Below are 57,671 nucleotides of genomic sequence, written 5' to 3'. Positions count from 1 at the left end.
ACTTACAGGATTAGCCCTGACTGTCGCCGCCCTCACCCTGAGTGCTACCGCACACGCCGATGCCGACCTGAAGCTGGGCAGCACCGAGCGTGTTACCCGATTGTTCGCCTACCCCAACAACTGCGATGTGATTTGTTACCGTAACTGGACGCTGGAGCAGACTGTCGAGCACTACTTGACCCAAAGCGTGCAACGCGATGGCTACAGCGCGGCGAAGGTCAGCGTCAAAACCGACAACGATCAGCTTTACGCGAGCATCAGCGGCGTACCGAACAGCTACGCGAAACCACTGACAGCCCTGCTGGACGCCGGGGATCTGGCCTACAACGGCGCGAGCAAACTGAACGCCGACGGCAAGTGGGCTTATAGCTGGTATCTGTTCCTGCCGCTGGGAATGGCCCTGGAGAACCGCAAGAGTGTCGAGTTGCTGCACTTCCCGCCGGATTACTCACTGACCCAGGCGCAGGACTATCTGGAATCGAAGACCACCGACCGCTGGGCCACGTTGTTGACGGTCAACGGTATTCCCGTCGAACAGACACCAGGCTATCAGACCATTATCGACATCGCTCCGATTGCCGCGCCGTCCAACGCGGGCAAGGATCTGGAAGGCGTCTACGGCTACTTCACGGACTACCAGACCACCATGGTCAAGGAAGTCAGCCAGAACGCCAGCGGTGCAGCCTTGCCAATGGTTGCCTTCGGCGCTCCGGTACGTAACTGGATCAAGCAACAATATGGAGCGACCGTGAGTGTGCTGGGCCTGGCAGAGATCAGCCCGACCGAGGGCGTGAAGGTGCCGGTTTTGGGCTCCAATCACCCAAGTTATATCTGGTACGCGGCAGACCCTGAGACCTATGACGGCGATGAAGCCAAGGCCGATGCCGCCGGTTTGAAAGTCATGGGTCAGGATTTGAGTGCCGCGTGCTGGCAGGCCGGGATGGGCAGCAAGCCTGGAAGCGATCCAGGTGTGCAGTTGAAAAGTTGTACGCAAACCTGGCAAGTGACCCAGAAAGCGCAAACCTGTGAGCTGTTCTACACCTCGATCCGCAGTCTTACACCCGAGCAAGCTCAGGCCAAATGTTCGACAGCGCCAATCAAGGCTCAGCTGAACAGCCTGAAATCACCCGCTCCGAAGCCTTCGATGGCCACGTCGCAGCTGTAAAACCAGCGCCCCCAAGCCTGCGTCAGCCTTTGCTGACGCAGGCTGAGACGGTGACCGGCAGAGGTTAAACCGCTCCGACCGGACGCAATCGGTACTGCGGTGGCAGTTGCTCAAAGCCACTGATGGTTGTGTTCAGGCTTTTCCAGCGGCCGTCCTTGATGCCATAGATACAACCATGGACCGACAGGCTCTGCCCGCGATGCCAGGCGTTTTGCACGATGCTGGTGTGGCCGACGTTGGCCACTTGCTGGATCACGTTCAGCTCGCAGAGGCGGTCGACCCGCTCTTCTTCCGTAGCCAGCAGGGCCAGCGGTTCACGGTTTTCGTAGTAAAGGTCGCGAATCGAACGCAGCCAGCCGTCGATCAGACCCAACTGACGATCCTGCATCGAGGCGCGCACACCGCCGCAGCCGTAGTGACCGGTCACCAGAATATGTTTGACCTTGAGCACGTCCACGGCGTACTGAATCACCGACAGACAGTTGAGGTCGGTGTGCAGCACCACATTGGCCACGTTGCGGTGTACAAACAGGTCACCGGGCAGCATGCCGACGATCTCGTTGGCCGGCACGCGGGCGTCCGAACAGCCGATCCATAGGTATTCAGGGGTTTGCTGGCGAGCCAGTTTGGCGAAGAAGTCAGGATCTTCCTGGGTGATCGCATCGGCCCAGCGCTCGTTGTTATCAATCAGATCTTGTAGTTCGTTCATGCTGTGAAGCCTCAAGAGTTGATGCACTGCTTTGACAGACGACCGCCGGTCTGGGTCACGCTCAATGACAGATAGCCAAACGGGGAAATACGGTGGAATCTTAAAGGGTAACGCCTGTCCCACCTAATAGGCCCCCACATTATGGATAATTACCATGACCGAATCACGACGTCCCTACGGCGCGCCGCAACCTCAGCCGATTGATGACGACGAAGATCGCATGGGGTCGATGGACGAGCTGCACTTCGATGAAGACGAGTCCAGCGACCGCATTGCCGAGCTGACGCCTGAGAGCGAACGCCAGCAGGAACCACCGCCCAAGCGCGGCCATGAAGCAGGCATGACTGGTGCAACGACGCCGGACCATGAATCAACCGATGACGACCTCAGCGCCGAAACAATGATCCTTGAAGACGGAGCGCGCGATGGCAATGAAGCCGGCGAAGACGAACCAGCCGACTGGGATCTGAGCATCGTCGATGAAGACGACATCGGCGGCGGCAATGGTCTGGATGAGGCCGAAATGGCCGAACAGGACCCTGTGGATGGTAATCGGTAGCGCGGAACCGGACATTCAATGTTGGCTGAAATGACGCCTTCGCGGGCAAGCCCGCTCCCACATTGGTTCGTGCCAGCAGCAGATTTTGGGATTGACCCCATAATCTGTGGGAGCGGCGGTGCGGCGATCCGACTTGCCCGCGAAGCTTTCAAACCTTTCAGTCGACCAACGTGCACGCCATGACCACTGCGTCTTCACGCCCGCCCACTGCCGGGTAGTAGTCGCGCCGACGGCCGATTTCATTGAAGCCGTAGCGCTCGTATAACCGAAAGGCCGCCCGGTTGCTGTCACGCACCTCCAGGAAACATTCCCGCGCCTCTGCCTTGTAGGCAATGGACATCAACTGCTCAAGCAACGTCAAACCCAGGCCACGGCCCTGGCTCTCCGGTTTGACGGTGATGTTCAGCAGATGGGCTTCATCGAGAATGATCTGCACCACCCCGTGCCCGACCTGCTGCTGGCCTTCGAACATCAGCCATATCTGGTATTTGCCCAGGCCATCAAGAAAAATGCCACGGGTCCAGGGATGGCTGTACGCCGCGTATTCAACTTTCAGTACAGCGTCGAGATCCGCCTCGGTCATTGGGCGGAATGATACAGCATCACTCATTCGATTCTTTCCAGCGCGCCATCAGCCGACGCATGGCTTGCCAGACATCAGCCTTACGCTGTGGCTCTTCCATTAATAATTCCAGGCCGGGTAGCGCCCAGACCGAGCCCAGACCTTCGACCTGAAGTTCTCGAGTGTAGGATTGCGCATCCGCCTCACCGGCAAAACGCACTGCCGGCAGGCCGATCAGCCACAGACAGACGCACGGCGCATCTTCAAGGCGCGCCGAAACAAAACCTTGCACAAAGTCGCGCGCAGCTTCTGGACCTTGATCCATCGTGCCTCGCACCAGCAATGGCCAGCGCACCGGCTCGCCAACGATTTGCGGGCTGTCCGGCAGACCGGCGGCGCGCAGCATGTCTTTGAGCAGCAAATAGGCAGGATCGCGGGTCTGGAAGGCTTCACCTGTGGGTAACTCCACCAGCAGCAGGCAAGCACCGGCCCGCAGCAGCTGCAAGGCGAAACGTGGCGGCGGCACTTGTGCTGCCTTGACCGCGGCTGGGGTCGCCTCTTCTTCGACCTTGGCGTTCGTGCGCGTGCTGGCCAACGATGGACGCGGCACCTCGATTTTCACCCGTTCGGCCGGTTTGACCACGGGCTCCACCGGCGCATCAGCTACTGGAGCCGGCGCAACCGGGGCGACGACCAGCGGCTCGGGCATTTCCAGCAGCTCGGGGCGCGAGGGCGCAGCAAAGGGCAACTCGGTGCGCGGCAGCCAGTTGACCACCTGCATGGCGGTCAAATAAGCGCGGCGACGGGACTCGATAAGCAAAGTTCGGCCACTTGTGGATAACTAAAGTGCGGTGATTCTACCGCCCTTCGCTCAAGATCGCCCACGCTTGATCGATAGAAAGCCGACGGCCCGTCCCGAGAGTGAATCGCAACGGGCGTGATGCAGTACAATCGCCGCTTTTAATCGCCAACCAGCCGGCCATTCCGATGATCGAACCCAAGCGCGTCTTGCGCGCCCTCGCCGAACACTGGGCACTCCTGGAGCCACTGTGCGAGCACTTCGACCAAGGCACTTTGAGCCTCAACGAACTGCGTTCACAGCTGGCCGCTCAGCAATTGGACAGCACCCCACAGGACATCACCAGCCTGCTGGACGTGTGGATCCGCCTGGATATTCTGGTTCCCGTGGCGAAAAGCCCGAACCGTTTCGAGCTGAACGCGCAGATCCACGACTTCCTCGCCTACCTGCGGCGGGAACACCGTCTGGGCCTGTGCCTGGAAATCGAAGCCTATCTGCGCCATCTGGAGCGGTTGGCCGGTTACATCCAGGACGCCTTCGACATCCGCGACGGCAGTGACCTGGCGCGCCAGTTGCGTTTGCTGGACATGCGTGTCCGGGATGTCCTGAAAAAACTCGCCAACGACGAACAGGCCCTGGTGGCGGTCGCGGAGCGGGCCAAGACCAGCGACCGGCAGATCCCGCTGCGTCAGCGCTACGCCGAAGTCCTGGCGACCTGGGACGAGTACGTCGAGCCGATGATCCAGCTGGTGAACGCCGACGGCGCCTTCGAACAGGGCGTGCGCAAGGTCGAGAATGTACTGCTGCGCATGCTCAGCGAACAGCAGCGCCTCGGCCATCTGGTCGATGACGACATGCTGCTGCGCACCCACGCGCGCATTCTCGAAATGCAGACCAGCGCCCAATTGACCCTGCGTCACGCCCGGGAACTGCTGCTGCCGTTGCGCGAAGAAGCTCGCCGGCACAACGCCGTGACCCGTGGCGCGGCACTCGCGCTGTCGGCCATTCGCCGCAAAGGTATCGATGCGGTGCCGCAAGCGGCGATGCCGATGTTCACCCGGCCGCAAAGCACCTTCCTCGGCAGCGCCAGCCAGGTCGAAGCCTATGTTTACGCCCTGGCGCGTTTCGAGCCCAAACCAGCGCGCTTCCCCAAGGCGCACAAGACTCAAAAAGGCGAGCCCCCGCGTGCGCCACGCACCGTTCGCGAAATGCTCGAGCGTTGCGAAGACGCCCTGCCGATGCCGGACCTGATGACCTGGCTGCTGGAGCAGGAACCGGACGGCGCCACCGACGAATTGCTGTATTGGTTCTCGCGCCTCTCGCGGGAGAAACGCTTCAAACGCGAGCGTCTCGAACGTCGCGACTACCACACTCACGAGCACCAGGTCAGCCTGCGCTCCTTCGCCCTGCTCCCGGCCCGCATTGACGCGCCCGAGAATTCTGCGAGCACTCCCCATGCATCTTGATCTATCCGAACTGTCCCAGCTGGCGCCGATTTTTCGCGAGCTGTTCAAGGGTTACCACGTCAGCCGCCGCGATCCCGAGCTGTACGCGCAACTGTCGAACTTCCAGGATCAATACCGCACGCTGTTCAAGGCGCTGGGCTTCGAGTTGGTCTGCGACACTCGCGGCTTCTACTACTTCGTACCGGACCTGGCCGCCGCGGCGGTGAACAAGACTGCGCAACGTCTGGCGCTGTTCACCTTCATCATCGTCGAGCATCTGGCGGATCAGGGCCGCGACCCGGTTGCGGTCCTCGATGGCGGCAGCCTTGGCCGTGATGAATTGCCGTCGTTGCTGGAAAAATACCGCGACCTGTTCATTCAGGCCGAAGTGCAGACCCAGGAAGAGCTGGAAGAAAAGATCATGCGCCGCATGACCCAGCTCGGTTTCGCCAGCGAAGAAAACGGTATCTACCGCTTCCTGCCGCCGATGCACCGCTTCCTCGATGTTTGCCTGTCGGTGCAGCAGGACCGCGATTTGGCCGCCAGTCTGCACAGTGTTCTGCCGTTGCCGGCACCAGTGCTGATCGATGACGACAGTGACGAGAAGCTCCTGGAAACTGATGACCCACTGGATCTGGGCGAATTCAAGGCAGAGAGCGAAGAAGACGCCCTGGCCCGCGCCATTGCCGAAGAACAGGAGACCGACGCATGAGCAAGGAACGCTACGGCATTCGCCGCTTTGCCCTTTTGAACACCGCCGGTTACAGCCTCGGCCTGTTCCCGCTGGAAGAGCCGCTGTCGGTGTACGGCGCGAACAACCTCGGTAAATCCGCCTCGATCAACGCCCTGCAGTTCCCGATTCTGGCGCGCATGTCCGACATGAGTTTCGGCAAGTACAGCCTGGAACAATCCCGGCGTTTCTACTTTGCCTCGGACACCAGCTACATCCTCGTCGAAGTCGCCCTGCCCCACGGCCCACACGTGATCGGTGTGGTCGGTCGCGGCCCGGGCGGCGGATTCGGTCACCAGTTCTTCGCCTATGCCGGCAAACTGGACCTGGCGCACTACCAGAAAGACGACACCTGCCTGCGGCAGAAAGAGCTGTTCAGCAATCTCGAGCGCCAGGGCCTGAAAGCCTACGAGCTCAAGCCCGAAGAGTTGCGTCGATTGCTGGTAGGCGGTCACACCTCGATTCCGCTGGACCTGACGCTCATCCCGCTGCGCTCCACCAGTGAGCAAAGCCTCAAGACCTTCCGCGCGCTGTTCATCAACCTGCTGCACATGCGCGAAATCACCGCGGCCAAGCTCAAGCAACTGTTTCTCGACGCCTTCGAGCACAGCCTGCGCTCCGGCAGTGTCGACTACATTGCCGCCTGCGAAGAAGCCTTCCGTGACGTGCGGCGGATGGAGCAGGACTACAACTCGCTGGTCATCGCCGGTCCCCTGGTCGAAGCCCTGGCTGCCGGGGTCACGCAGCGCAATATCCTGCGCGGCAAGTTGCACCGGTTATCACCACTGCTCGACTCTTTGCTCGGCACCTGGTCGGACTACGCCAGTGCGCGCAAGGAAGAGCTGCTGATTCAATCCGAGCATTACCGCAATGAGCAGGACGCCCTGCAAAACGACCAACGCAGCAGCACTCAGGAACTGATGCGTCTGGAGCGGGAAATCAGCGGTATCCAGCGCTGGCTCGGCGAACTGTCGGTGCTCAAGCATCGCTTCGCCCTGGTCGATGACGTGAAGGTGCTGGAACAGCAGCTGCTGGCCGCCAAGGACGCTCACGATGAACTGGCCGGTGCCCTCGCGCAGTCCCGACAGTTCAGCGCCGAAGACCTGGAAGAGCGTCTGCGGGATCTGGAAAAACGCCTGAAATCAGTCAAGCAGCAACTCGATCACGCCGACAACAACAGCTATGCCCGCCTGCGCGAGGAGTTCTCGCAACAGGACGTCGAACGCCTGATGCGCCTGTTCAACAGTGCGCTGTTCAGCTTGCCGCTAGGCGAGCACGGTATCGCGCTGGACGAGAACGGCGAGTGGGTCAAATCCATGGAGCTGATCCTGGATGGCTTCAAGGGCGAGCGCTTCGAAGTGCCGGGTCTGTCTATCGATCTGTCGCATATCGAGCCGCCGGCGCTGCAAGCCTTGGCCGACCGTGCTGCGTTGCGCGATCAGAAAGAGCGTCTGGAAAAAGAACTCAAGCAACTGAAAACTCAAGCGGCCGTTGCGGCGGACCGTGCAGCCAGCAAGACCCAGACCGAAGCGCTGTATCAGCAAGTGCTGGACGCGCAGAAAGCCCTGGAAGATTTCCGTCGCGCGCAAACCCTGAGCGCAGAGGAAGGCGAGAAGCTGGAGAATCTGGCGCAGATGGAAGGCGCTCAGGATGAGCTGAAACGCTCAAGCGACGCCTTCACCGAACGCGTCCAGCAGCTGTCGGCCAAACTGCAATTGGTCGGTCGGCAGATCGGCGACATGGAAGCCAAGCAACGCACCCTCGACGATGCCCTGCGTCGCCGTCAGCTGTTGCCGGCCGACCTGCCGTTCGGTACGCCGTTCATGGACCCGGTAGACGATTCCATGGACAACCTGCTGCCGCTGCTCAATGACTATCAGGACAGCTGGCAAGGCTTGCTGCGCAGCGACGGGCAGATTGAAGCGCTGTACGCTCAGGTGCGCCTCAAGGGCGTGGCCAAGTTCGACAGCGAAGACGATATGGAGCGTCGCCTGCAACTGCTGATCAACGCATACGCGCACCGTACCGACGAAGCGCTGACCCTGGGCAAGGCTCGCCGCGCCGCTGTCACCGATATCGCCCGGACGCTGCGCAACATCCGCAGCGACTATGACAGCCTCGAACATCAGCTGGCCTTGTTCAACCGCGAGATCAACAAGCGTCAGGTGTCCAACCTGCAAAGCTTCCGCATCGTTCTGGCGCCGAACAAGGAAGCCCTCAAGCATATCGACCAGATCATCCACAGCGCCGGTCAATATGAAGAAGGCGAAACCCTCTCGGTATTCGACCTGAGCCAAAGCGCCGATCAAGACAACAAGAACGAAGAAGCCAAGGAGTACCTGGCGCGTCTGGTGGCGGCGAACCATAACCAGTTGGGTCTCAAGGACCTGTTCGAACTGGCGTTCGAGATCACCAAGGTCAACGGTCAGCCGGTCATTCACACCGACATCGATGGTGCGGCGTCCAACGGTACGACCATGACCATCAAGGCGCTGACCAACATGTACTTGTTGCTGCACTTGATGGATCGCGATCAGGCCGGGCGCATACGCCTGCCGTACTACCTCGACGAGGCAGCAGACATCGACGAGAAGAACCAGGCTGCGTTGCTGGAAACCAGCTTGCAACTGGGCTTCGTGCCGATTCTGGCCAGTGTGAAGCCACAGGTTTGCGCCCATGTCGCCATCGACCTGGAAGGCGGCAGCGGACCGAACGGGATCTACATCGATGAGGCGGACTGGAAGTATATTCGTCGGCATGACGAGGTGAAAACAATCGTCAATGTCCAGGCGGACGAACCGGAGCTGGATGCGGTCTGACGCTTAAATCGAAGCCAATAAAAAAGGCCGCGATCCAATGGATCGCGGCCTTTTTTGTGTGCATTTATCAGGTTTTCAACGGCCTTACGGGCCTCTTCGCGAGCAAGCTCGCTCCCACATTTAATCGGTGTCGTACACAAATGCTATGACCGACATAGATCCAATGTGGGAGCGAGCTTGCTCGCGAAGGCAGCACCGCAGAGCTCCCGGCTACTTGCCGATCGAGATCTTCGGCGCCCAGATCAGCCATTCATCTTCGTACTTGTCGAACAGCGGGAAGGTTTGCTCCGGTCTTGCCGGATTGCCCATGCGCTCACCATCCGGCGTGGCAAAGGCAACACCACCCTGAATCAACGTCTCCAGAGATTCGGTACGTACCGTCGCGCCCTTGAACAGGCCAATGTCCATCCCGAAACCGCTGGTGTTCCAGAATCGGCTGCCGCTGCGCACCAATGGCGCGTACTTCGGCTCGATCAGGATACGGATCAGCACCCGGTCCGCAGTCTGACCCAGCTCATAACCGGTAACTTTGCCCACGGTCACTTCTCGGTAAGTCACCGGCACACCGGCCTTCAGTGAACCACGGCGAGCGGCGCTCAGCACCAGACTCAACCCGGCTTCAGACACGGCCGATTCCGGTGGCAGGTTCAAAGCTGTAAAACTCTTTTGCGGGCCAAGATTTTTCGCGGCTGGTTGAACTTCCAGGTATTGCCCGGTGACCAGTGTTTCAAGATTGGAAGTTTTGATCAGCCCCAACTCCGGTTTGACCACCCAGAACTGGCTCCCAATCCGGGCAATGCGCTCCGGCACCTCGGTAATACGCGCGGTCAACAGTACCGATTGCAAGTCATCACTGAGATCGACGTCTTCAACCTTGCCGACATCCAATCCCTTGAAGCGGATCGGCGTGCCGATGCGCAAACCGTCAGCCCGATCGACCTTGATCGTCACGACGGCGCCCTTCTGCATTGCCTCTTCATGGTTGGCGAACAGACGGAAACGCGGAATACGCCTGCTCAGAGGGACGTTCGCCTCAGGCGTTTCAAAGGCGATACCGCCAGCCATCAGACTTTGCAGCGATTCGCTCTTGACCTGAATACCGCCCGTCAAACCACCTGACAACGTGATACCGCTGGCATTCCAGAATCGCGTCGAACCGTTGACCAGCCCTTCGTATTCTTTCTCGATATGGACGCCAATGACCAATTGCTTGCGCTTGCGCGAGAACTGATAACTCTGTACCGAACCGACTTTGACCTGCTTGTAGAGAATCGGGCTGCCGACCTCCAGTGAACCCAGGTTGTCGGTAAGCAGCACCATGTGCAGGCCCGGGGAGCGCAAGTCCAGCGGCGGTGCCTTGGCTCGCGCCTCGAACTCGCGTTGCGGTGCGCCACCCTTGTCACCGGGTCGGATCGCAATGTAATTACCTTTGACCAAGGCTTCCAGACCGGTGATACCGGCCAGCGAGATCGACGGCTTGACCACCCAGAACTGGGTGCCTTCTACCAGGTAATCCTCGGCCAGCGGATCGAGGATCAATTCGGCGCTCGCGCTGGACAGATCGGGATCTACTTTCAAGGCTTTCAAGCTACCGACCTGAATCCCCTTGTACATGACCGGTGTGCGACCGGCCTGCAATCCTTCGAAGTCACTGAGTTTCACCTTGACCCGGATACCGGCCTGAGCCGCTTCGAAGTCTTCATAGAGACGAAACGGCAGGCGCGGATCAGTGGGCGGACTGTCTTGGCGATTTTCCGGAGTGGCGAACGCGATACCACCCGCCACGATGCTGGCCAGAGACTCACTGCGCACTTTCACTCCAGACAGGTTGGCATCAATGCTGATCCCGCTGGCATTCCAGAAGCGCGTGTGTTTGCGCACCAGGTTGGCGTAGGTCGGTTCGATAAAGACTTTTAGCTCGACAGTGTTCTGGTCTTCAGACAACAGATAGCTCTTAACCTGACCGACCTGGATCTGCTTGTAGAACACCGGGCTGCCGCGATTCAGCGAGCCCAGGCGTTCAGCCTTGATGGTCAGGTGCAGGCCAGGCAGCGAATCCGATAACGGCGGCTCTTTCGCCAGGGCCTTGAACTTGCGGTCCGGCTCGCCCTCACCTGGGCTGACGGCAATGTAATTACCTGACACCAGCGTTTCGAGCCCGGTAATGCCGGCCAGGCTCACACTCGGTTTGACCAGCCAGAAACGAGTGCTGGTCCTCAGGTATTGCTCGAAATCCTTGTTCATCTCGACGGTGGCGATCACCCCCTTATTGTTGCCCTCACCATCGAGGGCCAGGGCTTTGACCTTGCCCACCGACATGCCTTTGTAGACCACCTCGGTCTTGTTTGCCTGAATGCCTTCGCCGCTTTCAAAGCGGACCTGGATTTCTATGCCGGTCTCATTGTAGGCACGCCAGCCCAACCAACCACCGATTACCAGGGCGATCAGGGGCAGGACCCAGATGGCCGACCAATTGGAAGCCGGTCGGGTTTTAGCTGTAGGCAAATCAGTCATGGTCGTCGTCCGACTCCGTGTTATCCCAAATCAGTCGGGGATCGAAAGTTACTGCTGCAAGCATTGTCAAAATCACCACACTGGAAAAAGCCACCGCGCCGAGATTAGCCTCGATGCTGGCAAGCCGACCAAAATTCACCACCGCCACCAGAATGGCGATCACGAAAATATCCAACATTGACCAACGGCCAATGAACTCGATAAACCGATACATGATGATGCGCTGGCGGGCCGAGAGTGGCTGGTGGCGTTGCACCGAGAACAATAGCAAACCGATGCCTACCAACTTGAAAGTGGGGACCAGAATGCTGGCAATGAACACCACTGCGGCGATCGGAAACATCCCATGCTGAACCAGTTGGATCACCCCCGACATGATGGTGCTGGGATCGCCCTGACCTAAAGAGCTGACGGTCATGATCGGCAATACGTTCGCCGGGATATAGAGAATTGCGGCGGTAATCAGCAACGCCCAGGTACGCATCACGCTATTGGGGCGACGTGCATGAACCAGCGCACCACAGCGAGTACAGACCTGCTCGTCGCTATCCGGTTCCTGCCTGTTCAACTCGTGGCATTCGATACAAATCAGAATGCCTGCATCAATCGCCCGCATGAGCATCCTCTCCTGATAATGCTTGCCAGATTTGATGAGGCGACATCACCACCTCCAGCCAGACCTGAACCAACAGCAAACTGATAAAACACACCAAGCCCAGGCCGACGGTGACCGCAGCCATGTCTGCCAATTTGACGATGGCCACCAATACGCCCATCAAGTAGACCTCGAGCATCCCCCAATCGCGTAGATGGTGATAAATGCGATAGAGCAACAAGCCATAGCTGCGGCCGATATTCCAGCGAATACTCAGCAACACGACTAGCTGACAGATCAGTTTGAGCAGCGGAATCGCCATACTGCAAAGAAATACCACTACAGCCACGCCTTGCATGCCGGTGTTGAACAAACCGACAACGCCGCTCCAGACGGTGTCTTGCGACGACTGCCCCAGGAGATTGAGCTGCATGATGGGTAAAAAGTTCGCCGGGACATACAACAGCAGTGCGGCGACGACCAAGGCCAGGCTGCGCTCCACGACATTATGTCGATTGGCGTACAACTCATAACCACAGCGCGGACATTCGGCTTTCTCGCCGCGTGTGAGCTGTGGCTTGCGCATCAGCAAATCACACTCATGACACGCCACCAAATCGTCCAGCGGTAAATCTGACACCCCTGAGGTGTCAACCGGATCAGGCATAAAAGGCTCTGGCTCGGAAAAAGATTGAGTCTATTCTGTAGGAGCCAGCTGCTCCTACAAATTTCGCGCAAAAACAAAACCCCTACCTGCATACGCAGATAGGGGTTTCGGAATTTAATCTTGACGATGACCTACTCTCACATGGGGAAACCCCACACTACCATCGGCGATGCATCGTTTCACTGCTGAGTTCGGGATGGGATCAGGTGGTTCCAATGCTCTATGGTCGTCAAGAAATTCGGTAGCCAGGTCGTTTACTCAGTTGAGTTCACGCTCCAGCGAATGGGTATGTAATAGATTTGTGTGTTGCTTTTGAATTTTCGACTGTTGCGTCTTCACACACACCGCAATCTGGCCTTTCGACGCAAATTGCTTGGGTGTTATATGGTCAAGCCTCACGGGCAATTAGTATTGGTTAGCTCAACGCCTCACAGCGCTTACACACCCAACCTATCAACGTCGTAGTCTTCGACGGCCCTTCAGGGGACTCAAGGTCCCAGTGAGATCTCATCTTGAGGCTAGTTTCCCGCTTAGATGCTTTCAGCGGTTATCTATTCCGAACATAGCTACCCGGCAATGCCACTGGCGTGACAACCGGAACACCAGAGGTTCGTCCACTCCGGTCCTCTCGTACTAGGAGCAGCCCCTCTCAAATCTCAAACGTCCACGGCAGATAGGGACCGAACTGTCTCACGACGTTCTAAACCCAGCTCGCGTACCACTTTAAATGGCGAACAGCCATACCCTTGGGACCGGCTTCAGCCCCAGGATGTGATGAGCCGACATCGAGGTGCCAAACACCGCCGTCGATATGAACTCTTGGGCGGTATCAGCCTGTTATCCCCGGAGTACCTTTTATCCGTTGAGCGATGGCCCTTCCATACAGAACCACCGGATCACTAAGACCTACTTTCGTACCTGCTCGACGTGTCTGTCTCGCAGTCAAGCGCGCTTTTGCCTTTATACTCTACGACCGATTTCCGACCGGTCTGAGCGCACCTTCGTACTCCTCCGTTACTCTTTAGGAGGAGACCGCCCCAGTCAAACTACCCACCATACACTGTCCTCGATCCGGATAACGGACCTGAGTTAGAACCTCAAAGTTGCCAGGGTGGTATTTCAAGGTTGGCTCCACGCAGACTGGCGTCCACGCTTCAAAGCCTCCCACCTATCCTACACAAGCAAATTCAAAGTCCAGTGCAAAGCTATAGTAAAGGTTCACGGGGTCTTTCCGTCTAGCCGCGGATACACTGCATCTTCACAGCGATTTCAATTTCACTGAGTCTCGGGTGGAGACAGCGCCGCCATCGTTACGCCATTCGTGCAGGTCGGAACTTACCCGACAAGGAATTTCGCTACCTTAGGACCGTTATAGTTACGGCCGCCGTTTACCGGGGCTTCGATCAAGAGCTTCGCGTTAGCTAACCCCATCAATTAACCTTCCGGCACCGGGCAGGCGTCACACCCTATACGTCCACTTTCGTGTTTGCAGAGTGCTGTGTTTTTAATAAACAGTCGCAGCGGCCTGGTATCTTCGACCGGCATGAGCTTACGGAGCAAGTCCTTCACCCTCACCGGCGCACCTTCTCCCGAAGTTACGGTGCCATTTTGCCTAGTTCCTTCACCCGAGTTCTCTCAAGCGCCTTGGTATTCTCTACCCAACCACCTGTGTCGGTTTGGGGTACGGTTCCTGGTTACCTGAAGCTTAGAAGCTTTTCTTGGAAGCATGGCATCAACCACTTCGTGTACCAAAGGTACACTCGTCATCAGCTCTCGGCCTTAGAATCCCGGATTTACCTAAGATTCCAGCCTACCACCTTAAACTTGGACAACCAACGCCAAGCTGGCCTAGCCTTCTCCGTCCCTCCATCGCAATAACCAGAAGTACAGGAATATTAACCTGTTTTCCATCGACTACGCTTTTCAGCCTCGCCTTAGGGACCGACTAACCCTGCGTCGATTAACGTTGCGCAGGAAACCTTGGTCTTTCGGCGTGGGTGTTTTTCACACCCATTATCGTTACTCATGTCAGCATTCGCACTTCTGATACCTCCAGCAAGCTTCTCAACTCACCTTCACAGGCTTACAGAACGCTCCTCTACCGCATCACCTAAGTGATACCCGTAGCTTCGGTGTATGGTTTGAGCCCCGTTACATCTTCCGCGCAGGCCGACTCGACTAGTGAGCTATTACGCTTTCTTTAAAGGGTGGCTGCTTCTAAGCCAACCTCCTAGCTGTCTAAGCCTTCCCACATCGTTTCCCACTTAACCATAACTTTGGGACCTTAGCTGACGGTCTGGGTTGTTTCCCTTTTCACGACGGACGTTAGCACCCGCCGTGTGTCTCCCATGCTCGGCACTTGTAGGTATTCGGAGTTTGCATCGGTTTGGTAAGTCGGGATGACCCCCTAGCCGAAACAGTGCTCTACCCCCTACAGTGATACATGAGGCGCTACCTAAATAGCTTTCGAGGAGAACCAGCTATCTCCGAGCTTGATTAGCCTTTCACTCCGATCCACAGGTCATCCGCTAACTTTTCAACGGTAGTCGGTTCGGTCCTCCAGTTAGTGTTACCCAACCTTCAACCTGCCCATGGATAGATCGCCCGGTTTCGGGTCTATTCCCAGCGACTAGACGCCCTATTAAGACTCGCTTTCGCTACGCCTCCCCTATTCGGTTAAGCTCGCCACTGAAAATAAGTCGCTGACCCATTATACAAAAGGTACGCAGTCACCCAACAAAGTGGGCTCCCACTGCTTGTACGCATACGGTTTCAGGATCTATTTCACTCCCCTCTCCGGGGTTCTTTTCGCCTTTCCCTCACGGTACTAGTTCACTATCGGTCAGTCAGTAGTATTTAGCCTTGGAGGATGGTCCCCCCATATTCAGACAAGGTTTCTCGTGCCCCGTCCTACTCGATTTCATGACCAAGAGATTTTCGCGTACAGGGCTATCACCCACTATGGCCGCACTTTCCAGAGCGTTCCGCTAATCTCAAAGCCACTTAAGGGCTAGTCCCCGTTCGCTCGCCACTACTAAGGGAATCTCGGTTGATTTCTTTTCCTCAGGGTACTTAGATGTTTCAGTTCCCCTGGTTCGCCTCTTACGCCTATGTATTCAGCGTAAGATAACCATCTTATGATGGCTGGGTTCCCCCATTCAGACATCTCCGGATCAAAGTCTGTTTGCCGACTCCCCGAAGCTTTTCGCAGGCTACCACGTCTTTCATCGCCTCTGACTGCCAAGGCATCCACCGTATGCGCTTCTTCACTTGACCATATAACCCCAAGCAATCTGGTTATACTGTGAAGACGACATTCGCCGAAAATTCGCAATTTAACTCACAAATTTTACCTTAGCCTGATCCACTACCAGTGAAAGTAGTGTTCAGTCTATCTTTCTATCACATACCCAAATTTTTAAAGAACGATCTAATCAAAAAGATCAGAAATCAACATTCACCATCACCTTGATGGAATGCTCATTTCTAAGCTTTACAATTCAGAAGCAGTTAGTGGTGGAGCCAAACGGGATCGAACCGTTGACCTCCTGCGTGCAAGGCAGGCGCTCTCCCAGCTGAGCTATGGCCCCGTATTTCTACAGGCGTTTCCCACACAAAATTGGTGGGTCTGGGCAGATTCGAACTGCCGACCTCACCCTTATCAGGGGTGCGCTCTAACCAACTGAGCTACAGACCCAATTTCGAGCTATAAGGCCGACCTCACCCTGCTCTTTACCGCAAAGCATGGGGTGCGCTCTAACCAACTAAGCTACAACCTTTTAGGGCTGCTTCTTATCGTCTTCTTCAATGAATCAAGCAATTCGTGTGGGAACTTATGGAGCAGCTGATGTCGTCGATTAAGGAGGTGATCCAGCCGCAGGTTCCCCTACGGCTACCTTGTTACGACTTCACCCCAGTCATGAATCACACCGTGGTAACCGTCCTCCCGAAGGTTAGACTAGCTACTTCTGGTGCAACCCACTCCCATGGTGTGACGGGCGGTGTGTACAAGGCCCGGGAACGTATTCACCGCGACATTCTGATTCGCGATTACTAGCGATTCCGACTTCACGCAGTCGAGTTGCAGACTGCGATCCGGACTACGATCGGTTTTCTGGGATTAGCTCCACCTCGCGGCTTGGCAACCCTCTGTACCGACCATTGTAGCACGTGTGTAGCCCAGGCCGTAAGGGCCATGATGACTTGACGTCATCCCCACCTTCCTCCGGTTTGTCACCGGCAGTCTCCTTAGAGTGCCCACCATGACGTGCTGGTAACTAAGGACAAGGGTTGCGCTCGTTACGGGACTTAACCCAACATCTCACGACACGAGCTGACGACAGCCATGCAGCACCTGTCTCAATGTTCCCGAAGGCACCAATCCATCTCTGGAAAGTTCATTGGATGTCAAGGCCTGGTAAGGTTCTTCGCGTTGCTTCGAATTAAACCACATGCTCCACCGCTTGTGCGGGCCCCCGTCAATTCATTTGAGTTTTAACCTTGCGGCCGTACTCCCCAGGCGGTCAACTTAATGCGTTAGCTGCGCCACTAAGAGCTCAAGGCTCCCAACGGCTAGTTGACATCGTTTACGGCGTGGACTACCAGGGTATCTAATCCTGTTTGCTCCCCACGCTTTCGCACCTCAGTGTCAGTATCAGTCCAGGTGGTCGCCTTCGCCACTGGTGTTCCTTCCTATATCTACGCATTTCACCGCTACACAGGAAATTCCACCACCCTCTACCATACTCTAGCTCGACAGTTTTGAATGCAGTTCCCAGGTTGAGCCCGGGGATTTCACATCCAACTTAACGAACCACCTACGCGCGCTTTACGCCCAGTAATTCCGATTAACGCTTGCACCCTCTGTATTACCGCGGCTGCTGGCACAGAGTTAGCCGGTGCTTATTCTGTCGGTAACGTCAAAACCATCACGTATTAGGTAATGGCCCTTCCTCCCAACTTAAAGTGCTTTACAATCCGAAGACCTTCTTCACACACGCGGCATGGCTGGATCAGGCTTTCGCCCATTGTCCAATATTCCCCACTGCTGCCTCCCGTAGGAGTCTGGACCGTGTCTCAGTTCCAGTGTGACTGATCATCCTCTCAGACCAGTTACGGATCGTAGCCTTGGTGAGCCATTACCTCACCAACTAGCTAATCCGACCTAGGCTCATCTGATAGCGCAAGGCCCGAAGGTCCCCTGCTTTCTCCCGTAGGACGTATGCGGTATTAGCGTCCGTTTCCGGACGTTATCCCCCACTACCAGGCAGATTCCTAGGTATTACTCACCCGTCCGCCGCTCGCCACCAGGTACAAGTACCCGTGCTGCCGCTCGACTTGCATGTGTTAGGCCTGCCGCCAGCGTTCAATCTGAGCCATGATCAAACTCTTCAGTTCAAACATCTTTGGGTTTTGAGAAAACCCTAAACTTGGCTCAGCAATCGTTGGTTACATCTTTGATTTCTCGCGGAGTAACTTGTGATGCTGATAATCTTGTTGACTATCAGTCAGACTCCACAAGCACCCACACGAATTGCTTGATTCAGTTGTTAAAGAGCGGTTGGTTAAGATCTTTCGTCTCAACCGAGGCGCGCATTCTACGCTTTCCCCTGCTACTGTCAAGCGGTTATTTTCAGAAGTTTTCAAAGTTTCGCTTGGAAATCTCTAACAACTTCAACCACTTGGCGCTTCCGATCACTCGTTAGCGGGAGGCGAATTCTACAGCGTTACTCGCCGCTGTCAACACCTCTTTTACACCGCTTTCGACCGAGTGGATCGAACCGTTGATAGAGCCAAACAACACGACTCCAGCAACTCCTTCGGGGCTTCGATGAACCGAAGCAACTCGCTGTCGAAAACTGCGTAACTCTTTGTTTACCAAGGAGTTTTCCGTTTCGACTGCGCCGGAAGTGGGGCGAATTATAGACTTCCAGAATCTGCCGTCAAGGACTAATTACGCCTTTGTTGCAGAAGATGTCTTTTTAGCTGTTAACCGGGGGATTCGGCGCATCACAGATGGAATACGCAACACCAATAGCAGCGCTCCTATAGAAGCATAGATCGCCCACTCCCTCAGATCCGCTCGAACGATCCAAAGCATATGCAACAACCCAAGCCCGAGGATCACATAGGCCAGGCGATGCAACTTCTTCCAGCCGGCACCGAGGCGTCGCTGACTGTAACGATTGGAAGTGACCGACAACGCCAGCAAACCAAGGAACCCAATGCTGCCGACGATAATGTAAGGCCGCTTGCGCAACTCCACTCCCAGTTGCGACCAATCAAGACCAAGGATAAACACCAGATAGGCACTCAGATGCATGACGACATAAGCAAAGCACCACAACCCCAACTGCCGTCGCACGGCAATCCACCCAGCCCAACCGGTCAGCCTCTGCAAAGGCGTCATGCTCAGAGTGATCAACAACAGGATCAGCGTGCCCAACCCCAGCCTGTCGACCAGCACCTTTCCCGGATCCGGCCCGAGGGCGAAGGTCCAGGCTTGATACAACCAAAGCAGCGGCCAGACCGCCGCTACTATAAAGACGCCAATGCGCCATAACGGATAACGCATCAGTAATTCTTCCGCAGATCGAGGCCGGCATATAAAGAAGCGACTTCATCGGAGTAGCCGTTGAACATCTGCGTCTCGCGCACATTGGGACTGAACAGCCCACTCGGTAGACGCCGCTCACGCGCCTGAGTCCAGCGCGGGTGGTCCACCTCAGGATTGACGTTGGCGTAGAACCCATACTCATCCGCAGCAATGCTCTGCCAGGTGGTTTTCGGCTGTTCGCTGACCAGGCTGATGCGCACGATGGATTTGACGCTCTTGAAACCGTACTTCCACGGCACCACCAGACGCAACGGCGCGCCGTTCTGATTAGGCAGCTCACGTCCGTACATACCCACGGCAAGAATCGCCAAAGGGTTCATCGCCTCATCCAGACGAAGCCCTTCTACATAGGGCCAGTCGATCAGGGCAAAACCGGAACGCTGACCGGGCATGCTCTTGGGATCCTCCAGAGTTTCGAAACGGATGAATCTGGCCTTGGAAGTCGGCTCGACCTGCTTGAGCAACGCCGAGATGGGAAAGCCGATCCAGGGGATCACCATCGACCAGGCCTCGACGCAGCGCAGACGGTAAATTCGCTCCTCCAACTGATAAGGCTTCATGAAGTCTTCCAGGGCATAACGCCCGGGCTTGCCGACCTCACCATCTACCACCACGCTCCACGGCTCGGTTTTCAGCGTACCGGCGTTTTGTGCCGGGTCACCCTTACCAGTGCCGAACTCATAGAAGTTGTTGTAGTGGGTTGCGTCCTTGAATGGGGTGATCGCCTCCCCCTTGACCGTGACAGCCTGCCATTGGGTTGTCGGCAGCTTCTCGGCAAACCAGGCCGGCGCCCTGCCCGGCTCGACATCCGCATATCGTGCGGCCGTATCGGCACTCGCCCAGCGCGGCAGACTGCTGACGGCCAGCCCGGCGATAGCGCCGCCCAACAGACTGCGACGAGAGAAGTAGAGGGATTGCGGGGTGACATCCGACTCTTGGCAGTCGGACGACTTGGGCAACTTGATTAGCATGACAACTCCGCAGCATTGGAGGACCGATGCACCAATAGACTGCGGAGTATGGGGGAAATTACATCACTCGACGTTTTTGTGACGACGAAGACGCAACAAGTACTGCACCGGGCCGGAGGCCGCATAGGCGAGGAAAACCAGCAGCAGAATGCGCGGCGGATCACTGAAGACCACAGCGAACACCAGCACCACCGCCAGAATCGCGACAAAAGGAACCCGCCCTTTCAGATCCAGCTCCTTGAAGCTGTTGTACTTGATGTTGCTGACCATCAGCATGCCGGCAGCAGCAACCATCAGAGCAACGAGGAAAGACATCTTGGAACCCTGGATGCCGTAATCGCTGAACGCCCAGACAATCCCGGCTACCACACCTGCCGCGGCCGGACTGGCCAGACCGATGAAGTAACGTTTGTCTGCGGTGCCCACCTGAGTATTGAAACGCGCCAGACGCAACGCCGCGCCCGCGACATAGACGAAAGCGACCATCCAGCCTACTTTGCCCATATCACCCAAGGCCCAGCCGAATGCCAGCAACGCGGGTGCGACGCCAAAGGCGACCATATCGGACAACGAGTCATATTCAGCGCCGAAGGCACTCTGGGTGTTGGTCATCCGGGCAACGCGACCATCCAGCCCGTCGAGCACCATGGCGACGAAGATCGCGATCGCGGCAAGCGCAAAATACTTGCTCGCGCTGACCGCATCACCGGCACTCAAGGCACTTTGAGCGCTCATGGAGCTGATGATGGAGTAGAACCCGGCAAACAGGTTCGCGGTGGTAAACAGATTCGGCAGAAGATAGATACCACGATGCCGGACTTTACGGCCTTCAGCGTCATGTCCTTCTTCGACATGCTCATCGATCGGTAGCAGGCTTTCGGCGTCAGAGGCCTGTTTTGGCTCTTCGGGACGTTCGCTCATGGACATTACCTTGCAACGGTGTGGAAAGTTTCGACAGGTGTCTGCGACAACGGTTTGTACGCAAACGATCCAGCTTTATACCAGAACCTGTCTGCCCGAACGAAAAAACGCGGCCGAGGCCGCGTTTTCCGTTCAAGGCTAGAACTTAGTTCTTGGCTTTGTCGACGATCTTGTTGGCACCGATCCACGGCATCATCGAACGCAGTTGCTCGCCGATGATTTCGATACCGTGAGCGGCGTTGTTACGACGCTTGGCGGTCATCGATGGGTAGCCGGTAGCACCTTCGCTGATGAACATCTTGGCGTACTCACCATCCTGAATGCGTTTCAGGGCGTTGCGCATGGCCTGACGGGATTCGGCGTTGATCACTTCCGGACCTGTCACGTACTCGCCGTATTCAGCGTTGTTGGAGATCGAGTAGTTCATGTTGGCGATACCGCCTTCGTACATGAGGTCAACGATCAGCTTCAGTTCGTGCAGGCATTCGAAGTAGGCCATTTCTGGCGCGTAGCCAGCTTCAACCAGAGTTTCGAAACCGGCTTTTACCAGTTCAACGGTACCGCCGCACAGAACGGCCTGTTCGCCGAACAGGTCGGTTTCGGTTTCGTCTTTGAAGGTGGTTTCGATGATGCCGGTACGACCGCCGCCAACGCCAGCAGCGTAGGACAGAGCAACGTTTTTGGCGTTGCCGGAAGCATCCTGATAGATAGCGATCAGGTCAGGGATACCGCCGCCTTTGACGAACTCGGAACGCACGGTGTGGCCCGGAGCTTTCGGCGCGATCATGATCACGTCGAGGTCAGCGCGTGGCACAACCTGGTTGTAGTGGATCGCGAAGCCGTGGGAGAAGGCCAGAGTTGCGCCCTGCTTGATGTTCGGCTCGATTTCGTTCTTGTACAGCGCGGACTGGAACTCGTCCGGGGTCAGGATCATGACCAGGTCGGCAGCGGCAACAGCGCTGGCAACGTCAGTCACTTTCAGGCCGTGAGCTTCAGCTTTGGCAACGGTTGCCGAACCTTTACGCAGACCAACAGTAACGTCAACGCCGGAGTCTTTCAGGTTGCAGGCTTGAGCGTGGCCTTGGGAGCCGTAACCGATGATGGCGACTTTCTTGCCCTGGATGATCGACAGGTCACAGTCTTTTTCGTAATAAACTTTCATGAATTTCCCCTATATATCCAGGCCTTTGAGGCCATTCGCTAATTTGGTTTAGATGCTCAGCACTTTGTCGCCACGGGCAATCCCGGTGACGCCACTGCGTACGGTTTCCAGAATCGCGGCAGTGCCGATCGACTGAATGAAGCTGTCGAGCTTGTCGCTGGTACCGGTCAATTGCACGGTATACACGCTAGCGCTGACATCGACTATCTGCCCACGATAAATATCGGTAGTACGCTTGATCTCGGCGCGCTGGGCGCCAGTGGCTTTGACCTTGACCAGCATCAGTTCACGCTCGATGTGAGCACTTTCCGACAGGTCGACCAGTTTGACCACTTCGATCAGCTTGTTGAGGTTCTTGGTGATTTGTTCGATCACTTCATCATGGCCAACAGTGGTCAGCGTCAGACGCGACAGGGTCGGGTCTTCGGTCGGTGCCACGGTCAGGCTTTCGATGTTGTAGTTACGCTGGGAAAACAGGCCGACAACGCGAGACAAGGCGCCCGGTTCGTTTTCCAGAAGCAAGGAGATAATGTGCCGCATGATTAAGTACGCTCCGTCTTGCTCAGCCACATATCGCGCATGGAGCCGTCTTTGATCTGCATCGGGTAGACGTGCTCGCTGGTATCGACCTTGATATCGAGGAACACCAGGCGATCCTTCATGGCGAAGGCTTCTTCCATCATCGGCTTCAGATCCTTCAGATCAGTGATGCGCATGCCCACGTGACCATAGGCCTCGGCCAGCTTGACGAAGTCAGGCAGCGATTCCATATAAGAGTGCGAGTGACGACTGCCGTAGCTCATGTCCTGCCACTGACGAACCATACCCAGCACGCCGTTGTTCAGGTTGATGATCTTCACCGGCAGACCGTATTGCAGGCAAGTCGACAGCTCCTGAATGTTCATCTGGATACTGCCTTCACCTGTAACACAGGCAACGTCATTATCCGGGAAGCTCAGCTTGACGCCCATGGCCGCAGGGAAACCGAAGCCCATCGTGCCCAGACCACCGGAGTTGATCCAGCGATTAGGCTTGTTGAACCGGTAGTACTGCGCCGCGAACATCTGGTGCTGACCCACATCGGAAGTGATATAGGCATCGCCTTTGGTCACTTCGCTGAGGGTTTCGATCACGGTCTGCGGCTTGATGACGCTGCCGTCGCCCTTATCGTAAGGGAACAGGCCACGATCACCGCGCCACTCGTCGACTTGCTTCCACCAACTGGCAACGGACTCCTTGTTCGGGGTCTCGCCGATCTCCTTGAGGGTCGCAACCATTTCGGTCAACACGCTCTCGACCGGACCAACGATAGGCACGTCTGCCTTGATGGTCTTGGAAATCGAAGCCGGGTCGATATCGATGTGAATGATCTTGGCATTCGGGCAGAACTTGGCCGGGCCGTTGATCACACGATCGTCGAAACGTGCGCCGACGGCGAGGATCACGTCCGCGTGGTGCATCGCCAGGTTGGCGGTGTAGCTACCGTGCATGCCGAGCATGCCGATGAACTGACGATCCGTGCCCGGGTATGCACCCAGGCCCATCAACGTATTGGTCACTGGCAGATTGAGCATTTGCGCCAGTTCGGTCAGCGGTGCGGAACCGCCACCGAGGATCACGCCGCCGCCTGCATAAAGCACAGGACGCTTGGCTGCCAGCAGCATTTCCGCCGCTTTGCGGATTTGACCGGAGTGGCCGCGAACAGCCGGACTGTAGGAACGCAGCTTGGCTTTTTTCGGGAAGATGTATTCGAACTTCTCGGCCGGGTTGGTCATGTCTTTCGGGATATCGACCACGACCGGACCAGGACGACCGGATTGCGCCAGGTAGAACGCTTTCTTCATGACTTCCGGGATTTCCGACGCATGCTTGATCATGAAGCTGTGCTTCACGATCGGCCGGGAAATACCGATCATGTCGGTTTCCTGGAAAGCATCGGTACCCACCATGGTGCTAGGCACCTGACCGGAAATGATCACCATCGGAATGGAGTCCATGTAGGCCGTGGCAATACCGGTGATGGCGTTGGTTGCGCCCGGACCTGAGGTCACCAGTACCACACCGGCTTTACCGGTGGCACGAGCGTAGCCGTCAGCCATATGGGTCGCAGCCTGTTCGTGACGAACCAGGATGTGGGTCACTTCCGGTTCTTTGAACAGCGCATCATAGACATGAAGAAGAGCACCACCCGGGTACCCGTAGATGTATTTGACGCCTTCGTCACGCAAAAAGCGGACGAGCATCTCACCGCCAGATAAAAGCTCCACGTTGTTCACCTCTAAAACGCCAGAATACCGTTCACTAACAAAGGGAACGGGTCTTAATAGGTTTACTGCCTAGCAGAGCATGAGCGACGGTGGTCGCCGACTACGTCAGCACTGACTGAGCAAGTATTGGGAGCTCCCCAAGTGTTGCGGGGGTCTCCCACCCAGCGCGAGGTAACGCGTTGCGGGTGTAACAGGTCGGCGCGGATGTGCGCCTCATGATCTACTGAGCGGGTCTGCTTCTGGCAGTCCCTCTACAGCGGACTTTGGATTCTTCTGTTTCGCCCTCTCCAAGTCAAGCCGTCTATGTGCTTTATTCGAACTAAGCGCATGAGAAAGCAAGAAAAAACCTCTAAACAGCATCTGTGTTAGCTTCAATTGCGCAACCCATGACAAGGAAATGGCATGCGAACGTTCTTCTTCACGGCGAGCCTGCTGATTGGCCTGAGCCCTTTGTGCATGGCCGCTCAGATCTACAAATGGGTCGACGCCCAAGGCGTTACCCACTTCGATGCACAACCACCCCAAGGCCGGGAAGCCACCCTGGTGGTGCCGCCCTCCTCGCCCGCGAGCCAACCGAGCGCACCGGCACGCAGCAGCGCCATCGGCGATCAACAGGCCATCGACAACAACGTGAAAAAGCAGGTTGCCGAGCAGCAAGCCCAGCTAAAGGTGTTCTGCGAACAAGCCCGAACCAATCTGGCCCAACTGCAGAACAATCCGCGATTACGGGAGGAGACGGAAGGCGGGATGCGCCGCCTGACCGACCAACAACGCCAGGAACGTATCATCGAAGCACAAAAGCAGATTGCGGATAACTGCCAGTAGGTACTGGCAGTCTCCAATTCAGCGGGAGGCGGTGATCAGCAGATCGAATTCTTTAAGCAGGACCTGCAGCTGCCGATCCTTGCCCTGGACATTCCGGGCAGCGAAGACCATTTCGGCCATTTCCTGAATACCCGAGACATTGGGCAACGGTAGATCGTTTTCCAGAATCGCTTTCATCCGCGGCAAGAAGATCCATTGCAGCCATTGCTCGAAGTCCAGGGTATCGATCGAGAACGGTTCGACACTGGCCAGCGCTGCTACCGATGGCGAGACTTCGCCCCACCACCCCTGAACCCGCAGTTCACGCTCGATCAACAGCAGCTGCTCGGCAACTTTCGGAAAACGTGTATCCATCAGAGCGAAACCTTGGCCTTCTGCCGGGCCAGTGCCGCGCCCGCTGGATCACCCTGCTTCTCACGCGCCTGAGCGATCTGGCCCCACAAGCTTGCCTGAAGAGCCGGACGACCATTGGCAAAGCTCAGCCCCCGACGAGCGAACTGTTCGGCTTGCGCCGCATCACCCTGGGCCATACGCACCTGCGCCAGGCGATAAAGCACTTGCGGCTCACGCGGAGCAACCCGCTGCGCACGCTCCAGACTGGAGGATGCACCGTTCAGATCACCGTTCGCCTGTTGCTGCTGAGCGGTGGTCAGCAACGCCAGCACCGGGCCGTCCAGATTTTCGTCGGCAGACAAACCGCCGCTGCTGACGGAAGGAATCCCGCTCGGCGTCGACGGCATGCTGTAGCTGCCCTGATTGATCGGCGCCGACTGAACAGGCGCCGTATCGAACGGCCCTGGAGTGATCGGGCCTGGCGTAATTGGCGCACTGCTGATCGGTGCCGAAGCGGTCGCGCCACCGCCCGGGATCATCACCACCACGCCCTCGCCCTGCGGAATGGCTTGAGTCTGAGCCTGCACCGGGCGCTTGACCGTCGTCTGACGATAGCCACCACTGGACTGGATCCGCTCACTGTTGGAAACCGCGCTGCCGGAATCCACCACCGGAATCGAACCGCGCTGCACGCTGGCACAACCATTGAGCAAAGCCAGAGCTGTAATAGCTGGAATCCACCACTTGTTCACATCAAATCCTCTTCGCTTAATTCAACCAGCCCTTGACCCAATCCATCACCTCTTCTACGGGCGCCGGGATTTCGCCAGCACACGCGGCGCCGGGAGGCGGTTCACTGCCGCGAATATACGGCATCTGCACCGCGCCTGGACAACTCGCTTCGGAACCCTGTCCGGTACGGGCGTCGACCCAGGCTTGAACCACATTATCCGGCTGCGGCATATCCAGCGGCAACGGATCAGCCTTGCGCATGAAACTGGTCCAGACCTGCAGCGCGCCGGTGGCGCCGGTGAACGGTGTTTTGCCGTTGTCATCGCGACCGAGCCAGACCACCGCCAGCAAATCCTGGCTGAAACCGGCGAACCAGCTGTCCCGCGAGTCGTTACTGGTGCCGGTCTTGCCCGCCAATGCCAGGGTTTTCGGCAAAACGTTGTAGACCGAACTGGCGGTGCCTTCGCGCATCACCCGCTGCATGGCGCTCTGGATCAAGTAGATCGACCCCGGATCGAAGCGCTGCTGAATCTGGAATGGATAACGCTTGAGCGGTTCGCCTTCAGCGGTCAGCACGCTACGAATCCCACGCATCGGGGTATTGAAACCACCGTTGGCCAGGGTCTGATACATGGTCGCCACTTCTATCGGGGTCAAGCCACCGGCTCCCAGCAACATCGACGGGAACGCCGGAAACTCACGGGTAACGCCCAGCCGCGCCAGTGTCTTGAGGACATTCGGCACACCGACTTCCAGGCCCAGACGTGCGGTCGACAGGTTGTAGGAATGCGCCAACCCCTGATACAGGAAGACCGTACCATGGGACCGGCGATCATAGTTCTGCGGCTTCCAGACCTGACCGTCAGCGCCTTTCACCGAGAAAAAGTCATCGGAAAGCCAGCTGGTCAGGGTGTACTGGCTCGGTTTCTCCAGCGCAGTCAGGTAAACCGCCGGCTTGATCAGGGAACCGATTGGGCGCACGGCATCCAGCGCCCGGTTGAAACCGGCAAAACCTGCCTGGCGGCTGCCGATCATGGCCTGGACTTCCCCGGTTTCCGGATTGGTCACCACCATCGCCGCTTCGACCTCATCCGAGCCCTTGCGGCCAGCAAGACGCTTGAAGGTGTCGTTGACCGAGGCCTCTGCCTTCATCTGCAGGATCGGATCGAAACTGGTGAAAATCCGTAACCCTTCTTCGGTCAAGTCTTCGTCGCGGTAGTCTTCACGCAACTGACGCTTGACCAGATCCAGGAAGCCCGGGAACGAACTGTCAGCCAGACTGCCGCGCTTGGTCACGCCCAGCGGCATCTTCTTGGCTGCTGCGACCTGCTCGGCAGTCGCGACACCTTGTTGCTCCAGCAGATCGAGCACCAGATTACGCCGCTCGAGCGCGCGCTCAGGGTTACGACGGGGGTTGTAGGAGGATGGCCCTTTGACCATACCCACCAGCAATGCCACCTGATGCAACTTGAGTTCCGCCAGCGGCTGGCTGAAGAAAAACTGACTGGCCAGACCAAAGCCGTGCACCGCACGCTGACCATCCTGACCGACGAACACTTCGTTGAGGTAGGCCTCAAGAATCTCGCTCTTGTCGTAATGCAACTCAAGCAGCAAGGCCATCATCGCTTCGGTCAACTTGCGGGACAGACTGCGCTCGTTGGTCAGGTAGAAGTTCTTGACCAGTTGCTGGGTCAACGTACTACCGCCCTGACGCATTTGCCCTGCCGAGGTGTTAACCCAAACGGCCCGGGCAATCGACTTGGGAGAAACGCCAAAGTGGTGATAGAAGTCCCGATCTTCCACCGCCACCAGGGTTTCGAGCAGGTACGGTGGCACCTGATCGATCTTGATCAGGATGCGATCTTCGAGATTTTTCGGGTAAAGACCGCCGATCAATAGCGGCTCCAGACGCACGACCGCGACTTTCGAGCCGTTGGTCGCCGAGAGTTCGGCCACGAAATCACCGGAAAAACGTACCCGCACCGGCTGAGCCTGCTCCATCCCTTCATAGAACTGGAAGCCGCGGGTATTCAAATCGACCGTGTTGCCGCTGACCGATGCCGCTCCGGGACCGTTGGCGACGCTTTCACGCCGGTAACCCAGAGCATCGAGTTCAGTCAGGAAATCTTCCTTGCTGAGCTTTTGTCCGACGAACAGCTCCAATGGCCGGGCATAAACCTTCGCCGGGATGGTCCAGCGCTTGCCGGAGAACTTCTCCTGGACCACTGCATCGAGATACACCGCAAAGCCTGCGAGCACAACCAGGCCGACCAGACTGAGCTTCAAAGCCCAGCCTAACCAGGGGCGCAGGCCACCAGAGGGACGTTTTTTAGCGGAACGGGGGGATCGAGTACGAGTCATGGCGGCGGATTATACGCACTTTATTCCCGATCAACAGAAGCCCTCCGAGGTTTGCACTACCGTCGCTTGCGGCCATAATGACGCCCTTGAATTTTCCACGAATCCGAAGGATCGCCTGTGAGCCAGTCCCTGATCGCCGCCCTGCAAAACCCGGCCCTCTATCCTCATCCCGTAGAAGGGTTTCAGGTCATCGAGACGCATATCTCCTGGGTGCTGCTCACCGGCCCCTATGCTTATAAAGTGAAGAAGCCAGTCAACTTCGGCTTCCTGGACTTCACCGGCCTGCAAGCGCGTGAACACTTCTGCGGCGAAGAGTTGCGCCTGAACCAGCGCCTGACCCATGACGTGTACCTGGAAGTGTTGCCGATTACCGGCAGCGCCGAAGCTCCGCAATTGGGCGGCAGTGGCCCGGTGATCGAATACGCGCTGAAAATGCGCCAGTTCTCGCAAAGCGGGTTGCTCAGCACCCTGCAAGCCAATGGCGAACTGACCGCCGCGCACATCGATGAGATGGCCAAACAGATCGCGCGGTTTCACCTCGGTGCGCCGGTGGTCCCGGCAGCCCATGAAGCTGGCACTCCGGAAAGCGTCATGGCACCGGTACGACAGAACTTCGAACAAATTCGCCCGTTCCTCAGCGACAAGGCCGACCTGCTGCAACTCGATGCCCTGCAAGCCTGGGCCGAAAGCAGCTTCGAGCGCCTGAAGCCGCTGCTCGTTCAGCGCAAGGCCGAGGGATTCATCCGTGAGTGCCACGGTGACATCCATTTGGGCAACGCTACCGTGATCGACGGCGAGGTCGTGATCTTCGACTGCATCGAGTTCAACGAACCGTTCCGCTTCACCGACGTTTATGCCGACAGCGCTTTCCTCGCGATGGACCTGGAAGATCGTGGCCTTAAATCCCTGGCGCGACGTTTCATCAGCCAATACCTGGAGCTGACCGGCGATTATCAAGGACTTGAACTGCTGAACTTCTACAAGGCCTATCGCGCACTGGTTCGCGCCAAGGTCAGCCTGTTCAGCATGCCGGCCGAAGCCGACCCGGTGCAGCGTGCGACTACGCTGCGGCAATACCGTAATTACGCCAATCTGGCAGAAAGCTACAGCACCATTCCATCGCACTTTCTGGCGATCACCCACGGTGTTTCGGCCGTGGGCAAGAGCCATGTGGCCATGCGGCTGGTAGAAGCGCTGGGCGCTATCCGTCTGCGCTCCGATGTCGAGCGCAAACGACTGTTCGGTGAACAACAGGTGCAAAACAAGGTTGAGGCCGGCATTTATAGTGCCGAATCATGTGTTGCTACCTATGCCCACTTGCACCAGATTGCCGCTGTCATTCTACACGCCGGCTTCCCGGTGGTGATCGACGCCACCTACCTCAAGCATGAACAACGCGAGAGCGCCGCGAAAGTAGCCGAAGCGACCGGCGCACCCTTCCTGATCCTTGATTGCAACGCTCCGCAAGCAGTCATCGAGAGCTGGCTGGCGCAGCGTCAGGCAGACAAGAGCGATCCGTCCGACGCCACCATGGCGGTTATCGAAGCTCAGCAAGCCAGTCGTGAGGCACTGACGCCAGCAGAAATCCTCTTCAGCAAGCGCATCCAGACCAATGAAAGCGGCACGCTTGATACCGTCGTTGCGCAAATTCGCCAACGTCTGCCGGGCCTGTAAGCAACTATTTCAGCGGTGAAGTCGGCAACGGCTTCACGGCTGTAAAATAGTGGCACTATACTGGCGTCATAAATCCAACAGGTGACGTCCCATGAGCCAGCCGAAATTTCTCGACACCCCGCTTTACGCGTTGTTGCACAAAGACGACATCGAAGGTTTCAATCGAGAACGACCTGAAAACGGGCCTATCGACATGCGTGGCGGTGATTTCCGTGCGCTCGACCTCCGTGAGTTGAACGCCGAAGGCATCGATTTCACTGACGCCTATTTCCGCTCGGCAGATTTGCGTGGCCTGGATTTGCGTAGTTCTTCCCTGGAAGGTGCAAGCCTGGCACATGCGCAAATCTCTGGCGCTTACTTCCCGCCAGAGCTGACAGCCGATGAAATTCTCATGTCGGTCAATTTCGGCACGCGTTTGCGTTACCGCACCAGGTAATACACTTGCTGCTCTGAAGTCCGGCGCCCCTCGCTACGCGCTGGACTGTGCGTTGCGTTTGCAGCGGTCAACCAGCTTGCCTGCCTCTCAATCCCTTCCCACTGCGCCTACAGCCCTTTCTAGAGCTCTCGGGCCTCGCGCCTTAGAAGCTTTTTCGTCAAATCCGATCAAACAACTACGCTTTTCCTACTGACCGCTACACTCCTTTGAAGCTCGCCCACGCACCGTTCGGCCGTCGCAAGGAGGCTTGATGAATGATGAACTGCAACACCTGAAAAACCTTGGCAAGACGTCGGCACAATGGCTGCATGCCGTGGGCATCCATAGCGCTTCTGACTTGCGCCGTCTGGGAGCGGTGGATGCTTATCGAGCCGTACGGACCCGAGGGTTTCGTGCATCGAAAGTGTTGCTGTATGCAATTGAAGGCGCCTTGATGGACGTGCATTGGAACGACATCCCGGCAGAGCGCAAAGAGGCATTGAATAAACAACTGGAAGCCATATCGTCACGCCACAAGAACTGAGCGAGCAGGACTTCCATGTATTTACTCGGGGAAATCATCCGCCCGCCCCCCCCTGTAGGAGCGAGCTTGCTCGCGATGGACTCAAGGACGGCGCGTTTATTCAGAAAATACGCGTTATCGTTAACGTCCATCGCGAGCAAGCTCGCTCCTACACCCCCCTGTTTGCGGGTGATCAGACAGAGTACCTGGTGCGATTCACAGAAATGAGAAAACAGCTGTTGACATAGAAATGAGAATCGTTATGATTATCACAACTGGTCGCGAGATCAGTCGATGATTTGGAAGACCAGTGGTTCGGACTCTCAGATTATCTCCTCATCAGGCTAATCACGGTTATTTGACCCGGCTCTTGCCGGGTCTTTTTTTGCCTGATTTTTACTGACGCAGTTGAGCGCAATAGTCCTGCTCGGGCATAGCAGCGGTGTACCAGACATAGTCCGCCATGCCGGGCGCAACCTCAGCGCCCTCCTCTGCCAATATCAACACAGCCGTCCCATCCGGCGCCCCAAGGTCAAGCAGATGGACCGGCACTCCGACATCCTTGCGTGCGTGGTAAGCGCCGGCAAACAACAGCGAAGGTATGGGGGCCGCCAGCAAGCGCTTGGCCATTCGCCGATCACGTTGCTGCTGGACAGCCAGCATGGCGGGCATTTGCGTTTCCGGCAGCAGACCACAATGGGATTCGCGGACTTGCGCCAGCAGTTCGTCCTTTACCGAAGCCGAGTTTGAACGAGCGCCACTCAACGCAGGTGCCCGGGCATAAATCTTCCGTATTTCACCGGTGTCCAGGTTAGCCGCCAGCAACGGATAAGGTTGAGCCAGGACAAAACGCACGACAGGGCCGTACAGCGTCCAGTCCCAGCCGGATTGCCATGCCAGCGCTTTAGGCAAATCGTCAGGCCAGCCAGTCGTTTTCAACTCGGTGTGGACCTTATTGACGCGAGGCTGTTGATCCGGCGTCAACATCTCCAAAAGAAGGCTGCCTTGAGCACGACGATCGGCCAACGCCCGCAACAACCGCAGTTGCAGCGCGTGGTGATCGGGGTTGTCGTGCCGCTCGCCGACGATGACCCGTGACGCCTTGGCCAGACGCCCGACCAGCTCGTCGACAGTCAGCACTTGACCGCTATTGAGGTCACGGATCATGCCGGCGCGCTCTTTCAAGCCGTTTGAAACAGGCGCGCCCGGCGGCATCGATACATTTTGACAGGCGCCGAGCAGCATCAGAGTCAGTAGCAGAATCGCGCGCATGCTTTCATTCCAGGATGGGTCTTAACGGGCGATGATCAACGGGTGCCCGCGCTCCGGATGTTGTTGCACCAGCACCTCCCTATTACTCAAAGAGTGCTTGAACGCGGGCCAAAACGTCGTCAATCACCATATCGGCAACCGACTCAATGCGTTTGGCGCCACGGGCTTCAAGATCGACGGTGCGGATCTGGTTACACAGAACAACCCCCTGCGTTTCGGTGCCGGAACCACTCAAAGGCACCGCGAAGCCTGCATAGCGGGCAAAGTCGCCGCCTTGGGTGACAGGTGCAATAACGGCGAGTCCCGATGCGTTATAAGCGGCTGGAGTGAGGATCAGAGCAGGACGAAAATCACCCTGTTGCTCGCGACCTGCCGTGGGATTCAGGTTCAGGCGTACAATGTCAGCCCGATTGAATTTCGGACGCTTCACGCTTCACGCCCCACTGGATGCATGGCGTTCCACCCGGCCAGTTCCGCAGGCTCAGGTGCACTCAAATCGCACTGAGCCATCAGATCGGCCAGCCGGTAATGTGGCTTGGCTTTCGCGGGCTTGAGCGTCATAGCTTCGGCGGATACGTCGAGCATCAGCACATCACCGCTGACCAGACTCATCTGCTTGAGTACGGTAGATGGCAGGCGGATCGCCGCGCTATTGCCCCACTGCTGAATTTTGACTTGCATAAACACCTCCGAAATGTATAAACATTGTAGATACTTACATCAATTAATGCAAGCACCATGTATACACTTAGTATCTACAATGCCAGCTCGTAGGCACGACGTCGTAAAGTGTCTTGGTCAACGGACAAATATGGCTGTGATCAAGGCTTGAATGGCCGAGAATGCACTTGAGGATAGACATGAAGTTTCTTTGTACCCACGCCGAACTGGGCGATGCCAGCAGCCGCGGTTTTGATATCGACGGCCAGAAGCTGTTTGCCGTGCGCCGGGAAGGCGAGGTCTACGTCTATGTAAACCGCTGCCCGCATCGGGGCGTTGCGCTGGAATGGCAGCCTGACCAGTTTCTCGACCAGAGCGCCAGCATGATTCAGTGCGCCACCCACGGCGCACTGTTCCTGATTGAAAGTGGCGAGTGCGTTGCCGGCCCCTGCGCCGGGCAATCCTTGACCGCCATTGACTGCAAGGACGACGATCAAGGAATCTGGGTACAACTCTAGCCGTTCAGGATGACATCCAGACGTCGGTCGATACAGACCTCTTCAGCGGTCAGCCGTACGCCGTAAGCCAACACCTCGACTCCGCACGCAACCGCTTCACGCAGTGCTGCGGCGTATAGCGGGTCGATTTCCTCGGCCGGACGCACTGCCTCGATACCCGTCAGGTTGACGCAATACAGCTGCACCGCGCGAATACCGTCCCGCGCCAGGCAGGCCAACTCCCGCAGATGTTTGGCGCCGCGCTGCGTCACAGCGTCAGGAAACGCCGCTATCGCCAAACCATCAAAGCCCAGCGTGACACTTTTGACTTCGACAAACGCCGGACCACCTGGATAATCCAGGCGAAAATCGATTCGACTGTTTTCCTGGCCGTAAGCCACTTCGCGCTTCAACCCGGTGAAGCCATTAAGCTCAGTGATCAACCCGGCGTGCAGAGCCTCCTCGATCAAGCCATTGGCCCGCCCCGTGTTAACGCAAGCCAGGCGACCCTGCGGGGTTTCGCTGATTTCCCAGGTGCCGGGCAATTTGCGTTTGGGGTCATTGGATCGACTGAACCAGACCTGCCCGCCTTCCACCATGCAGTTGAACATCGAACCGGTATTAGGGCAGTGAATGGTCAACAACTCACCGCTAACGGTTTCGATATCCGCCAAAAAGCGCTTATAGCGACGGAGCAATCGGCCTTCTTCGAGTGGCGGATGAAAACGCATCAGCCTTGCCAGCTCCGCAAACCGCGAGCAATCCGCTCGACGGCTTCCTGCAAACGATCCAGGTTCTGGGTGTAGGCAAAACGCACGTGATGACCGGCCTGATGACGGCCGAAGTCCAGCCCCGGTGTAATCGCCACGTGCTCGGTTTCAAGGAAGTGCCGGCAAAAAGCAAAGGCATCGCCACCGAACGCGCTGATGTTCGCGTATAGATAAAACGCGCCTTCCGGCTCCACCGCGATACCGAAGCCCAGTTCCCGCAAGGCTGGCAACAGAAAGTCCCGACGACGACCAAACTCGGCACGCCGTTCTTCGAGAATGCTCAGCGTGGCGGGCTCAAAGCAGGCCAATGCGGCGTGCTGGGCCATGCTCGGTGCGCTGATATAGAGATTCTGCGCGAGCTTTTCCAGTTCGCCGACAGCGGCGGGTGGCGCCACCAACCATCCCAGCCGCCAACCGGTCATGCCGAAATATTTTGAGAAACTGTTCAGGACAAACGCGTCGTTATCGACCTCCAGCACGCTGGAGGCATCCGTGCCGTAGGTCAGGCCGTGATAGATCTCGTCCACCACCAGATGACCGTTGCGCGCCTTGATCGCGGCAGACAGCCCCGCCAGTTCGTCATGGCTCAAAATCGTCCCGGTCGGATTCGCCGGCGAAGCCACCAGCGCACCGACGCTGTCCGGATCCCAATGCCGCTCGACCAGCTCCGGGGTGAGCTGATAACGCACCTCCGGACCTACAGGAACAAGCTGCGCAGCACCCTCCACCAGCCGCAGAAAGTGCCGGTTGCACGGGTAACCCGGGTCCGCCAACAGCCAGTGCTTGCCCGGGTCGACCAGCAAACTGCTCGCCAGCAACAGCGCACCCGAGCCGCCGGGGGTAATCAGAATCCGCTCCGGATCGATGTCCAGACCGTAACGCGTTTGGTAAAAACCGGAGATAGCCGTGCGCAACTCCGGGATTCCGCGAGCGGCGGTGTAACGGGTTTTCCCCGCTGTCAGCGCGGCCTGACCGGCTTTGATGATCGGTTCAGCCGTGGTGAAGTCCGGCTCGCCGATTTCCAGATGGATCACGTCGTGGCCGGCCGCTTGCAGTTCGTTGGCGCGCGCCAGCAACGCCATGACATGGAAAGGTTCGATAGCGCGGCTACGCGCACTGTAGGGCTGAGCCATTAGCCTTCCTTCAATGGGGGGAGCGAAAACCCGATTCTACCCAACGACGGGAATGAGGGAGAGCTTTAAGCGCTCTGAATCTTCAGTTCACCGGAACTCAAGCGTTTGGCTCAAGTTTGACTAAAATCAATAATTGAGCAGCTCTCCAGACCCACCCGGTAAGGCTTTGCAACCTTTTGCAAGCCTGGCAGACCGCAGGCACGACATCCGGGAGTAGCGCGGCCCGATTTGATCTGGTAAGTTCGCCCGCTTGCAGCCGCAGGGCCGGCAGGTGTCGGTATGGAACATTCCTGCGCAATGGATTACAAGAGTAGAGGCGGTCCATTCATGCCCACCCAAGCAAAGCAAAAGCAGAGCCAGTCGATCAGCGGCTTCGAACCCTACGTTCAGACCAAGGGTGAGGAGTACATGGGCGAGCCCATGCGCAAGCACTTCACCAAGATCCTGAACAAGTGGAAACAGGATTTGATGCGGGAAGTCGACCGCACTGTTGATCACATGAAAGACGAAGCGGCCAACTTCCCGGACCCGGCAGACCGTGCCAGCCAGGAAGAAGAATTCAGCCTCGAATTGCGCGCCCGCGACCGCGAGCGCAAGCTGATCAAGAAAATCGACAAGACCCTGCAACTGATCGAAGACGAAGAATACGGCTGGTGCGAGTCCTGTGGCGTCGAAATCGGCGTCAAGCGACTGGAAGCCCGCCCTACCGCCGACATGTGCGTCGATTGCAAAACCCTGGCGGAAATCAAGGAAAAGCAGGTCGGCAAGTAACCGCCGGTTTGAACGAAGAACGGAGCGTGCGAACGCTCCGTTTTTGTTTCTGTGGGTGGCTGGCGCAAGCCCAGACAAAGTAACATCGCACCCATGACTGCCATCACCTCCTCGTATATCGGGCGCTTCGCCCCCACTCCCAGTGGACATCTGCACTTCGGCTCGCTGGTCGCTGCCCTGGCCTCGTACCTCGACGCCCGCTCGGCAGGCGGGCGCTGGCTGATGCGCATGGAAGACCTTGACCCGCCACGGGAGGAGCCCGGCGCCCAGGCTGCAATCCTTGCGGCTCTGGAGCACTACGGTTTCGAATGGGACGGTGAAATGGTCCGACAGAGCGACCGTCACGATGCCTACGCCGAAGTGCTCAATCGCCTGTTCAACCAAGGTTTGGCCTACGCCTGCACCTGCTCGCGCAAACAGCTGGAGCCCTGGCACGGGATCTATCCCGGGTTGTGTCGCAATGCTGGCCACGGCGTTGAAAATGCCGCAATCCGCCTGCGGGTGCCTGAGCTGGAATATCACTTCGAGGACCGGGTGCAGGGCGAGTTTCGTCAGCATCTGGGCCGTGAGGTCGGTGATTTCGTCATTCGCCGCCGCGACGGGCTGTACGCCTATCAACTGGCGGTCGTGCTCGATGACGCCTGGCAAGGCGTGACCGATATTGTCCGCGGCGCCGACCTGCTGGACTCCACACCGCGTCAGCTGTACCTGCAAGAATTGCTTGGGCTGCCGCAACCGCGCTACCTGCATGTGCCGCTGATCACCCAACCGAACGGCCACAAACTGGGCAAATCCTACCGCTCGCCGCCGCTGGCTGACGATCAGGCCACGCCGCTGTTACTTCGCGCGCTGCGTGCACTGGGTCAGAAACCCGGCAGCGAACTCGGCTATGCCAGCCCCCGGGAAGTACTGAACTGGGGTATCCAGCACTGGGATGCAGCGCTAATCCCGCGCACACTGACATTGCCCGAAGCGCAAATACGCTGACGACGCTTGCAGCTTGGCGCCCATCCGTTACCATCGCCGCACGTTTTCGGGCACGCGCACAATAAAGAGAGGCCAGGATGTACATCTATCGTTTGGTCCTGCTCCTGGTAGTCGGGATCTATCTGTTCTCCCCGGCCATCATGGATTGGTGGATCGACGCCACTGGCGCCTGGTATCGCCCTTATCTGCTCTGGCTGATTCTGATCGTTGTGACCTTCATCCTGCAGAGCCAAAAAGATGCCGATGAGCTTTAGCCTGACCCAGATGATCCTGATCAGCGCCGCCTACCTGGCGGTGCTGTTCGGAGTGGCCTGGATCAGCGAACGCGGGATGATCCCGCGCTCGATCATTCGCCACCCGCTGACCTACACCCTGTCTCTGGGTGTGTATGCCAGCGCCTGGGCGTTTTACGGCACGGTCGGCCTGGCCTATCAGTACGGTTACGGCTTTCTGTCCAGTTACCTCGGGGTTTCCGGGGCCTTCCTACTGGCGCCGGTGCTGCTGTATCCGATTCTGAAAATCACCCGCACCTACCAGCTATCGTCCCTGGCCGACCTCTTCGCGTTCCGCTTCCGCAGTACCTGGGCCGGTGCGTTGACGACGATTTTCATGCTGATCGGGGTCTTGCCGCTGCTGGCGCTGCAGATTCAGGCGGTCGCCGACTCCATTGGCATCCTCACCCGCGAGCCGGTACAGCATCGCGTGGCCCTGAGCTTTTGCGCGCTGATCACCCTGTTCACGATCTTCTTCGGCTCACGGCATATCGCGACCCGGGAAAAGCACGAAGGTCTGGTATTCGCAATCGCCTTTGAGTCCGTGATCAAACTGATCGCTCTCGGCGGCGTCGGCCTGTATGCCTTGTACGGCGTATTCGATGGCCCGCAACAGCTTGAACTGTGGCTGCTACAGAACCAGACCGCCCTAGCCGCCTTGCACACACCACTGCAGGAAGGTCCATGGCGCACGCTGTTGCTGGTGTTCTTCGCTTCGGCGATCGTCATGCCGCACATGTACCACATGACCTTCACTGAAAACCTCAACCCGCGCTCTTTAGTAAGTGCAAGCTGGGGTCTGCCGCTATTTCTGCTGTTGATGAGCCTGGCGGTGCCGCTGATCCTCTGGGCCGGCCTGAAACTGGGCGCCACCACCAACCCGGAGTACTTCACCCTCGGCATCGGCATCGCCGCCAACAGCAAGGCACTGGCGCTATTGGCCTATGTCGGCGGGCTGTCGGCCGCCAGCGGGTTGATCATCGTCACCACCCTGGCACTGTCCGGGATGGCCTTGAATCACCTGGTGCTGCCGCTCTACCAGCCGCCGGCCGAAGGCAATATCTATCGTTGGCTGAAGTGGACCCGCCGCGCCCTGATCGTCGCGATCATCATGGCCGGCTACGGGTTCTATCTGTTGCTGGGAGCCGGGCAGGATCTGGCCAACCTTGGCATCGTCGCCTTCGTCGCCACGTTGCAATTCTTGCCGGGCGTACTGTCGGTGCTGTATTGGCCGACCGCCAACCGTCGCGGCTTTATCGCCGGGTTGCTGGCGGGGATTCTGGTGTGGCTGGTGACCATGCTGTTGCCGCTGGTCGGCAATCTGCAGGGTTTTTATATTCCGCTGCTGAACATGATCTACGTGCTGGATGACACCAGTTGGCACATGGCGGCGATCGCCTCGCTGGCCGCCAACGTGCTGATGTTCACCCTGATCTCGCTGTTCACCAATGCCAGCAGCGAAGAAGCCAGCGCCGCCGAAGCCTGCGCGGTGGATAACGTCCGTCGCCCGCAACGCCGGGAACTGCACGCCGCCTCGCCCCAGGAGTTCGCCACGCAGCTTGCAAAACCATTGGGGGCCAAAGCCGCACAGAAAGAAGTCGAACAGGCGTTGCGCGATCTTTATCTGCCGTTCGATGAGCGCCGCCCTTACGCCTTGCGCCGGCTGCGCGACCGCATCGAGGCCAACCTCTCCGGCTTGATGGGGCCGAGCGTGGCTCAAGACATGGTCGAAACCTTCCTGCCGTACAAGGCCGGTGGCGAGAACTACGTCACTGAAGATATCCACTTCATCGAAAGCCGCCTCGAGGACTATCATTCGCGACTGACCGGCCTGGCCGCCGAGCTCGATGCCCTGCGTCGCTATCACCGGCAAACCTTGCAAGAGCTGCCGATGGGCGTCTGCTCGCTGGCCAAGGACCAGGAAATCCTCATGTGGAACAAAGCCATGGAGGAGCTGACCGGTATTGCCGCCCAGCGCGTGGTGGGTTCGCGCTTGAGTACCATTGCCGATCCGTGGAAAGAGCTGCTACAAGGTTTCATCAACCTGCCGGACGAACACTTGCATAAACAACACCTGGCCCTCGACGGCCAGACCCGCTGGCTGAATCTGCACAAAGCGGCCATCGACGAGCCGTTGGCGCCCGGTAACAGCGGCCTGGTGCTGCTGGTGGAAGACCTGACCGAAACCCAGATGCTCGAGGACAAACTGGTGCACTCCGAGCGGCTGGCCAGTATTGGCCGACTGGCTGCCGGCGTGGCCCATGAAATCGGCAACCCGATCACCGGTATCGCCTGCCTCGCGCAAAACCTGCGTGAAGAACGCGAAGAAGACAGCGAGCTGACCGAAATCAGCGGCCAGATCCTCGAGCAGACCAAGCGTGTATCGCGCATCGTCCAGTCGCTGATGAGCTTCGCCCATGCCGGCGGCCATCAACACAGTGACGAGCCGGTATGTCTGGCCGAAGTGGCGCAGGATGCCATTGGTTTGCTGGCGCTGAACCGACGCAACTTCGAAGTGCAATTCTACAACCTGTGCGACCCCGAACACTGGGTCGACGGCGACCCGCAGCGGCTCGCCCAGGTACTGATCAACCTGCTGTCCAATGCCCGCGACGCCTCACCGGCCGGCAGTGCAGTCAGGGTCAAAAGCGAAGCCGGCGAACACACGGTCGATCTGATCGTCGAAGACGAAGGCAGCGGTATCCCATCGAGCATCATGGACAGACTGTTCGAACCCTTCTTCACCACCAAGGATCCTGGCGAAGGCACCGGTCTGGGCCTCGCACTAGTCTATTCCATCGTTGAAGAGCATTATGGACAAATCACCATCGACAGCCCGGCTGACACCGAAAGCCAACGCGGCACCCGTATCCGGGTGACCTTACCGCGTCATGTCGAAGCGACGTCCGCTGTGAACTGAGACCGTCGAGAGAATCGAATCAATGCCGCACATTTTGATCGTCGAAGACGAAACAATTATCCGCTCCGCCTTGCGCCGCCTGCTGGAACGCAACCAGTACCAGGTCAGCGAAGCCGGTTCCGTGCAGGAAGCACAAGAGCGTTTCAGCATCCCCACGTTCGACCTGATTGTCAGTGACCTGCGCCTGCCTGGCGCACCTGGCACCGAGTTAATCAAACTTGGTCAAGGCACTCCGGTGCTGATCATGACCAGCTACGCCAGCCTGCGCTCGGCAGTCGACTCGATGAAGATGGGCGCGGTGGATTACATCGCCAAGCCTTTCGATCACGACGAAATGCTGCAGGCCGTCGCACGCATCCTGCGGGACCGGCAATCGGCTCAGGCAACTGCGGGCGAACGTCCTGCCGGCAAAGCGGCCAATGGCGCAGAGAAGGCGGGTGTCGATAACAGCAACGGCGAAATCGGCATCATTGGCTCCTGCCCGCCGATGCTGGATATGTACAGCAAGATCCGCAAAGTCGCCCCGACTGACTCCAATGTGCTGATCCAGGGGGAGTCCGGTACCGGTAAAGAACTGGTCGCCCGCGCCCTGCACAACCTGTCCCGGCGCGCCAAGGCACCGATGATTTCGGTGAACTGTGCGGCCATCCCGGAAAGCCTGATCGAATCCGAGCTGTTCGGCCATGAAAAAGGTGCCTTCACCGGTGCCAGCGCCGGTCGCGCCGGCCTGGTCGAAGCCGCTGACGGCGGCACCTTGTTCCTCGATGAAATCGGCGAACTGCCATTGGAAGCTCAGGCCCGCTTGCTGCGCGTGTTGCAGGAAGGCGAAATCCGTCGCGTCGGTTCGGTGCAATCGCAGAAGGTCGATGTACGCCTGATCGCTGCGACTCACCGCGACCTCAAGAGCCTGGCCAAGATCGGTCAGTTCCGTGAAGACCTGTATTACCGTCTTCACGTGATAGCCCTGAAACTGCCGGCCCTGCGCGAGCGGGGTGCCGACGTCAACGAAATCGCCACCGCCTTCCTCGCCCGGCAGAGTGCCAGGGTCAACCGCACCGACCTGAAGTTCGCCCCGGACGCCGAGCAGGCTATCCGTCATTACTCCTGGCCGGGTAACGTTCGCGAACTGGAAAACGCGGTCGAACGTGCAGTGATCCTGTGCGAGAGCCCGGAGATTTCCGCCGAGCTACTGGGGATCGATATCGAACTGAGCGATCTGGACGATGACGATTTCATCGGTCTGGCGCCGCAGCAGGGTGGAGCCAACAACACCAGCCACGAACCTACCGAAGACTTGTCGCTGGAAGACTACTTCCAGCACTTCGTCCTCGAGCATCAGGACCACATGACCGAGACCGAGCTGGCCCGCAAACTCGGGGTGAGCCGCAAGTGCTTGTGGGAGCGGCGCCAGCGTCTGGGTATTCCACGGCGCAAGACCGGAGTGGCCAGCGAAAGCTGAACGCCACCTGTCTAGAGTGGGGGGTAACACTCGACTTTGTGAAAAAAACTGTTACCCCAGATTTTTCACGTAACAAAAGCCGGGGCTTACGGTAACGAAGCCCCGGCTTTTTTTGGCCCTCAGAAAACCTGAATCACGCGCTAACCCCTTGTTTTGCTGGCCTTCGCAAAAGTTGGCACGACCCCTGCTATATGCTTAGTACAAAAACAATAACAAGCAATGCAAAAGACAATAAAAATAAGACGAATCGGCTCACGCACAATAAAAACAACACGGCGGAGGCGCAGCTAACTGATTCTTTTGGAGAGGCGTTGTATTTGGGGCTTGCCCCGCAACCAGGCCGAGAACAACAAAAAACTGTCCTAAGACAGAGCCTGAACTGGTTGGATCACTGGATCATGCAACACAGCGACCAAAGCAATCCGTTTGCTCTTGGCTCCCGATTGGGAGGGTCACGAAGGCAACAGCTCGTGACAAGGGCACTCAACAAAAACAAGAAGCCCAACATCCATAATAAAAATAGAGCATGCAACTACTTCTTGGGGAGCTTCGGCTCCCCTTGTGGTTTCTGGCGTTTGGATCGACTTCACACCCTTGCGCACGCTTCCTACACCATCCCCCGACTAAATGCTAGAATCCCCGCCCATCATGCGGTCATTCTTCGTTATGGCCGAACATTCCTTCAAACAGTGCATCCCATGCTGAAGAAGTTGTTCCAGTCATTCCGTTCTCCCTTGCGTCGTACGCAACACATTCGCAGCACGCCTGAAGTGCTCAACAGCAGCCAGCATTCGCTGCAACGCGCTCAGTTCAGCCGTTATGCGGTGAATATCGTCGAACGCTTGCAGAACGCCGGCTACCAGGCTTATCTGGTCGGTGGCTGTGTGCGCGACATGCTGCTCAACATCACACCCAAAGACTTCGACGTCGCCACCAGCGCCACACCGGAACAGGTGCGCGCCGAATTTCGCAATGCGCGGATCATCGGCCGTCGCTTCAAGCTGGTGCACATCCACTTTGGCCGCGAAATCATCGAAGTCGCGACCTTCCGCGCCAATCACCCGCAAAACGACGAAGAGGAAGACAGCAACCAATCCTCACGTAACGAAAGCGGGCGCATTTTGCGGGACAACGTCTACGGCACGCTGGAAGAAGACGCGCAACGTCGCGACTTCACCATCAATGCCCTGTATTACGATCCGGTCAGCGAACGCATCCTCGACTACGCCAACGGCGTACACGACATCCGCAATCATCTGATCCGCCTGATCGGCGATCCACGGCAGCGTTACCAGGAAGACCCGGTGCGGATGTTGCGGGCCGTGCGTTTCGCCGCCAAGCTGGACTTCGGTATCGAGAAACACAGCGCCGCGCCGATTCGCGAGCTGGCACCGATGTTGCGGGAAATCCCCTCGGCCCGGCTGTTCGAAGAAGTGCTCAAGCTGTTCCTCTCCGGGCATGCGGTAGACACTTTCGAAATGCTCGTGGACCTGCAGTTGTTCGATCCATTGTTCCCGGCCAGCGCCGAAGCACTGGAGCACAACCCGACGTACACCCACACCCTGATCAGCGAAGCCTTGTTCAACACTGACCTGCGCATCAAGCAGAACAAGCCGGTCACCCCGGCCTTCCTGTTTGCCGCCCTGCTCTGGCCTGCTCTGCCGGCTCGGGTGCTGCGTCTGCAAGACCGTGGCATGCCACCGATTCCGGCCATGCAGGAAGCCGCTCATGAACTGATCAGCGAGCAGTGCCAGCGCATCGCGATTCCGAAACGCTTCACCCTGCCGATTCGCGAGATCTGGGACATGCAGGAACGCTTGCCTCGGCGCAGCGGCAAACGTGCCGATCTGCTGCTGGACAACCCGCGTTTCCGTGCCGGTTACGATTTCCTGCTGTTGCGCGAAAGCGCCGGCGAACAGACCGATGGTCTGGGTGAATGGTGGACCGACTATCAGGACGGTAACGACAGCGAGCGCCGCGATATGATCCGCGACCTCAATGGCAAGGACGACAGCGCCAGCGGTGCTCCGCGCAAACGTCGCCGCACCGGTGGCAGCAAACGCAAACGCAGCGCCGCTGCACCGAGCGCGTCGGGCGAGTAAGTTCATGGAACGCATCTACATCGGTATGGGCAGCAATCTGGCGGCCCCATCGGAACAATTGCGCAACGCCGTCGAGGCGTTGGCGCAGTTGCCGCAGACCGAGCTGGTCGGCGTATCAGCCTTCTACCAAAGCGACTCTCTGCTGCCCGGTCAACCGCGTTACACCAACGCCGTGGCCGCGCTGGACAGTAGCCTCGCGCCGCTGAAACTGCTGGATGCGCTGCAAGCCATCGAAAACGATCAAGGCCGCGAGCGCAATGAGCGTTGGGGTCCACGCACGCTGGACCTGGACATCCTGCTGTTCGGTGACCGACTGATCGATGAACCGCGCCTCACGGTCCCCCACTACCATATGCAGGCTCGAGCCTTCGTGCTCTATCCCCTGGCCGAACTGGCGCCATCGGGCCTGCAACTGGCGGACGGCCGCCTTCTCGATGAATTGCTCGCCGACTGTCCATTTGTCGGGCTGGAACGTCTGGCGTAGGTTTAACTGTCGCCCCCCACAGGAATGCAGCAACACCGGGATTTTGCTGAATCGCATCAGTAACATGGGTAACACCACCTACGTAACAATGCGGTAACACACACAATTGACTTCCAGAGTTCTCCTCACGACTATAGGCGTCCCGCTGCCGCCAACCCGGCACCAAAGGGCGCAATCCAGGCCTTATAAGCACGACAAAAGAACGTGCGCCTGTATAAATGATGAATCACGCGCGTTACTCGCAGTAGTTTCCACAGCGCCTGAACGAGGACTTTTTTCATGCCAGATATCACCCTGACCACCCTGCAGAGCCTCAAGCACAAAGGTGAAAAAATCACCATGCTGACCTGCTATGACGCGACCTTCGCCCATGCCAGCTGTGAGGCTGGTGTCGAAGTGCTGCTGGTCGGCGACTCCCTCGGCATGGTGCTGCAAGGGCATGACAGCACACTGCCAGTCACTACCGCCGAGATGGCTTACCACGTTGCAGCCGTCAAACGCGGCAACGCCGGTGCGCTGATCCTCGCCGATCTGCCGTTCATGGCCTACGCGACCACCGAACAGGCGATGAACAACAGCGCCATGCTGATGCAGGCCGGGGCGCACATGGTCAAAGTCGAGGGTGCGCTGTGGCTGGCGGACTCGATCCGTCTGCTGGCCGAACGCGGTATACCGGTGTGCGCGCACATGGGGCTGACGCCGCAGTCGGTGAACATTCTCGGCGGCTACAAAGTCCAGGGCCGCAATGAAAACCAGGCCCGGCAGATGCGCGCCGACGCCATTGCCCTGGAGCAGGCCGGCGCCGCCATGTTGCTGCTCGAGTGCGTACCGAGCGAACTGGCAGATGAAATCACCCAGGCAGTGAAGATTCCGGTGATCGGGATCGGTGCCGGTAGCGCCACCGACGGTCAGGTACTGGTGGTGCACGACATGCTCGGCCTGTCCCTCACGGGCCGTGCACCGAAGTTCGTGAAGAACTTCATGGCCGGTCAGGACAGCATTCAGGCAGCCTTGAGTGCATACGTCACTGAAGTCAAAGCGGTAACCTTCCCAGGCGTTGAACACGGATTCTCTGCATGAACACTGTCAAGACCGTGCGCGAACTGCGCGCCGCTGTAGCCCGCGCCCGCAGCGAAGGCAAACGTATCGGCTTCGTGCCGACCATGGGCAATCTGCACAGCGGCCATGTGGCGCTGGTGACCAAGGCCGCCCAGCGAGTGGACTTCGTGGTCGCGAGCATTTTCGTCAACCCGCTGCAATTCGGTGCTGGCGAAGACCTCGACAAGTATCCGCGGACCCTGGCCGCCGACCAGGAGAAACTGCTCCAGGCCGGCTGCCATCTGCTGTTCGCCCCCAGTGTTGAAGAAATGTACCCGGACGGCATGGCCGGCCAGACTCGCGTCAGCGTTCCGCAATTGTCCGAAGGACTGTGCGGCGCCAGCCGTCCCGGTCATTTCGAAGGCGTAGCGACGGTGGTCAGCAAGTTGTTCAACATGGTCCAGCCCGACCTTGCGATCTTCGGCCAGAAGGACTTCCAGCAACTGGCGGTCATTCGCGCCTTGGTCCACGACCTGAATTTGCCGATCCAGATCATTGGCGAGCCAACCGTACGTGCCGCTGACGGCCTCGCGCTGTCCTCGCGCAATGGATTCCTCAGTGAAGAACAACGCGCCATCGCACCGGCCTTGTATCGCAGCCTGAGCCAGATTGCCGAAGCCATCGAACAGGGTGAGCGCGATTACCCCAAACTGTTGTCCGCGCATAACCAGCTGCTCGAAGCCGCCGGTTTTCGCCCCGACTATCTGGAAATCCGCCATGCACTCAACCTGCGCCCGGCCACCCCGGATGACCGCGACCTGGTGATCCTCGCCGCGGCCTTCCTGGGCACCACACGGCTGATCGACAACCTGCATTTGAACCTCGACACGTAATACAAAGCGGCCCCTGTGGGAGCGGGCTTGCCCGCGAAAGCGTCAGCGGCCCCGATACAGTTGTCGCCTGAGATGATGTCTTCGCGGGCAAGCCCGCTCCCACACAAGCCCACTCCCACGCAGGCGCATATATCGTATTGCCCGGCCTCAAAGCTTCGGGCAAACTGCCCGCCGTCCGGATCTGACCAAGGAAACATTCATGCACGCCATCATGCTCAAAGCCAAGCTGCATCGCGCCGAAGTCACCCACGCTGTACTCGACTACGAAGGCTCTTGCGCCATCGATGGCGAATGGCTGGACTTGTCCGGGATCCGTGAGTACGAACAGATCCAGATTTACAACATCGACAACGGCGAGCGCTTCACCACCTATGCGATCCGTGGCGAAGAGGGCTCGCGGATGATTTCGGTCAACGGTGCCGCTGCGCACAAGGCCAAGGTCGGCGATCGGGTAATCATCTGCGCCTATGCTCATTACAGCGAAGCCGAACTGCTCGACTTCAAACCGCGCATGCTCTACATGGCGCCGGGCAATGAGCTGAGTCACACCAGCAATGCCATCCCGGTCCAGGTCGCCTGATCGACCGCGCATTTCTCTGCACTTGAAAGCCCGCCTGTCGCTCTCGGCTGATGCGCCGGTATAAAAAAGTACCGGCCGCTGGTCAGACAAAGCCAAGACAGATCAAGACGTGAGGTTTACTGTACTCGCCCTGCGTTGATGAATCGGTTCAGCACAGGTTACCTGGATATCGTTTTGTGACCGAACAGGACGTTCCGGGCTTTTTAGTGTCCAAAAGGCAGTTCAAGTAAAAGGAAACCCGCAGCGATGGCGTACTACCGCACTCCTCACGATGTTACCGCTCTGCCCGCCTGGCAGGCGTTGAATCAACACCGCGAAGCCATGCAGGATTTCAGCATGCGCGAAGCGTTCAATGCCAACCCTCAGCGCTTCAATGAATTTACCTTGAGCAGCTGTGGGCTTTTTCTCGATTATTCGAAAAACCTGATCACCAAAGAAACCCGCGACCTGCTGGTCGGTCTGGGCAATGAAGCCGGCCTGCAGGACGCGATCAAAGCGCTGTTCGCCGGCGAGCTGGTCAATTCCTCGGAAGGCCGCCCTGCCCTGCACACCGCTCTGCGCCGCCCGGTGGGCGACAAGCTGTCGGTGAACGGCGTCAACGTGATGCCGGAAGTGCACAAGGTGCTGAACCAGATCACCGAGCTGGTCGGCCGGATCCACGACGGTCTGTGGCGCGGCTATACCGAGAAGCCGATCACCGACGTGGTGAACATCGGCATCGGCGGCTCGTTCCTCGGCCCGGAGCTGGTCTCCGAAGCGCTGCTGTCCTACGCCCAGAAAGGCGTGCGCTGCCATTACCTGGCGAACATCGACGGCAGTGAGTTCCACGAACTGTCGATGAAGATTCGCGCCGAGACCACGTTGTTCATCGTCTCGTCGAAGTCCTTCAACACCCTGGAAACCCTGAAAAACGCTCAGGCGGCTCGTGCCTGGTACCTGGCCCAGGGTGGCTCTGAAGCCGAGCTGTATCGTCACTTCATCGCGGTCTCGAGCAACAATGCCGCCGCTGTGGCATTCGGTATCCGTGAAGAAAACATTTTCCCGATGTGGGACTGGGTTGGCGGACGTTATTCGCTGTGGTCGGCCATCGGTTTGCCGATCGCCCTGGCCATCGGCATGTCCAACTTCAAGGAACTGCTGTCCGGTGCCTACACCATGGACCAGCACTTCCAGAGCGCGCCATTCGAACAGAACATGCCGGTGCTGCTGGCGTTGCTGGGTGTCTGGTACGGCAATTTCTGGGGCGCGCAAAGCCACGCGATCCTGCCGTACGACCACTACCTGCGCAACATCACCAAGCACTTGCAGCAGCTGGACATGGAATCCAACGGCAAGAGCGTGCGCCAGGACGGTACACCGGTGTCCACCGACACCGGTCCGGTCATCTGGGGCGGCGTGGGTTGCAACGGTCAGCATGCCTACCACCAGTTGCTGCACCAGGGCACCCAACTGATTCCGGCCGATTTCATCGTGCCGATCGTCAGCTTCAACCCGGTAGCCGACCATCACCAATGGCTCTACGCCAACTGCCTGTCGCAAAGCCAGGCGCTGATGCTCGGCAAGACTCGTGTCGAGGCCGAAGCCGAGCTGCGTGACAACGGCATGAGCGAGGACGAAGTGCAGAAGCTTGCGCCGCACAAGGTGATCCCGGGCAACCGTCCGAGCAACACCCTGGTCGTCGAACGTATCAGCCCACGTCGCCTCGGCGCACTGGTGGCGATGTACGAACACAAAGTCTTCGTGCAGAGCGTGATCTGGGGCATCAATGCCTTTGACCAGTGGGGTGTGGAGCTGGGTAAAGAGCTCGGCAAAGGCGTCTACAACCGCCTGACCGGCAGCGACGAAGAGCCGGCCGACGATGCCTCGACCCAAGGTCTGATCAACTACTTCCGCGGTCGTCACCGCGGCTGATGTGATCTTCGCTCCCACAGGTTATCGCCGAACCTGTGGGAGCGGGCTTGTGTGGGAGCGGGCTTGCCCGCGAAGAACGATAACGCGCAATGCCTGAAAAACGCGGTGCTCGCTTCGCGGGCAAGCCCGCTCCCACAACACCAGCCCTTCCCCGCTCAGTGTACGACTTGAACCCATTTGCCACTCGGCGCATCTTTATCACTTGTCGCAAAAACAAGAATAAGGAACCGTCATGTTCGATATCAGCACTTTCCCCAAAGCCGATGCCGTCCGCCGGGCTGCACAATTGAGTCAGGACGACTACCAGCGCCTTTACCGCCAATCCATCGAGCACCCCAGCACCTTTTGGGCCGAACAGGCCACGCGTTTTCTCGACTGGAGTGCGCCGTGGCAAACCGTCCAGCGCTATGACCTGAAAACCGGTGCCGCCAGCTGGTTTGCCGGCGGTCAGTTGAACGTCAGCTACAACTGCATCGACCGTCATCTCGAACAACGCGGCGACCAGATCGCGATCATCTGGGAAGGCGACGACCCCGCCGAATCGGCACAGATCACCTACAAAAAACTTCATCACAACGTCTGCCGCCTGGCCAACGTGCTGAAAAGTCGTGGCGTTAAAAAAGGCGATCGGGTCTGCATCTACATGCCGATGATCCCCGAAGCGGCCTACGCCATGCTGGCCTGCGCGCGGATAGGCGCGGTGCACTCGGTGGTCTTCGGTGGTTTCTCCCCGGACGCCCTGCGCGACCGGATTCTCGACGCCGACTGCCGCACCGTGATCACTGCCGATGAGGGCGTTCGCGGTGGCAAATTCGTACCGCTCAAGCAGAACGTCGACAAGGCCCTGCTCAGTTGCCCGGACGTCAGCACAGTGCTGGTGATCGAACGCACCCAAGGTGACGTCAACTGGGTCGAAGGCCGTGACCTCTGGTATCACCAGGCTCTGCGCAGCGTGAGCGACGACTGCCTGCCCGAGCCGATGGACGCTGAAGACCCGCTGTTCATCCTTTACACCTCCGGCAGCACCGGCAAACCCAAAGGTGTGTTGCACACCACTGGCGGCTACCTGCTGCAGGCGGCGATGACCTTCAAGTACGTATTCGACTACCGTGACGGCGAAGTCTTCTGGTGCACCGCCGATGTCGGCTGGGTCACCGGCCACAGTTACATCGTCTACGGCCCGCTGGCCAACGGCGCGACCACACTGATCTTCGAGGGCGTGCCGAGCTATCCGAGCAGCTCGCGGTTCTGGCAGGTGATCGACAAACATCAGGTGAACATTTTCTACACCGCGCCCACCGCAATACGTGCGCTGATGCGCGAAGGCCCGGAGCCGTTGCAAGAAACATCGCGCAGCAGCCTGCGGCTGTTGGGCACCGTCGGTGAACCCATCAACCCGGAAGCCTGGGAATGGTATTTCAATGCGGTCGGCGAGCAACGTTGCCCGATCGTCGACACCTGGTGGCAGACCGAAACCGGCGGCATCATGCTCAGCCCGCTGGTCAGCGCCAACCGAACCAAGCCCGGCTGCGCCACCCAGCCCATGTTCGGCGTGCAACCGGTGTTGCTGGACGAACAAGGCAAGGAAATCCGCGGCGCCGGTAGCGGCATTCTGGCGCTCAAGGCCAGCTGGCCGGCGCAGATCCGTAGCGTCTACGGCGACCCGAAACGCATGCTCGAAACCTACTTCAAACCCTACCCCGGCTACTACTTCACCGGCGACGGCGCCCGACGCGATGAAGACGGCGATTACTGGATCACCGGGCGTATCGATGACGTGATCAACGTGTCCGGGCACCGCATCGGTACGGCTGAAGTAGAAAGCGCGCTGGTGCTCCACGACAGCATCGCCGAAGCCGCGGTGGTCGGTTACCCCCACGACCTCAAGGGCCAGGGGATCTACGCCTTTGTCACGCCGATGAATGGCATAGAACCCAGCGACGAACTGAAGAAAGAACTGCTGAGCCTGGTCAGCAAGGAAATTGGCAGCTTCGCCAAGCCGGAGCTGATTCAATGGGCGCCAGCCTTGCCGAAAACCCGTTCGGGCAAGATCATGCGGCGGATTCTGCGCAAGATCGCCTGCAATGAACTGGACAGTCTGGGTGATACCTCGACCCTGGCCGATCCGAGCGTGGTCGAGGGTCTGATCGACAAACGCCTGAACCAATAAACCTGCGCGGCCATTGCCGCGCCTTGCGGTAACAACCGAGCAGTCATGGAATTCATTCGTAGTCGTATCGAAACCCAGATCATGAGCCTGAGCGGCTTGTCCCTCGGCAAGCTGGATCTGGAGAACCCCAAGGGCGATCCCGGCCTGTTCGGGCCGGACTCGGTCAGCTGGCAAGTGCATGGCGACTTCAGCAGCATGCTGATCGGCGGTATCAGCGCGCTGATGCTGCAAGCCCTGCATCCGCTGGTGCTGGCCGGGGTCTGGGATCACTCGAACTTTCGTGAGGACATGCTCGGCCGACTGCGCCGCACCGGGCAGTTCATCTCCGGCACCACCTTTGGCTCGCGACAGGACGCCGAATGGCTGATCGACAAGGTCCGTACCATTCACCTGCAAGTGACCGGCACCGCGCCCGACGGCCAGCCTTATGCCGCCAGCGACCCGGATCTGCTGACCTGGGTGCATGTGGCCGAAGTCAGCAACTTCCTCGCTGCGCACCTGCGTTACCGCAATCCGAATCTGTCGCCAGCCGATCAGGATCGCTACTACGCGGAAATCGCCCTGGTAGCCGAACGACTGGGTGCGCGGGATGTGCCGCGCTCACGCCAGCAAATTGCCGACTACCTTGAAAGAATCCGCCCGCAGCTGTTGTGTGACGAGCGCAGCCGCGAAGTGCTGCGACTGTTGATGAACGCACCTGCCCCCAGCCGTCTGGCCAAGCCTTTCGGCGGTTTGATGATGCAGGCCGGCATCGACCTGCTGCCGGATTGGGCCAGCGACATGCTGGGTGTCAGCCAGAGCCCGCTGCAACGCAAGCTGATCCGCGCCAGTGTCAAACGCAGCGCTCCGATGCTGCGCTGGGCAGTGCGCAACGGCTCGGTGCAGCGTGCGCGGCGGCGCATGGGTTTGCTGAGCTGAGACCGGTTCTGTGAGCGACTCATAACTTGTAGGAGCGAGCTTGCTCGCGATGGACGTTAACGATAACGCGTGTTTTCTGAATAAACGCGTCGCCCTTGAGTTCATCGCGAGCAATCGAGCGTCGACCGGCTGCTCCTACAGTGAAACTGGTAGACTGCCGCGCCCAATCATTCGCAAGGCGCCCAGCATGTCTTCCTTGAATCAGGCGCTGCGCGCCGCCCTCGATCATCGCCAGGACCTGCTCGCCGAGCTGCATCAGCAAGGCACCGACTGCTATCGGTTGTTCCATGGCAGCCAGGAAGGCGCCGGCGGCTTGACCATCGACCGTTACGGTCCGCAACTGCTGGTGCAAAGCTTCCATGAGTCGCTGGAACGCGACGCACTGCTGCAACTGCACGAAACCATCAATCAGCACCTCGACCTGAACACCCCGCTGGTCTACAACGACCGCTCCCGGGGCAATTCGCGAATTGACCGGGAAGACTCGGTCTACCGTGCCGAAGACGCTGCTCTGGAAGATCTGATCGGCCACGAATGGGGCCTGAACTACCGGGTCCGCGGCCGCCACGCCGGGCAGGACCCACTGCTGTTTCTCGACCTGCGCAACGCTCGCGGCTGGGTCAAAGACCACAGCGCCGGTAAAAGCGTACTGAACCTGTTCGCCTACACCTGTGGCGTTGGCTTGTGCGCAGCAGCCGGGGCTGCCCGCGAGGTGTGCAATCTGGATTTTGCCGAGGGCAATCTGGCGGTCGGCCGTGAGAACGGCCTGCTCAATCCGCAGTTGCCGAAGATGCAGTTCATCCAGTCCGATTATTTTGCGGCGATTCGTCAACTGGCCGGCTTGCCGATCATTCAACGTCGGCACAAATTGCCGAGCTACCCACGTCTGGAGCAGCGCCAGTACGACCTGGTCCTGCTTGACCCTCCCGCCTGGGCCAAGAGTGCTTTCGGCACCGTTGACCTGCTGCGCGACTATCAAAGCCTGCTCAAACCGGCCCTGCTGACCACCGCCGAAAATGGCGTACTGATCTGCTGTAACAATCTGGCAAAGGTCAGCATGGACGACTGGCGTGAACAGGTTTTGCGCTGTGCCGAAAAGGCCGGACGCCCGGTGCGCGACTGGCAGGTATTGACGCCGGGCAGCGATTTCCCGTCCCTGGATCAGCAGCCACCGTTGAAAACCCTGATCCTGCAACTCTGATTCAGACAAGTCTTACGCGAATAAAGGCGATTGCTTCGGAACCGTAAACGCATGCCATACTCCAAGGCACTTCCGATATCAGATAGATGACGCCTCACATGCCCAAAGGATTGATCCGCGCTATTGGCGCCTTGTTGACCGCTATCGCCCTTTATAGCTTGCTGGGGTTTCTGATTTTGCCGGGCATTGCCTTGCGGGTCGCCAATCAACAATTGGCCAACTACGCAACGGTTCCGGCGCGAATCGAGCGGATCGAGCTCAACCCCTTCAGCCTTGAGCTGAGCCTGTGGGGTCTGAAAATCGGTGAGCCGGGCAAGGAGCAAGTGGCCTTCGAGCGCCTTTACGCCAACCTGAGCCTCGACAGCCTGTGGACCCGCGTCCTGCATCTGACCGATATCGAATTGATCAACCCCAAGAGCGAAATCCTCTTCGCCAAAGACGGCAAGCTCAATCTGCTACAGCTGTTCAAGCTGCCAGCCAGCGAGCCGACCCCGGCCGATCCGGACAGCAAGCCATTTCCACTGCGCATCGAACGGATCAAGCTGGCCGGCGGCTATGTGCACTTTGAGGATGTACGTCCCGGCGAGCCGATCGAATTCCTTTACGACAAGCTCGACTTCGAGCTGAAAAACCTCAGTACCTTGCCCGACGATAACGCCGACATGACGCTGGTCGCCGTCGGCCCCAACGGTGGGCAGCTTGACTGGACCGGTAACTTCAGTCTGGTGCCGATTGCCTCCGAAGGCAGGCTCAAAGTCACCGACGGCCAGATGAAGGCCTTTTGGCCCTATGTGCGTGATGCCGTGCCGCTGGTGCTGGAAAACGGCGTTCTGAACCTGAGTACCGATTACAAATTCAATCTCTCCAAAGCAACCGAACTGCTCCTGAGCAACGCCTCGCTGAGCGTCGCGCCGTTCGCCATCAAGACGCCGGATGGTCGGCCGCTGGCGCGTCTCGAACGGCTGGACGTCAGCGAGACCACGGTCGATCTGGCCAAACAGCAAGTGGTGGTCGGCAAGATCCGCAGTCAGAAACTGGAAACCTGGGCCGCTCGCGAAGCCGATGGTCAGCTCGACTGGCAGAAGCTGTTCGCCAGCCAACCGGCCAAACCGGCAACGGAAACCGCTCCCGCCGCCGGCTCGCCCAAACCTGAGCCGACGGCGCCGGGCAAGCCGTGGCAGGTGCTGCTCAAGGACGTGCAACTGCGCAACTATCAGGTACATCTGGCAGACCGTCAGGCCCAGCCTCCAGTGGCGCTGGAACTCGGCCCGCTGAATCTGGACCTGCAAAACTTCGACAGCCTCAATCAGTCGCCTTTTACCCTCAAACTCGATAGCGGGCTGGGCAAGCAAGGCAGTATCCAGGCGAGCGGCGAAGTCAATCTGAAGCCAATCAGCGCCAAATTGCAGGTGCAGACCAAAGACATCGACTTGCGCGTCGCCCAGTCCTATATCAGCCCGTTCATGCGCCTGGAGCTGCGCAGCGGCATGCTCGGCAGTGATCTGGCAGTCGATCTGAAAAGTACCGAGCCGCTGGCGTTCAACGTCACCGGTCGGGCCCAGGTCGATCAACTGCACACCCTGGACACCTTGAAGACCCGCGACTTCCTCAAGTGGCAGCAATTGGTGCTCGAAGGGTTGAACTATCAACATGGCGACAGCCTGTCGATCACTAAGGTCAACCTGTTGCAGCCATACGCGCGCTTCATGATCAACGAGGACCGCACCACCAACATCGATGACCTGCTGATCCCGCAACCGGCGGATGCCGACGCCAAAAGCGCGGCAAAACCCGCCGCCAGCCAGGAAAATCCGCTGGGTATTCATATCGGCGCAATCGCTATCAATGACGGCTCGGCCAACTTCGCCGACTTCAGCCTGACGCCAAACTTCGCCACCGCCGTTCAACAACTCAATGGTCAGATCGGCACCATCGACAGCCGTCAGACAAAACCGGCCAACGTTGATATCAAAGGCAAGGTCGACCGTTACGCACCGGTCACCATCAAAGGCAGCGTGAACCCGTTCGACCCGATGGCGGCGCTGGACATCGCCACCAGCTTCAAGCGCGTCGAACTGACCACCTTGACGCCCTACTCCGGCAAGTTCGCCGGTTTCCGCATTCGCAAGGGCCGGCTCAATCTCGACCTGCATTACAAGATCACCAACGGCCAGTTGACCGCCGAGAACAAAGTGGTGGTCGAGCAACTGCAACTGGGCGAAAAAGTCGACAGCCCGGATGCCGTGGACCTGCCGATTCGCCTGGCGATCGCGCTGCTTAAAGACACTGACGGGAAAATCTCTATCGAACTCCCGGTAAGCGGTGACTTGAACAACCCACAGTTCAGCGTCATGCCAATCATCTGGCAGTCCTTGCGCAATCTGGTACTGCGTGCCGCTCAAGCACCGTTCAAGCTCATTGGCGGTCTGGTCAGTGGTGGTGGCTCGGAAGATCTCGGCAGCGTGTCGTTCGCGCCAGGCTCCAGTGACCTGAGTAAAGACTCCGAATCGTCGTTGACCAAACTGGCCAATGCCCTCAAGGAACGTCCGGCCCTGCGACTGGAAATTGAAGGCACCAGCGCGCAAAGCAGCGACGGCCCGCCGATCGCCGAACAGCGGCTCGAGCGTGAATATCAATACAACTACTACAAAATACTCCAGCGTCGCGGCGATAAGGTCCCTGCCCAAGCGTCCCTGCTAGAGGTTCCGGACAGCGAGAAAGCGCCACTGCTCGAAGGTATCTACCGCACCCGCCTGAAAACGCAGCCACCGGCCGAGTGGGCACAACTGAGCCGTGACGAACGCACGGCAAAACTGCGTGAAGGGGTGATCAAGTTCTGGAGCGAAAGCGACGTGCTCCTGCGTCAATTGGGACAAGATCGGGCCAGCAGCATCAAGGACTTCCTGGTGGACAAAGGGCAGTTGGCTGACGATCGGGTTTACTTCATCGACGCTAATATCGGGCAGGCGCAAAACGATGGTCGGGTGATCACGCCACTTCATCTGGATAGCGAATGAACAGGCGAACACCTTTGTTGCTCAGCCTGGCATTGGCCATTGTTGCCAGCCAGGCTCAAGCCGCCAATACGCTGCGCTGTGGCAGTCAATTGATCAGTCTGGGGGACAGGTCCGGCGAAGTTTTGCAGAAATGCGGAGAACCTGCTTCCCGCGACTTTCTGGGCTACAAGCGTAGCGCCAACAAACGCGAAGAGTTTCAAGTCGAGGAGTGGGTGTACGGGCCCAACAGCGGCATGTATCAATACCTGCGTTTTGAAGGCAATCGCCTGGTGAGCATCGACAGCAAGCGCGGCAACTGACAACCCTCCCCATTCGCCAGTAAATTTCCCACTCCACGTAGAACAGGCTCCGACACACAGTGCCGGAGCCTGCAATGACCACATCCCTATGGTCTTCGCATGAACCTTGAAGGAAAGACAGGCGTATTACTGGATCGCCTGTCGCCCCCTTCTCCGTCCAGGCGAGACGCTTGAACCTTATTCGGTTTTCAGGCCGTCAGCCATTACGCCTTTGACACCTTTGATTTTCTTGGTGATGGCGACTGCCATTTCTTTCTGTGAGTCAGTCAACGCCACTTTCGAGGACAGGGCCACGACACCTTTCTTGGTTTCGACTTCGATGTCGGTGCCGGGAACGCCTTTTTCGGTGACCAGATCAGTCTTCACTTTGGTGGTGATCCAGGTGTCGGAAACATCTTCCTTAACTTCGGTTATTTCACCTGCCGCCAACACCATAGGCGACTGAGTGGTCTGGGCAAATGCAATGTTGCCCAGGGTCAGGGTCAGAGCGGTAGCAGTTGCGGCAGCGATTGCGAACTTCTTCATACGAGTAACTCCTGTTCTGCCAAAAAGTCTGCGCCGTGTCATTGGGGCAGGGTTACTGGATAAGTGCAGGCGTTGTGCCAACTCACAATCAGAAAATAAATATCTATAAATCAATAAGTTACTAATAAATCAACAATTTGAAATCGTGCAAATTGCATGACCAATGCAGAAGTCGCATGCAAGTTGCGGTTTTTCAGCGATACCCTGATGCCATGCATTGACGGGACTGTTAAACCGCTCAACGCCAGAAAGTCACGGCCAAAAAAATGCCCCGCTTAACGCGAGGCATTGGATAGAAACAACCAGACGGTTGAGGATCAGGCTCCGTCGCAACTTATTGGCACGTATTCCTGCAAAGCGGTGCTAGTGCAGGCCCAACCGGTGGCCGAGCGGGTAAGCGTGATGGTTTTGCTAAGCACAGGACCCGG

The 57,671-nt window shown here is 58.2% G+C and carries 48 protein-coding genes, 2 tRNA genes and 3 rRNA genes (2 of these 53 only partly in view); 26 read left to right on the top strand and 27 right to left on the bottom strand.

All coding sequences use genetic code 11. From position 1 onward, the window contains the following. Positions 1-1,165, top strand: the 3' portion of a protein-coding gene (locus AC3I0A_RS03775) for a hypothetical protein (protein WP_489376305.1). The gene continues 8 nt to the left of window position 1, outside the view; only the last 1,165 of its 1,173 coding nucleotides appear in the window; its start codon lies beyond the left edge, outside the window; its stop codon occupies positions 1,163-1,165. 64 nt (positions 1,166-1,229) lie between these two features. On the opposite strand, the gene can is transcribed toward AC3I0A_RS03775, so the two are convergent. After that, entirely contained in the window at positions 1,230-1,874 is a 645-nt protein-coding gene (can, locus tag AC3I0A_RS03770; protein ID WP_489376304.1) for a carbonate dehydratase, read from the bottom strand. 154 nt (positions 1,875-2,028) lie between these two features. Between can and AC3I0A_RS03765 the strand changes: the two genes are divergently transcribed. Next, positions 2,029-2,433, top strand: a complete 405-nt coding sequence (locus tag AC3I0A_RS03765) for a serine kinase/phosphatase (RefSeq protein ID WP_489376303.1) — start codon at positions 2,029-2,031, stop codon at positions 2,431-2,433. Between the two features lie 157 nt (positions 2,434-2,590). Here AC3I0A_RS03765 and rimI read toward each other — a convergent pair whose 3' ends face one another. Beyond that, positions 2,591-3,043, bottom strand: coding sequence for a ribosomal protein S18-alanine N-acetyltransferase (gene rimI, locus AC3I0A_RS03760; RefSeq protein WP_489376302.1), 453 nt, complete (start codon positions 3,041-3,043; stop codon positions 2,591-2,593). Continuing rightward, the gene (locus tag AC3I0A_RS03755) at positions 3,036-3,776 is read right to left on the bottom strand and encodes an energy transducer TonB (protein ID WP_489378403.1); all 741 of its coding nucleotides are present in this window, start codon (positions 3,774-3,776) and stop codon (positions 3,036-3,038) included. The genes rimI and AC3I0A_RS03755 overlap by 8 nt, the downstream gene beginning before the upstream one ends. A gap of 206 nt (positions 3,777-3,982) precedes the next feature. Here AC3I0A_RS03755 and mksB point away from each other — a divergent pair, with 206 nt between their 5' ends. The 3 genes from mksB to mksF are packed head-to-tail and all read left to right on the top strand — an operon-like array spanning position 3,983 to position 8,788. Beyond that, complete coding sequence (gene mksB / locus AC3I0A_RS03750) at positions 3,983-5,260, top strand: Mks condensin complex protein MksB (protein ID WP_489376301.1); 1,278 nt, start codon at positions 3,983-3,985, stop codon at positions 5,258-5,260. Further along, positions 5,250-5,951 carry an Mks condensin complex protein MksE gene (mksE, locus tag AC3I0A_RS03745; protein WP_489376300.1) on the top strand — a complete coding sequence of 234 codons (702 nt, stop codon included), beginning with the start codon at positions 5,250-5,252 and terminating at the stop codon, positions 5,949-5,951. The genes mksB and mksE overlap by 11 nt, the downstream gene beginning before the upstream one ends. Then, positions 5,948-8,788 (top strand): Mks condensin complex protein MksF, encoded by a 2,841-nt coding sequence (mksF, locus tag AC3I0A_RS03740; protein ID WP_489376299.1) that lies wholly within the window; start codon positions 5,948-5,950, stop codon positions 8,786-8,788. The genes mksE and mksF overlap by 4 nt, the downstream gene beginning before the upstream one ends. A 210-nt stretch (positions 8,789-8,998) precedes the next feature. Here the strand turns inward: mksF and AC3I0A_RS03735 are convergent, their stop codons facing one another. From AC3I0A_RS03735 to AC3I0A_RS03670, 14 genes are all read right to left on the bottom strand, one after another. Continuing rightward, positions 8,999-11,302 carry a PqiB family protein gene (locus tag AC3I0A_RS03735; protein ID WP_489376298.1) on the bottom strand — a complete coding sequence of 768 codons (2,304 nt, stop codon included), beginning with the start codon at positions 11,300-11,302 and terminating at the stop codon, positions 8,999-9,001. Beyond that, positions 11,295-11,918, bottom strand: a complete 624-nt coding sequence (locus AC3I0A_RS03730; protein ID WP_489376297.1) for a paraquat-inducible protein A — start codon at positions 11,916-11,918, stop codon at positions 11,295-11,297. Before AC3I0A_RS03730 ends, AC3I0A_RS03735 begins: the two co-directional genes overlap by 8 nt. Next, on the bottom strand, positions 11,905-12,564 hold the full coding sequence (locus AC3I0A_RS03725; RefSeq protein WP_489376296.1) for a paraquat-inducible protein A: 660 nt from the start codon (positions 12,562-12,564) through the stop codon (positions 11,905-11,907). The genes AC3I0A_RS03730 and AC3I0A_RS03725 overlap by 14 nt, the downstream gene beginning before the upstream one ends. A gap of 118 nt (positions 12,565-12,682) precedes the next feature. After that, positions 12,683-12,798, bottom strand: a 5S ribosomal RNA gene (rrf, locus tag AC3I0A_RS03720). A 150-nt stretch (positions 12,799-12,948) separates the two neighbouring features. Further along, positions 12,949-15,840: ribosomal RNA gene (locus AC3I0A_RS03715) — 23S ribosomal RNA — on the bottom strand. A gap of 238 nt (positions 15,841-16,078) precedes the next feature. Beyond that, positions 16,079-16,154: transfer RNA gene (locus AC3I0A_RS03710), tRNA-Ala, on the bottom strand. 30 nt (positions 16,155-16,184) lie between these two features. After that, positions 16,185-16,261 (bottom strand) — tRNA-Ile (locus tag AC3I0A_RS03705). A 161-nt stretch (positions 16,262-16,422) separates the two neighbouring features. Continuing rightward, positions 16,423-17,961 (bottom strand): 16S ribosomal RNA (locus AC3I0A_RS03700). Together the 16S, 23S and 5S rRNA genes with 2 tRNA genes alongside form the textbook arrangement of a ribosomal RNA operon. Positions 17,962-18,517: 556 nt before the next feature. After that, the gene (msrQ, locus tag AC3I0A_RS03695; protein ID WP_489376295.1) at positions 18,518-19,138 is read right to left on the bottom strand and encodes a protein-methionine-sulfoxide reductase heme-binding subunit MsrQ; all 621 of its coding nucleotides are present in this window, start codon (positions 19,136-19,138) and stop codon (positions 18,518-18,520) included. Beyond that, positions 19,138-20,151, bottom strand: a complete 1,014-nt coding sequence (msrP, locus tag AC3I0A_RS03690; RefSeq protein WP_489376294.1) for a protein-methionine-sulfoxide reductase catalytic subunit MsrP — start codon at positions 20,149-20,151, stop codon at positions 19,138-19,140. Before msrP ends, msrQ begins: the two co-directional genes overlap by 1 nt. A gap of 63 nt (positions 20,152-20,214) precedes the next feature. Next, the gene (gene pssA, locus AC3I0A_RS03685) at positions 20,215-21,072 is read right to left on the bottom strand and encodes a CDP-diacylglycerol--serine O-phosphatidyltransferase (RefSeq protein WP_489376293.1); all 858 of its coding nucleotides are present in this window, start codon (positions 21,070-21,072) and stop codon (positions 20,215-20,217) included. A 145-nt stretch (positions 21,073-21,217) separates the two neighbouring features. Continuing rightward, positions 21,218-22,234, bottom strand: coding sequence for a ketol-acid reductoisomerase (gene ilvC / locus AC3I0A_RS03680; protein ID WP_122540428.1), 1,017 nt, complete (start codon positions 22,232-22,234; stop codon positions 21,218-21,220). Between the two features lie 48 nt (positions 22,235-22,282). Beyond that, positions 22,283-22,774, bottom strand: coding sequence for an acetolactate synthase small subunit (ilvN, locus tag AC3I0A_RS03675; RefSeq protein WP_150643298.1), 492 nt, complete (start codon positions 22,772-22,774; stop codon positions 22,283-22,285). Positions 22,775-22,776: 2 nt separating this feature from the next. Then, the gene (locus tag AC3I0A_RS03670; RefSeq protein WP_489376292.1) at positions 22,777-24,501 is read right to left on the bottom strand and encodes an acetolactate synthase 3 large subunit; all 1,725 of its coding nucleotides are present in this window, start codon (positions 24,499-24,501) and stop codon (positions 22,777-22,779) included. A 402-nt stretch (positions 24,502-24,903) separates the two neighbouring features. On the opposite strand from AC3I0A_RS03670, the gene AC3I0A_RS03665 reads away from it, so the two are divergent. Continuing rightward, positions 24,904-25,326, top strand: a complete 423-nt coding sequence (locus AC3I0A_RS03665; protein WP_489376291.1) for a DUF4124 domain-containing protein — start codon at positions 24,904-24,906, stop codon at positions 25,324-25,326. Between the two features lie 18 nt (positions 25,327-25,344). On the opposite strand, the gene AC3I0A_RS03660 is transcribed toward AC3I0A_RS03665, so the two are convergent. The 3 genes from AC3I0A_RS03660 to mrcB are packed head-to-tail and all read right to left on the bottom strand — an operon-like array spanning position 25,345 to position 28,752. Next, the gene (locus AC3I0A_RS03660) at positions 25,345-25,680 is read right to left on the bottom strand and encodes a YqcC family protein (protein WP_489376290.1); all 336 of its coding nucleotides are present in this window, start codon (positions 25,678-25,680) and stop codon (positions 25,345-25,347) included. Beyond that, a complete protein-coding gene (locus AC3I0A_RS03655; RefSeq protein ID WP_489376289.1) occupies positions 25,680-26,411 on the bottom strand; it encodes a tetratricopeptide repeat protein in 732 nt (243 codons plus the stop codon). Before AC3I0A_RS03655 ends, AC3I0A_RS03660 begins: the two co-directional genes overlap by 1 nt. 16 nt (positions 26,412-26,427) lie before the next feature. Next, positions 26,428-28,752, bottom strand: a complete 2,325-nt coding sequence (mrcB, locus tag AC3I0A_RS03650; protein WP_489376288.1) for a penicillin-binding protein 1B — start codon at positions 28,750-28,752, stop codon at positions 26,428-26,430. A gap of 117 nt (positions 28,753-28,869) precedes the next feature. On the opposite strand from mrcB, the gene AC3I0A_RS03645 reads away from it, so the two are divergent. From AC3I0A_RS03645 to AC3I0A_RS03635, 3 genes are all read left to right on the top strand, one after another. Next, on the top strand, positions 28,870-30,426 hold the full coding sequence (locus AC3I0A_RS03645; RefSeq protein ID WP_489376287.1) for a bifunctional aminoglycoside phosphotransferase/ATP-binding protein: 1,557 nt from the start codon (positions 28,870-28,872) through the stop codon (positions 30,424-30,426). Between the two features lie 91 nt (positions 30,427-30,517). Further along, positions 30,518-30,862: a pentapeptide repeat-containing protein gene (locus AC3I0A_RS03640; protein WP_489376286.1), complete on the top strand. Its 345-nt coding sequence runs from the start codon at positions 30,518-30,520 to the stop codon at positions 30,860-30,862. Between the two features lie 250 nt (positions 30,863-31,112). Then, positions 31,113-31,385, top strand: coding sequence for a TfoX/Sxy family protein (locus tag AC3I0A_RS03635; protein WP_007971093.1), 273 nt, complete (start codon positions 31,113-31,115; stop codon positions 31,383-31,385). Positions 31,386-31,760: 375 nt separating this feature from the next. Here the strand turns inward: AC3I0A_RS03635 and AC3I0A_RS03630 are convergent, their stop codons facing one another. The 3 genes from AC3I0A_RS03630 to AC3I0A_RS03620 all read right to left on the bottom strand — a co-directional run bounded on the left by AC3I0A_RS03630 (position 31,761) and on the right by AC3I0A_RS03620 (position 33,317). Continuing rightward, complete coding sequence (locus AC3I0A_RS03630; RefSeq protein ID WP_489376285.1) at positions 31,761-32,636, bottom strand: ChaN family lipoprotein; 876 nt, start codon at positions 32,634-32,636, stop codon at positions 31,761-31,763. Positions 32,637-32,718: 82 nt separating this feature from the next. Further along, positions 32,719-33,066 (bottom strand): type II toxin-antitoxin system ChpB family toxin, encoded by a 348-nt coding sequence (locus AC3I0A_RS03625; RefSeq protein ID WP_489376284.1) that lies wholly within the window; start codon positions 33,064-33,066, stop codon positions 32,719-32,721. Then, the gene (locus AC3I0A_RS03620; RefSeq protein WP_489376283.1) at positions 33,063-33,317 is read right to left on the bottom strand and encodes an AbrB/MazE/SpoVT family DNA-binding domain-containing protein; all 255 of its coding nucleotides are present in this window, start codon (positions 33,315-33,317) and stop codon (positions 33,063-33,065) included. Before AC3I0A_RS03620 ends, AC3I0A_RS03625 begins: the two co-directional genes overlap by 4 nt. A gap of 179 nt (positions 33,318-33,496) precedes the next feature. On the opposite strand from AC3I0A_RS03620, the gene AC3I0A_RS03615 reads away from it, so the two are divergent. Continuing rightward, positions 33,497-33,814 (top strand): Rieske (2Fe-2S) protein, encoded by a 318-nt coding sequence (locus AC3I0A_RS03615; RefSeq protein WP_489376282.1) that lies wholly within the window; start codon positions 33,497-33,499, stop codon positions 33,812-33,814. Here the strand turns inward: AC3I0A_RS03615 and sfsA are convergent. Together sfsA and AC3I0A_RS03605 are read right to left on the bottom strand one after the other, a co-directional pair. After that, positions 33,811-34,524, bottom strand: a complete 714-nt coding sequence (gene sfsA, locus AC3I0A_RS03610; RefSeq protein ID WP_489376281.1) for a DNA/RNA nuclease SfsA — start codon at positions 34,522-34,524, stop codon at positions 33,811-33,813. The genes AC3I0A_RS03615 and sfsA overlap by 4 nt on opposite strands. Further along, complete coding sequence (locus AC3I0A_RS03605) at positions 34,524-35,696, bottom strand: pyridoxal phosphate-dependent aminotransferase (RefSeq protein ID WP_489376280.1); 1,173 nt, start codon at positions 35,694-35,696, stop codon at positions 34,524-34,526. The genes sfsA and AC3I0A_RS03605 overlap by 1 nt, the downstream gene beginning before the upstream one ends. A gap of 327 nt (positions 35,697-36,023) precedes the next feature. Here AC3I0A_RS03605 and dksA point away from each other — a divergent pair, with 327 nt between their 5' ends. From dksA to AC3I0A_RS03525, 16 genes are all read left to right on the top strand, one after another. Continuing rightward, entirely contained in the window at positions 36,024-36,467 is a 444-nt protein-coding gene (gene dksA / locus AC3I0A_RS03600) for an RNA polymerase-binding protein DksA (protein WP_489376279.1), read from the top strand. A gap of 102 nt (positions 36,468-36,569) precedes the next feature. After that, the gene (gene gluQRS, locus AC3I0A_RS03595; RefSeq protein WP_489378402.1) at positions 36,570-37,454 is read left to right on the top strand and encodes a tRNA glutamyl-Q(34) synthetase GluQRS; all 885 of its coding nucleotides are present in this window, start codon (positions 36,570-36,572) and stop codon (positions 37,452-37,454) included. Positions 37,455-37,531: 77 nt separating this feature from the next. Then, positions 37,532-37,708 carry a hypothetical protein gene (locus AC3I0A_RS03590; protein ID WP_003176118.1) on the top strand — a complete coding sequence of 59 codons (177 nt, stop codon included), beginning with the start codon at positions 37,532-37,534 and terminating at the stop codon, positions 37,706-37,708. Next, positions 37,692-40,646 (top strand): sensor histidine kinase, encoded by a 2,955-nt coding sequence (locus tag AC3I0A_RS03585; protein WP_489376278.1) that lies wholly within the window; start codon positions 37,692-37,694, stop codon positions 40,644-40,646. Before AC3I0A_RS03590 ends, AC3I0A_RS03585 begins: the two co-directional genes overlap by 17 nt. A 22-nt stretch (positions 40,647-40,668) precedes the next feature. Further along, positions 40,669-42,105 (top strand): sigma-54-dependent transcriptional regulator, encoded by a 1,437-nt coding sequence (locus AC3I0A_RS03580; RefSeq protein WP_489376277.1) that lies wholly within the window; start codon positions 40,669-40,671, stop codon positions 42,103-42,105. A 698-nt stretch (positions 42,106-42,803) separates the two neighbouring features. Beyond that, on the top strand, positions 42,804-44,207 hold the full coding sequence (locus tag AC3I0A_RS03575; protein WP_489376276.1) for a polynucleotide adenylyltransferase PcnB: 1,404 nt from the start codon (positions 42,804-42,806) through the stop codon (positions 44,205-44,207). Between the two features lie 4 nt (positions 44,208-44,211). Then, positions 44,212-44,691 carry a 2-amino-4-hydroxy-6-hydroxymethyldihydropteridine diphosphokinase gene (gene folK, locus AC3I0A_RS03570; protein WP_489376275.1) on the top strand — a complete coding sequence of 160 codons (480 nt, stop codon included), beginning with the start codon at positions 44,212-44,214 and terminating at the stop codon, positions 44,689-44,691. 279 nt (positions 44,692-44,970) lie between these two features. Further along, on the top strand, positions 44,971-45,771 hold the full coding sequence (gene panB / locus AC3I0A_RS03565) for a 3-methyl-2-oxobutanoate hydroxymethyltransferase (RefSeq protein WP_489376274.1): 801 nt from the start codon (positions 44,971-44,973) through the stop codon (positions 45,769-45,771). Then, the gene (gene panC, locus AC3I0A_RS03560) at positions 45,768-46,622 is read left to right on the top strand and encodes a pantoate--beta-alanine ligase (RefSeq protein ID WP_489376273.1); all 855 of its coding nucleotides are present in this window, start codon (positions 45,768-45,770) and stop codon (positions 46,620-46,622) included. Before panB ends, panC begins: the two co-directional genes overlap by 4 nt. Positions 46,623-46,821: 199 nt before the next feature. Beyond that, entirely contained in the window at positions 46,822-47,202 is a 381-nt protein-coding gene (panD, locus tag AC3I0A_RS03555; RefSeq protein WP_489376272.1) for an aspartate 1-decarboxylase, read from the top strand. A 246-nt stretch (positions 47,203-47,448) separates the two neighbouring features. Continuing rightward, complete coding sequence (gene pgi / locus AC3I0A_RS03550) at positions 47,449-49,113, top strand: glucose-6-phosphate isomerase (protein WP_489376271.1); 1,665 nt, start codon at positions 47,449-47,451, stop codon at positions 49,111-49,113. A 232-nt stretch (positions 49,114-49,345) separates the two neighbouring features. Continuing rightward, positions 49,346-51,283: an acetate--CoA ligase gene (acs, locus tag AC3I0A_RS03545; RefSeq protein ID WP_489376270.1), complete on the top strand. Its 1,938-nt coding sequence runs from the start codon at positions 49,346-49,348 to the stop codon at positions 51,281-51,283. A 45-nt stretch (positions 51,284-51,328) separates the two neighbouring features. Further along, a complete protein-coding gene (locus AC3I0A_RS03540; RefSeq protein WP_489376269.1) occupies positions 51,329-52,201 on the top strand; it encodes an oxygenase MpaB family protein in 873 nt (290 codons plus the stop codon). Between the two features lie 187 nt (positions 52,202-52,388). Further along, positions 52,389-53,402, top strand: a complete 1,014-nt coding sequence (locus AC3I0A_RS03535) for a class I SAM-dependent rRNA methyltransferase (protein WP_489376268.1) — start codon at positions 52,389-52,391, stop codon at positions 53,400-53,402. Between the two features lie 98 nt (positions 53,403-53,500). After that, entirely contained in the window at positions 53,501-56,419 is a 2,919-nt protein-coding gene (locus AC3I0A_RS03530; RefSeq protein ID WP_489376267.1) for a DUF748 domain-containing protein, read from the top strand. Further along, positions 56,416-56,718, top strand: a complete 303-nt coding sequence (locus tag AC3I0A_RS03525; RefSeq protein WP_489376266.1) for a DUF2845 domain-containing protein — start codon at positions 56,416-56,418, stop codon at positions 56,716-56,718. The genes AC3I0A_RS03530 and AC3I0A_RS03525 overlap by 4 nt, the downstream gene beginning before the upstream one ends. A 177-nt stretch (positions 56,719-56,895) precedes the next feature. Here the strand turns inward: AC3I0A_RS03525 and AC3I0A_RS03520 are convergent, their stop codons facing one another. Together AC3I0A_RS03520 and AC3I0A_RS03515 are read right to left on the bottom strand one after the other, a co-directional pair. Then, positions 56,896-57,243 carry a BON domain-containing protein gene (locus tag AC3I0A_RS03520; protein WP_489376265.1) on the bottom strand — a complete coding sequence of 116 codons (348 nt, stop codon included), beginning with the start codon at positions 57,241-57,243 and terminating at the stop codon, positions 56,896-56,898. Positions 57,244-57,560: 317 nt separating this feature from the next. Then, a protein-coding gene (locus AC3I0A_RS03515) for a pilin (RefSeq protein ID WP_489376264.1) crosses the window boundary here: on the bottom strand, positions 57,561-57,671 show its final stretch. The gene runs 297 nt beyond the window's last position; only the last 111 of its 408 coding nucleotides appear in the window; the start codon falls outside the window, past its right edge — the gene reads right to left on this strand; it ends in the stop codon at positions 57,561-57,563.

The sequence above is a fragment of the Pseudomonas sp. KH_024_B2 genome (assembly GCF_057839965.1).
The sequence above is the reverse complement of the archived record's forward strand: the minus strand, read 5'-3'. Positions and strand labels throughout refer to the sequence as shown.

Bases quoted from the DNA above. Each gene is read 5' to 3' on its own strand.
- AC3I0A_RS03540 (WP_489376269.1), top strand. From the start codon at position 51,329: ATGGAATTCATTCGTAGTCGTATCGAAACCCAGATCATGAGCCTGAGC.
- AC3I0A_RS03525 (WP_489376266.1), top strand. From the start codon at position 56,416: ATGAACAGGCGAACACCTTTGTTGCTCAGCCTGGCATTGGCCATTGTT.
- AC3I0A_RS03630 (WP_489376285.1), bottom strand. From the start codon at position 32,636: ATGCGCGCGATTCTGCTACTGACTCTGATGCTGCTCGGCGCCTGTCAA.
- AC3I0A_RS03755 (WP_489378403.1), bottom strand. From the start codon at position 3,776: ATGCAGGTGGTCAACTGGCTGCCGCGCACCGAGTTGCCCTTTGCTGCG.
- ilvC (WP_122540428.1), bottom strand. From the start codon at position 22,234: ATGAAAGTTTATTACGAAAAAGACTGTGACCTGTCGATCATCCAGGGC.
- panD (WP_489376272.1), top strand. From the start codon at position 46,822: ATGCACGCCATCATGCTCAAAGCCAAGCTGCATCGCGCCGAAGTCACC.
- AC3I0A_RS03520 (WP_489376265.1), bottom strand. From the start codon at position 57,243: ATGAAGAAGTTCGCAATCGCTGCCGCAACTGCTACCGCTCTGACCCTG.
- AC3I0A_RS03765 (WP_489376303.1), top strand. From the start codon at position 2,029: ATGACCGAATCACGACGTCCCTACGGCGCGCCGCAACCTCAGCCGATT.
- AC3I0A_RS03535 (WP_489376268.1), top strand. From the start codon at position 52,389: ATGTCTTCCTTGAATCAGGCGCTGCGCGCCGCCCTCGATCATCGCCAG.
- folK (WP_489376275.1), top strand. From the start codon at position 44,212: ATGGAACGCATCTACATCGGTATGGGCAGCAATCTGGCGGCCCCATCG.
- mksE (WP_489376300.1), top strand. From the start codon at position 5,250: ATGCATCTTGATCTATCCGAACTGTCCCAGCTGGCGCCGATTTTTCGC.
- panB (WP_489376274.1), top strand. From the start codon at position 44,971: ATGCCAGATATCACCCTGACCACCCTGCAGAGCCTCAAGCACAAAGGT.
- sfsA (WP_489376281.1), bottom strand. From the start codon at position 34,524: ATGCGTTTTCATCCGCCACTCGAAGAAGGCCGATTGCTCCGTCGCTAT.
- AC3I0A_RS03605 (WP_489376280.1), bottom strand. From the start codon at position 35,696: ATGGCTCAGCCCTACAGTGCGCGTAGCCGCGCTATCGAACCTTTCCAT.
- panC (WP_489376273.1), top strand. From the start codon at position 45,768: ATGAACACTGTCAAGACCGTGCGCGAACTGCGCGCCGCTGTAGCCCGC.
- msrQ (WP_489376295.1), bottom strand. From the start codon at position 19,138: ATGCGTTATCCGTTATGGCGCATTGGCGTCTTTATAGTAGCGGCGGTC.
- ilvN (WP_150643298.1), bottom strand. From the start codon at position 22,774: ATGCGGCACATTATCTCCTTGCTTCTGGAAAACGAACCGGGCGCCTTG.
- AC3I0A_RS03735 (WP_489376298.1), bottom strand. From the start codon at position 11,302: ATGACTGATTTGCCTACAGCTAAAACCCGACCGGCTTCCAATTGGTCG.
- AC3I0A_RS03530 (WP_489376267.1), top strand. From the start codon at position 53,501: ATGCCCAAAGGATTGATCCGCGCTATTGGCGCCTTGTTGACCGCTATC.
- AC3I0A_RS03620 (WP_489376283.1), bottom strand. From the start codon at position 33,317: ATGCAAGTCAAAATTCAGCAGTGGGGCAATAGCGCGGCGATCCGCCTG.
- AC3I0A_RS03585 (WP_489376278.1), top strand. From the start codon at position 37,692: ATGCCGATGAGCTTTAGCCTGACCCAGATGATCCTGATCAGCGCCGCC.
- AC3I0A_RS03725 (WP_489376296.1), bottom strand. From the start codon at position 12,564: ATGCCTGATCCGGTTGACACCTCAGGGGTGTCAGATTTACCGCTGGAC.
- AC3I0A_RS03580 (WP_489376277.1), top strand. From the start codon at position 40,669: ATGCCGCACATTTTGATCGTCGAAGACGAAACAATTATCCGCTCCGCC.
- AC3I0A_RS03635 (WP_007971093.1), top strand. From the start codon at position 31,113: ATGAATGATGAACTGCAACACCTGAAAAACCTTGGCAAGACGTCGGCA.
- AC3I0A_RS03640 (WP_489376286.1), top strand. From the start codon at position 30,518: ATGAGCCAGCCGAAATTTCTCGACACCCCGCTTTACGCGTTGTTGCAC.
- msrP (WP_489376294.1), bottom strand. From the start codon at position 20,151: ATGCTAATCAAGTTGCCCAAGTCGTCCGACTGCCAAGAGTCGGATGTC.
- mrcB (WP_489376288.1), bottom strand. From the start codon at position 28,752: ATGACTCGTACTCGATCCCCCCGTTCCGCTAAAAAACGTCCCTCTGGT.
- rimI (WP_489376302.1), bottom strand. From the start codon at position 3,043: ATGAGTGATGCTGTATCATTCCGCCCAATGACCGAGGCGGATCTCGAC.
- AC3I0A_RS03660 (WP_489376290.1), bottom strand. From the start codon at position 25,680: ATGGATACACGTTTTCCGAAAGTTGCCGAGCAGCTGCTGTTGATCGAG.
- mksF (WP_489376299.1), top strand. From the start codon at position 5,948: ATGAGCAAGGAACGCTACGGCATTCGCCGCTTTGCCCTTTTGAACACC.
- pgi (WP_489376271.1), top strand. From the start codon at position 47,449: ATGGCGTACTACCGCACTCCTCACGATGTTACCGCTCTGCCCGCCTGG.
- AC3I0A_RS03590 (WP_003176118.1), top strand. From the start codon at position 37,532: ATGTACATCTATCGTTTGGTCCTGCTCCTGGTAGTCGGGATCTATCTG.
- pssA (WP_489376293.1), bottom strand. From the start codon at position 21,072: ATGAGCGAACGTCCCGAAGAGCCAAAACAGGCCTCTGACGCCGAAAGC.
- AC3I0A_RS03575 (WP_489376276.1), top strand. From the start codon at position 42,804: ATGCTGAAGAAGTTGTTCCAGTCATTCCGTTCTCCCTTGCGTCGTACG.
- dksA (WP_489376279.1), top strand. From the start codon at position 36,024: ATGCCCACCCAAGCAAAGCAAAAGCAGAGCCAGTCGATCAGCGGCTTC.
- can (WP_489376304.1), bottom strand. From the start codon at position 1,874: ATGAACGAACTACAAGATCTGATTGATAACAACGAGCGCTGGGCCGAT.
- mksB (WP_489376301.1), top strand. From the start codon at position 3,983: ATGATCGAACCCAAGCGCGTCTTGCGCGCCCTCGCCGAACACTGGGCA.
- AC3I0A_RS03665 (WP_489376291.1), top strand. From the start codon at position 24,904: ATGCGAACGTTCTTCTTCACGGCGAGCCTGCTGATTGGCCTGAGCCCT.
- acs (WP_489376270.1), top strand. From the start codon at position 49,346: ATGTTCGATATCAGCACTTTCCCCAAAGCCGATGCCGTCCGCCGGGCT.
- AC3I0A_RS03730 (WP_489376297.1), bottom strand. From the start codon at position 11,918: ATGCGGGCGATTGATGCAGGCATTCTGATTTGTATCGAATGCCACGAG.
- AC3I0A_RS03615 (WP_489376282.1), top strand. From the start codon at position 33,497: ATGAAGTTTCTTTGTACCCACGCCGAACTGGGCGATGCCAGCAGCCGC.